The 57355-nt window shown below is 44.7% G+C and carries 54 protein-coding genes and 1 tRNA gene (2 of these 55 cut by a window edge); 38 read left to right on the forward strand and 17 right to left on the reverse strand.

Annotated features, from left to right (window positions below; translation table 11 throughout):
• From AZI87_RS07150 to AZI87_RS07165, 4 genes are all read left to right on the forward strand, one after another.
• A protein-coding gene (locus AZI87_RS07150) for a succinate dehydrogenase/fumarate reductase iron-sulfur subunit (protein WP_063205801.1) crosses the window boundary here: on the forward strand, nt 1-728 show its 3' portion. 61 nt of this gene lie to the left of the window's left edge; 728 of the gene's 789 nt are visible here — the last part of the coding sequence; its start codon lies beyond the left edge, outside the window; its stop codon occupies nt 726-728.
• 117 nt (nt 729-845) lie between these two features.
• Nucleotides 846-1595 carry an SGNH/GDSL hydrolase family protein gene (locus tag AZI87_RS07155; RefSeq protein ID WP_063205803.1) on the forward strand — a complete coding sequence of 250 codons (750 nt, stop codon included), beginning with the start codon at nt 846-848 and terminating at the stop codon, nt 1593-1595.
• 131 nt (nt 1596-1726) lie between these two features.
• Nucleotides 1727-1975 carry a hypothetical protein gene (locus AZI87_RS07160; RefSeq protein ID WP_063205805.1) on the forward strand — a complete coding sequence of 83 codons (249 nt, stop codon included), beginning with the start codon at nt 1727-1729 and terminating at the stop codon, nt 1973-1975.
• A 210-nt stretch (nt 1976-2185) separates the two neighbouring features.
• Nucleotides 2186-3829 (forward strand): S8 family serine peptidase, encoded by a 1644-nt coding sequence (locus tag AZI87_RS07165; RefSeq protein ID WP_063205807.1) that lies wholly within the window; start codon nt 2186-2188, stop codon nt 3827-3829.
• A gap of 79 nt (nt 3830-3908) precedes the next feature.
• On the opposite strand, the gene AZI87_RS07170 is transcribed toward AZI87_RS07165, so the two are convergent.
• Nucleotides 3909-4790 carry an alpha/beta fold hydrolase gene (locus AZI87_RS07170; protein ID WP_063205809.1) on the reverse strand — a complete coding sequence of 294 codons (882 nt, stop codon included), beginning with the start codon at nt 4788-4790 and terminating at the stop codon, nt 3909-3911.
• A gap of 9 nt (nt 4791-4799) precedes the next feature.
• Nucleotides 4800-5492, reverse strand: a complete 693-nt coding sequence (locus AZI87_RS07175; RefSeq protein WP_063205810.1) for an FHA domain-containing protein — start codon at nt 5490-5492, stop codon at nt 4800-4802.
• Nucleotides 5493-5641: 149 nt separating this feature from the next.
• Here AZI87_RS07175 and rpsF point away from each other — a divergent pair, with 149 nt between their 5' ends.
• The 4 genes from rpsF (at nt 5642) to AZI87_RS07195 (ending at nt 8502) form a co-directional block, all read left to right on the forward strand.
• Nucleotides 5642-6094 (forward strand): 30S ribosomal protein S6, encoded by a 453-nt coding sequence (gene rpsF / locus AZI87_RS07180; protein WP_063205811.1) that lies wholly within the window; start codon nt 5642-5644, stop codon nt 6092-6094.
• Between the two features lie 15 nt (nt 6095-6109).
• Complete coding sequence (locus AZI87_RS07185; RefSeq protein WP_063205812.1) at nt 6110-6997, forward strand: DUF2232 domain-containing protein; 888 nt, start codon at nt 6110-6112, stop codon at nt 6995-6997.
• Between the two features lie 16 nt (nt 6998-7013).
• Nucleotides 7014-7457, forward strand: coding sequence for a 50S ribosomal protein L9 (gene rplI, locus AZI87_RS07190; RefSeq protein WP_063205813.1), 444 nt, complete (start codon nt 7014-7016; stop codon nt 7455-7457).
• Between the two features lie 196 nt (nt 7458-7653).
• Nucleotides 7654-8502, forward strand: coding sequence for a S1 family peptidase (locus AZI87_RS07195; protein WP_063205814.1), 849 nt, complete (start codon nt 7654-7656; stop codon nt 8500-8502).
• Nucleotides 8503-8576: 74 nt separating this feature from the next.
• On the opposite strand, the gene AZI87_RS07200 is transcribed toward AZI87_RS07195, so the two are convergent.
• From AZI87_RS07200 to AZI87_RS07220, 5 genes are all read right to left on the reverse strand, one after another.
• Entirely contained in the window at nt 8577-8771 is a 195-nt protein-coding gene (locus AZI87_RS07200; protein WP_063205815.1) for a hypothetical protein, read from the reverse strand.
• Nucleotides 8772-8879: 108 nt separating this feature from the next.
• Nucleotides 8880-9812 (reverse strand): SDR family oxidoreductase, encoded by a 933-nt coding sequence (locus tag AZI87_RS07205; RefSeq protein ID WP_063205816.1) that lies wholly within the window; start codon nt 9810-9812, stop codon nt 8880-8882.
• 14 nt (nt 9813-9826) lie between these two features.
• On the reverse strand, nt 9827-11242 hold the full coding sequence (gene dnaB, locus AZI87_RS07210) for a replicative DNA helicase (RefSeq protein WP_063205817.1): 1416 nt from the start codon (nt 11240-11242) through the stop codon (nt 9827-9829).
• 160 nt (nt 11243-11402) lie between these two features.
• Complete coding sequence (locus AZI87_RS07215) at nt 11403-11702, reverse strand: helix-turn-helix domain-containing protein (protein WP_061834327.1); 300 nt, start codon at nt 11700-11702, stop codon at nt 11403-11405.
• A 41-nt stretch (nt 11703-11743) separates the two neighbouring features.
• A complete protein-coding gene (locus AZI87_RS07220) occupies nt 11744-12382 on the reverse strand; it encodes a radical SAM protein (protein WP_063205819.1) in 639 nt (212 codons plus the stop codon).
• Nucleotides 12383-12528: 146 nt separating this feature from the next.
• On the opposite strand from AZI87_RS07220, the gene AZI87_RS07225 reads away from it, so the two are divergent.
• From AZI87_RS07225 to AZI87_RS07275, 11 genes are all read left to right on the forward strand, one after another.
• Nucleotides 12529-14910, forward strand: a complete 2382-nt coding sequence (locus AZI87_RS07225; protein ID WP_063205821.1) for a DNA translocase FtsK — start codon at nt 12529-12531, stop codon at nt 14908-14910.
• Between the two features lie 74 nt (nt 14911-14984).
• Entirely contained in the window at nt 14985-15557 is a 573-nt protein-coding gene (locus tag AZI87_RS07230) for a hypothetical protein (protein WP_041872717.1), read from the forward strand.
• 3 nt (nt 15558-15560) lie between these two features.
• A complete protein-coding gene (locus AZI87_RS07235) occupies nt 15561-16427 on the forward strand; it encodes a tetratricopeptide repeat protein (RefSeq protein ID WP_063205823.1) in 867 nt (288 codons plus the stop codon).
• On the forward strand, nt 16411-16620 hold the full coding sequence (locus AZI87_RS07240; RefSeq protein ID WP_063205826.1) for a lipoprotein: 210 nt from the start codon (nt 16411-16413) through the stop codon (nt 16618-16620). Before AZI87_RS07235 ends, AZI87_RS07240 begins: the two co-directional genes overlap by 17 nt.
• The gene (gene dapF, locus AZI87_RS07245; RefSeq protein ID WP_063205828.1) at nt 16617-17477 is read left to right on the forward strand and encodes a diaminopimelate epimerase; all 861 of its coding nucleotides are present in this window, start codon (nt 16617-16619) and stop codon (nt 17475-17477) included. Before AZI87_RS07240 ends, dapF begins: the two co-directional genes overlap by 4 nt.
• On the forward strand, nt 17474-18355 hold the full coding sequence (dapA, locus tag AZI87_RS07250; RefSeq protein WP_063205829.1) for a 4-hydroxy-tetrahydrodipicolinate synthase: 882 nt from the start codon (nt 17474-17476) through the stop codon (nt 18353-18355). The genes dapF and dapA overlap by 4 nt, the downstream gene beginning before the upstream one ends.
• Nucleotides 18352-19038 (forward strand): 4-hydroxy-tetrahydrodipicolinate reductase, encoded by a 687-nt coding sequence (dapB, locus tag AZI87_RS07255; RefSeq protein WP_063205831.1) that lies wholly within the window; start codon nt 18352-18354, stop codon nt 19036-19038. Before dapA ends, dapB begins: the two co-directional genes overlap by 4 nt.
• Complete coding sequence (locus tag AZI87_RS07260) at nt 19035-19544, forward strand: hypothetical protein (RefSeq protein ID WP_063205833.1); 510 nt, start codon at nt 19035-19037, stop codon at nt 19542-19544. Before dapB ends, AZI87_RS07260 begins: the two co-directional genes overlap by 4 nt.
• 60 nt (nt 19545-19604) lie before the next feature.
• Complete coding sequence (fsa, locus tag AZI87_RS07265) at nt 19605-20252, forward strand: fructose-6-phosphate aldolase (protein WP_063205835.1); 648 nt, start codon at nt 19605-19607, stop codon at nt 20250-20252.
• Entirely contained in the window at nt 20252-20692 is a 441-nt protein-coding gene (locus AZI87_RS07270; RefSeq protein ID WP_063205837.1) for a hypothetical protein, read from the forward strand. Before fsa ends, AZI87_RS07270 begins: the two co-directional genes overlap by 1 nt.
• A 61-nt stretch (nt 20693-20753) precedes the next feature.
• Complete coding sequence (locus AZI87_RS07275; protein WP_253696542.1) at nt 20754-22847, forward strand: hypothetical protein; 2094 nt, start codon at nt 20754-20756, stop codon at nt 22845-22847.
• Here AZI87_RS07275 and murD read toward each other — a convergent pair.
• Nucleotides 22833-24155, reverse strand: a complete 1323-nt coding sequence (gene murD, locus AZI87_RS07280) for a UDP-N-acetylmuramoyl-L-alanine--D-glutamate ligase (protein ID WP_253696543.1) — start codon at nt 24153-24155, stop codon at nt 22833-22835. The genes AZI87_RS07275 and murD overlap by 15 nt on opposite strands.
• A 29-nt stretch (nt 24156-24184) precedes the next feature.
• Between murD and AZI87_RS07285 the strand changes: the two genes are divergently transcribed.
• The 3 genes from AZI87_RS07285 (at nt 24185) to AZI87_RS07295 (ending at nt 27456) form a co-directional block, all read left to right on the forward strand.
• Nucleotides 24185-25660: a metallophosphoesterase gene (locus AZI87_RS07285; protein ID WP_063205843.1), complete on the forward strand. Its 1476-nt coding sequence runs from the start codon at nt 24185-24187 to the stop codon at nt 25658-25660.
• A gap of 88 nt (nt 25661-25748) precedes the next feature.
• Entirely contained in the window at nt 25749-25943 is a 195-nt protein-coding gene (locus tag AZI87_RS07290) for a histone-like protein (protein ID WP_041872690.1), read from the forward strand.
• 151 nt (nt 25944-26094) lie between these two features.
• Nucleotides 26095-27456: a hypothetical protein gene (locus tag AZI87_RS07295; RefSeq protein ID WP_063205845.1), complete on the forward strand. Its 1362-nt coding sequence runs from the start codon at nt 26095-26097 to the stop codon at nt 27454-27456.
• Here AZI87_RS07295 and ligA read toward each other — a convergent pair whose 3' ends face one another.
• Nucleotides 27457-29457, reverse strand: coding sequence for an NAD-dependent DNA ligase LigA (gene ligA / locus AZI87_RS07300; RefSeq protein WP_063205847.1), 2001 nt, complete (start codon nt 29455-29457; stop codon nt 27457-27459).
• Nucleotides 29458-29580: 123 nt separating this feature from the next.
• On the opposite strand from ligA, the gene gatC reads away from it, so the two are divergent.
• From gatC to AZI87_RS07330, 6 genes are all read left to right on the forward strand, one after another.
• Complete coding sequence (gene gatC, locus AZI87_RS07305; protein ID WP_063205849.1) at nt 29581-29862, forward strand: Asp-tRNA(Asn)/Glu-tRNA(Gln) amidotransferase subunit GatC; 282 nt, start codon at nt 29581-29583, stop codon at nt 29860-29862.
• A gap of 1 nt (nt 29863) precedes the next feature.
• A complete protein-coding gene (gene gatA, locus AZI87_RS07310) occupies nt 29864-31336 on the forward strand; it encodes an Asp-tRNA(Asn)/Glu-tRNA(Gln) amidotransferase subunit GatA (RefSeq protein WP_063205850.1) in 1473 nt (490 codons plus the stop codon).
• Nucleotides 31326-32756, forward strand: a complete 1431-nt coding sequence (gatB, locus tag AZI87_RS07315; protein WP_063205852.1) for an Asp-tRNA(Asn)/Glu-tRNA(Gln) amidotransferase subunit GatB — start codon at nt 31326-31328, stop codon at nt 32754-32756. Before gatA ends, gatB begins: the two co-directional genes overlap by 11 nt.
• Nucleotides 32757-33665, forward strand: a complete 909-nt coding sequence (locus AZI87_RS07320; protein ID WP_063205854.1) for a Ppx/GppA phosphatase family protein — start codon at nt 32757-32759, stop codon at nt 33663-33665. It begins immediately after the preceding gene.
• A gap of 28 nt (nt 33666-33693) precedes the next feature.
• A complete protein-coding gene (locus AZI87_RS07325; protein ID WP_155722510.1) occupies nt 33694-34101 on the forward strand; it encodes a DUF192 domain-containing protein in 408 nt (135 codons plus the stop codon).
• Nucleotides 34102-34206: 105 nt separating this feature from the next.
• Nucleotides 34207-35601: an LPXTG cell wall anchor domain-containing protein gene (locus AZI87_RS07330; protein ID WP_155722511.1), complete on the forward strand. Its 1395-nt coding sequence runs from the start codon at nt 34207-34209 to the stop codon at nt 35599-35601.
• A gap of 151 nt (nt 35602-35752) precedes the next feature.
• On the opposite strand, the gene AZI87_RS07335 is transcribed toward AZI87_RS07330, so the two are convergent.
• Entirely contained in the window at nt 35753-36121 is a 369-nt protein-coding gene (locus AZI87_RS07335) for a PilZ domain-containing protein (protein WP_063205860.1), read from the reverse strand.
• A gap of 426 nt (nt 36122-36547) precedes the next feature.
• Here AZI87_RS07335 and rho point away from each other — a divergent pair, with 426 nt between their 5' ends.
• Nucleotides 36548-38275, forward strand: a complete 1728-nt coding sequence (rho, locus tag AZI87_RS07340; RefSeq protein WP_155722512.1) for a transcription termination factor Rho — start codon at nt 36548-36550, stop codon at nt 38273-38275.
• Between the two features lie 50 nt (nt 38276-38325).
• Here rho and AZI87_RS07345 read toward each other — a convergent pair whose 3' ends face one another.
• Nucleotides 38326-40830, reverse strand: a complete 2505-nt coding sequence (locus AZI87_RS07345; protein ID WP_081112145.1) for a hypothetical protein — start codon at nt 40828-40830, stop codon at nt 38326-38328.
• 121 nt (nt 40831-40951) lie between these two features.
• Entirely contained in the window at nt 40952-41308 is a 357-nt protein-coding gene (locus AZI87_RS07350; protein WP_063205864.1) for a hypothetical protein, read from the reverse strand.
• A 370-nt stretch (nt 41309-41678) separates the two neighbouring features.
• On the opposite strand from AZI87_RS07350, the gene AZI87_RS07355 reads away from it, so the two are divergent.
• From AZI87_RS07355 to murA, 4 genes are all read left to right on the forward strand, one after another.
• Nucleotides 41679-41924: a type B 50S ribosomal protein L31 gene (locus AZI87_RS07355; protein WP_063205867.1), complete on the forward strand. Its 246-nt coding sequence runs from the start codon at nt 41679-41681 to the stop codon at nt 41922-41924.
• 129 nt (nt 41925-42053) lie between these two features.
• Nucleotides 42054-43130, forward strand: a complete 1077-nt coding sequence (prfA, locus tag AZI87_RS07360; RefSeq protein ID WP_063205868.1) for a peptide chain release factor 1 — start codon at nt 42054-42056, stop codon at nt 43128-43130.
• 182 nt (nt 43131-43312) lie between these two features.
• Complete coding sequence (gene prmC, locus AZI87_RS07365) at nt 43313-44194, forward strand: peptide chain release factor N(5)-glutamine methyltransferase (RefSeq protein ID WP_063205869.1); 882 nt, start codon at nt 43313-43315, stop codon at nt 44192-44194.
• Nucleotides 44187-45440: a UDP-N-acetylglucosamine 1-carboxyvinyltransferase gene (gene murA, locus AZI87_RS07370; protein ID WP_063205870.1), complete on the forward strand. Its 1254-nt coding sequence runs from the start codon at nt 44187-44189 to the stop codon at nt 45438-45440. The genes prmC and murA overlap by 8 nt, the downstream gene beginning before the upstream one ends.
• Before the next feature lie 46 nt (nt 45441-45486).
• Here murA and AZI87_RS07375 read toward each other — a convergent pair whose 3' ends face one another.
• Together AZI87_RS07375 and AZI87_RS07380 are read right to left on the reverse strand one after the other, a co-directional pair.
• Complete coding sequence (locus AZI87_RS07375; protein WP_063205871.1) at nt 45487-46386, reverse strand: polysaccharide deacetylase family protein; 900 nt, start codon at nt 46384-46386, stop codon at nt 45487-45489.
• Between the two features lie 143 nt (nt 46387-46529).
• Nucleotides 46530-46925 (reverse strand): hypothetical protein, encoded by a 396-nt coding sequence (locus AZI87_RS07380; protein ID WP_063205873.1) that lies wholly within the window; start codon nt 46923-46925, stop codon nt 46530-46532.
• 272 nt (nt 46926-47197) lie between these two features.
• Between AZI87_RS07380 and AZI87_RS07385 the strand changes: the two genes are divergently transcribed.
• The 4 genes from AZI87_RS07385 (at nt 47198) to AZI87_RS07400 (ending at nt 52221) form a co-directional block, all read left to right on the forward strand.
• Nucleotides 47198-50098 (forward strand): tetratricopeptide repeat protein, encoded by a 2901-nt coding sequence (locus tag AZI87_RS07385; RefSeq protein WP_063205876.1) that lies wholly within the window; start codon nt 47198-47200, stop codon nt 50096-50098.
• Nucleotides 50099-50124: 26 nt separating this feature from the next.
• The gene (locus AZI87_RS07390) at nt 50125-50433 is read left to right on the forward strand and encodes a hypothetical protein (RefSeq protein ID WP_063205879.1); all 309 of its coding nucleotides are present in this window, start codon (nt 50125-50127) and stop codon (nt 50431-50433) included.
• Nucleotides 50434-50752: 319 nt separating this feature from the next.
• Nucleotides 50753-52045 (forward strand): serine--tRNA ligase, encoded by a 1293-nt coding sequence (gene serS / locus AZI87_RS07395; RefSeq protein ID WP_063205881.1) that lies wholly within the window; start codon nt 50753-50755, stop codon nt 52043-52045.
• 86 nt (nt 52046-52131) lie between these two features.
• A tRNA-Ser gene (locus AZI87_RS07400) sits at nt 52132-52221 on the forward strand.
• A 36-nt stretch (nt 52222-52257) separates the two neighbouring features.
• On the opposite strand, the gene AZI87_RS07405 is transcribed toward AZI87_RS07400, so the two are convergent.
• Entirely contained in the window at nt 52258-53160 is a 903-nt protein-coding gene (locus AZI87_RS07405) for an alpha/beta fold hydrolase (protein ID WP_081112146.1), read from the reverse strand.
• A gap of 159 nt (nt 53161-53319) precedes the next feature.
• Between AZI87_RS07405 and AZI87_RS07410 the strand changes: the two genes are divergently transcribed.
• Complete coding sequence (locus tag AZI87_RS07410; protein WP_063205883.1) at nt 53320-53967, forward strand: DedA family protein; 648 nt, start codon at nt 53320-53322, stop codon at nt 53965-53967.
• On the opposite strand, the gene AZI87_RS07415 is transcribed toward AZI87_RS07410, so the two are convergent.
• The gene (locus tag AZI87_RS07415; RefSeq protein ID WP_155722513.1) at nt 53964-55547 is read right to left on the reverse strand and encodes an adenylate cyclase; all 1584 of its coding nucleotides are present in this window, start codon (nt 55545-55547) and stop codon (nt 53964-53966) included. The genes AZI87_RS07410 and AZI87_RS07415 overlap by 4 nt on opposite strands.
• Before the next feature lie 364 nt (nt 55548-55911).
• On the reverse strand, nt 55912-57355 hold the 3' portion of the coding sequence (locus tag AZI87_RS07420) for a hypothetical protein (RefSeq protein ID WP_063205887.1). 551 nt of this gene lie beyond the right edge of the window; 1444 of the gene's 1995 nt are visible here — the last part of the coding sequence; the start codon falls outside the window, past its right edge — the gene reads right to left on this strand; its stop codon occupies nt 55912-55914.

Below are 57355 nucleotides of genomic sequence, written 5' to 3' on the forward strand. Positions count from 1 at the left end.
AAGGCGGCTTCGTAGATTTGCAAGCTAAGAATGTGTCTGAAGACGCTTCTTTCCTTGAGATGCTAGATGCTGTGAACGAAGAGCTTGTTTCTAAAGGTGACGAGCCTATCGCATTTGACCATGACTGCCGCGAAGGTATTTGTGGTGCGTGTGGTTTTGTGATCGACGGTGAAGCTCACGGTCCCATGAAATCAACAACCGTGTGCCAATTGCACATGAGAAATTTCACGGACGGCGCAACGTTGACGATTGAGCCTTTCCGCGCACAAGCTTTCCCGGTTATTAAAGACTTAATGGTGAATCGTTCTGCAATGGATAGAATTATCTCTGCGGGTGGTTACATCAGTCAAAATGCTGGCAATGCTGTTGATGCAAATGCGATCCTGGTTCCAAAAGCAGACGCGGATGAGGCGATGTCATCTGCAACATGCATACAATGTGGTGCGTGTGTGGCTGCTTGTAAGAACGCTTCAGCTGCTCTATTCACTTCAGCAAAAATCTCGCACATGGCTTTGCTTCCGCAAGGTCAGGTTGAAAGAAAAGAACGTGCTCTTCGCATGGTGGCTGCGATGGATGCCGAAGGGTTCGGTGCTTGTACGACAACAGGTGCTTGTGAGGCGGCTTGTCCTAAGGACATTCAACTTACAAACATCTCTCGTATGAACCGTGAATTCCTAGTGGCGAACGCAACGAAGCGTGAAAAACACAGTGATGGCGGCGCGGGCTAGTTTTTAAAATCAAATATGATGTAAAAAAGGGAGTCTAAAAGGCTCCCTTTTTTATTTTTACCCAGCCCCTTCTTGTGCTGTCTTGTGTTTCAGGAATATCGACGGCAACATAAAGGAATGAATAAGTCCGCTTTGGTTCTTTCATTATTAATTTCTACGACTTCGCTGGCGAACACTTTGATCATTGGCGATTCACACGTCGTGGGACCTTTTGGTGAAAATCTTCACAAATATTTCAGCGAAGTGGCGCAAGAGAATGTGCGCACCGTGGGTCTTGCGGGTGGAACGGCTCGCTCATTCACGGACTCATCCGAAGCAAAACGGACTTTGAGTTATGGTTTTGCGGACAGAAAAAACGACAAACAGAAGGTTGTTCCTGGCGGAACCAAAGCAACGGCCCCATTGCTATCTACCCTCTTAGATGAAGAAAAACCGCGAAGAGTTATTATCGAATTGGGCGATAACTTTGCCGATTACAAAAATCCCAATTCTCAGTCTGATAGAACCGTTGTTGCACAAGTTAAGCAGATCACCGAAGTGCTGAACAAAAACAAATTCAATGGCACTTGTTACTGGGTGACGCCAACGTGGACTGATAAAGCGCTCTCAAAACCCTATTTTAAGTCGAACATGCGCCTCGCTCGCGTAATTGAAATCATCAAGAATGAAGTGGCTCCCCGTTGTCAGGTCATCGACAGCACCACGGAAATCGGTATTAGTGAAAACGACATCAAGACAACTTCAGACGGTTTACATTTTGACGCTAAAAATGGCGCAAAATGGGCGCGCGGTGTCGCGGACCGCATTCGTGAAGTTGAAGCGAATACTGCAAAATCCCGCTCTAAAAATCCTGACGGTGTAAAATAATATTATAATTTTTAACCTTTAAACTCTGCATCTAAGGTCGTCTCATACAGAGACATCTTCGACATCACATCTTTTTTGATTTCTTCTAAAGCTAACGCAACAAACTTCCGAAACTAGACCAAGGATTGGCTATGAAGAAGATTGATGTATTGATGCAAGAGTTAGGTTTCAACAAAGATGCTCCGGACAGTGTCAAAGAAGCATTTATTAAACACCTCATGAAAGCTTCTTATGGAGTCAATGTTACAACTCCTTCAGAGAAAAAAGAGATCGCTGCAAACCCACAGAAAATCGCGACACTCAAATCTCCACAACAGTTGAGTTTTGATTTTATCGAGCAAGAAACACGACCAACGTCCGGAAAAAAGGCCGTGTCTTAGTCTCGTCTATTAGAAGAATGGCTAGAAAATTCCTTGTCCTTCGTCTGGAAAAACACGACCTAGTGCTAAGAATTGGCCCCAAGTAATTCTCCTCTACAAAATTTAATAACCAGCTCACCTTCACATTGGTACCATTTTGGAACTGGGCACGTTCAGGGAAAATTTTTCCTCGTTCGTTCGCTTGAAAATCACCCAATGAAGGAGGGGATTATGAAAAGGCTTATGGAAAGAGCCTCTAAAGCAGCCATGGTAGGCTTACTACTTATTGGTGCTAATGCGTTTGCGGCGCCAGCTGAATCAGTTCCAGGCGAATACATTGTTAAATTGAAAGACTCTGTTTCCGCGAAATCTTCGATCAATGTTCTTAGCGCGCAACTGGGGTCTTACGTAAAAGACACTATTCCCGGACAAAACATTGTGGTTATCAAACGCCCGGTGTTTGAAATCCAGTCAAACGTAGTTAAATCCCTTTCTGAAAATCCAATTGTAGACATCGTAGAACCAAACTACATCTACAGAATTAACAAAACTCCAAATGACCCGATGTTGGGTCAACTGTGGGGATTGAAAAATAGCGGACAACAAGATTCTGAGCGTCGCGCAGGTATTGCAGGTGTAGATATCGGTGCAGAACAAGCATGGGATATCACAACAGGATCTAAAGACATTATCGTCGCTGTTATCGATACAGGTGTTGATTACAATCACCCGGATCTAGTTAGCAATATGTGGACGAACGAAGTTGAAGCGAATGGTAAACCAGGAGTTGACGACGACGGAAATGGTATCGTTGACGATATCCACGGTGCGAATTTCGTTAATGCGAACGCTCCAACTGGTAATCCACTCGATGATCACGGTCACGGTTCTCACTGCTCGGGCACTATTGGTGGTACGGGTGATGACGGCAAAGGTATCGTGGGTGTAGCTTGGAACGTTCGTATCATGGGCGTGAAGTTCCTTTCTGCAAGCGGTTCAGGCTCACTTGATGGCGCTTTAAAAGGAATCGACTACGCAACAAAAATGGGTGCGAAAATCATGTCGAACTCTTGGGGTGGCGGTGGTTACTCTGAAACTTTGAAGCAAGCTATCGAAAGATCGAATGCTGCTGGCGCACTTTTCGTCGCGGCGGCGGGTAACGAGTCTAATAATAACGACGCGAGCCCAACATACCCTGCTACATACGATGTACCAAACGTACTTTCGGTAGCGGCGATTGATAACAGAGGCCAAATCGCTTCTTTCTCTAACTACGGCAAAACAAAAGTTCACGTAGGTGCTCCGGGTGTGAATATCGTGTCTTCTATCACTGGTGGAAAATACGATTCATGGTCTGGAACTTCGATGGCGACTCCACACGTTTCTGGTATGGCGGTTCTATTGGCTTCTAACGAGCCGAACCTGACAGCGCTTGAAATGAAAGAAAGAATTATCGCGACCTCTAAACCAATCGCGGGACTTCGTGGTAAATCTAAAGGTGGCATGGTGAATGCTTATGCAATGTTGACAAATACATTGCCGGCTCCAGATCCAAATGATCCGATCAACTGGCAAACTGTTCCTGTCAGCATTTCTTCGGCTCATCCATATAAAGAAAAAACGAAGGAAGAGTTTGAAGTTCGTGTTCCAGGAGCAAAACAGATCGCTTTGTACTTCTCTAAATTCGACACAGAAAGAGATTATGACAAAGTGGAGTTCTTCGATGCTAACGGCAAGAAGGTCTCTGACATGAGCGGTAAAAACGACGACTCGTTCTCAACAACAATTGACGGTGAGTACGTAAAAATCGTTTTCACATCTGATGATTCTGTTCAACGCTACGGGTTTGATATCACGAAAGCGGCTTACAGATAATCTTTAAGCTGAAAAGAAAAACTAAAAAGCCACCTTTTGAGGTGGCTTTTTTATTTTCAGATAAAATAAAAATTAAGAACTATTTTTTGGAAGACACTTCTTTTAAAAACTTTTCCATTTTTAAATTTGTATAATCAGGAAAATCCAACTGCGTGCAGTGTGAGCCATACGGCACAAGTACAAACTCAGAATGTTTGATCGTCTCTTTGAAATGATATTGGAAACGTAAAGGCGTCACCATGTCTTTTTCGCCCGAGATGATGAGTGCGGGCACCTTGATATTTTCTAAAACTGATTCCCCGTTATATTCCATCAGCTCTTCAAATAAAGTGATGAAGACTTCAAGATTTAAGCGCGCCACGCCTCTTAAGTACACTTCGATATCTTTTATATGACTGACGCGAAGATTGAATCCACCAGCCAGAGCCGCGATATACACAGACATAGGATTATCAACAGCCAATTTCCACAGAGTATTCCACATGTAGGGTTGCTTTTCGTATTGTTCTTTCACGAAATAAAAGAAGGGTTCGATCACATCCAGGCCAAACATTCCCTTAATAGGATTGCGAGCAAAGCCATTAATGAAAATCATCGATGCAAAAGCCTCCGGCTTTTCATCATAAGCTTTGAGCATGATAGGAGCGCCGAAGCTATGTCCTGCAAAATGAGCCTGTTTGATCTCTAAATGCTTCATCAAAGCAAAAACGTCTTTTGCCAAAGCTTCCATCGTTAACTGACTCATGTCGGTCACTGGGTTGCTTTTTTGGTGTCCGCGAAGGTCGAAAGTGATGACTTTGTATTTGTGGGAAAAATATTCGATCTGGTGGTGCCAGTGGTTCATGATACAGGCAATACCGTAGATCAGAATTAAAGGCTCACCCTCCCCGCGCACTTCATAATAAATCGGAGTGCCGTCGAAGCTTTCAAAGCTGCCGGTGGTTTTGGGTGTTGTTAACATGAAGCCTCTCTACAAGTACGTCACTTTAATGAGCGTGTTTCCAAAAGAAATCAAGTCGCCATCTTTAAGCATTTCGGCATCAACGGACTTATTGTTAAGAGTCACACGACCAGGAGCTTTGATTTTTAATTCAACCATACCTGGACCGGGATGAAGTTCGAAAGCCTCTTTGGGGGCATCTTCATCGTGAAGTTCGATATCTAAGGACTCGGAACCCGCTTTACGGGGCCCATAGCCTAAAATAATTTCCTCATCCGTCTGAATACCTTGGGTGAACGTGAGCTTTAACGCGGGGCTAAATCTTTGCAATACGAGGCTTTGTTCGGAGGGCTCGGGAGGTGTGACCTCTGACAGCTTGTCCTTTAAAATATTGCGCCACGTCACAAGTCGACTGAAATCGATCGCGATCTCTTCTTCGACCGAAATAACTTTAAACTGGGTGCGACCTACCTCAAAGATAACCCCTGGTAATAACGCCACTTTTTTTACACGGCGACCACTAATATGGATGCCGTTGGAGGAGTCTAAATCCATCAAAACAAACTGCCCCTTCCCGTCGATAGAGATCTGGGCGTGGGTCCCCGAAACTTTGGGGTCTTTGATAATGATGTCGGCCTTGGAGCGACCCAGGGTGATTCCGTCTTCAACCTTGAAGCGGGAACCCTCATTGGGGCCATCAAGAATCTCAATAAAAGTGACCATTTAAGTATTCTAGGACCGGTTTATTCACTATTCAAATGCCTAATCCTTGTGCTTGGTCCTAAGCCGTGCTAAACCCTCTAAACATTTTAAAAAAGTCATCCTTGCTCCCGCTCACTATGGTGGGGGCTTAAACCGAAAGGATATAGTTCATGGAAACTACTAAATCTGCGAAAAAGCCATACGAAGTTGTGGTTCTTATGCACCCAGATGCAACTCTTGAAGAGCAAAAAGATTTGTTCAAAAAGAACAAAGCTACGATCGAATCTTTCAAAGGTTCAATCAACTCTTTGGAAACTTGGGGTAAAAGAACTCTAGCAACTCCCATCGGCAAAATGAAAAAAGCTATCTACTTCCACTCTACGTTCGAAGCAGATACTCAAGCTATCGCTGAGCTTGAAAGAACTATGCGTATCAACGACAAAGTTCTTCGCTTTATGCACACTCGTTTGGACGAGCGTGTTTCTTTGGCTAAGTTCATGGAAGGCTTCAAAAAAGGTCTTTCTGAATCTGCTGCTCGCGAAAAAGAGCGTGAAGCAAAAGCCGCTGCTCGTAAAGCTGCCTTCGCAGCTGCAAAAGCAGAACGTTTCGAAAAAGGCGAATAATTAAGAGCGTAATCCATGAAGAAGACCGCGACGCCACAGAAATTCATCACAATTTCATCTCTCTCGATTTTGTTGTCGATGTTGACTGTGGTTATGGGAGCGCCTCTTCTTCGTGTACTACGTAAAGCCTACGGTCCCCTCGCCTTTTGGATTTTGGGACTTGTGGCAACGGGAGCGGCGTGGCTCCTGAACGCACAACCTCTGGCGCTTTTCCTTGGCTCTGTTTGGATGACTTTAGGGGCCTACATGGAGTTAGAGCAAAAGGGTGTTGGGTGGTGGATCTCTGGACTTGCGAGTGTCGCAATTGGTTCTGCAGCCGCTGGCTTGGGACTTTTTGGAGCACTTCAAAAGAACGGAATCAACACGTATGCTGAAGTCCAAAAATTAATGGAGCAGTTTTCCGCTCAGGTTCAAAAAATGAATCCGGCGGTGAAATTGGATCCGGCAATTCTGGTGCAGCAGATTCCTTCAGCCATCGTTATTCTTTTAATCATAACGTTGGGTGTGGGATTAATTTTTGAGAGAAGGGTTTTTTCATGGCTCAATTTGCCCCGTGAGAAAATTGCCTCTCAGCTCAAGTTGTTAGAATATCGCGTTCCGGATTTTGTGATTTGGGTTGCGATGACTGCCTTCCTTCTAACAATGGTGAGTTTTGGCGGTAAGGCCACTTCCATCCTCGCAGTGAATATTGTGAACGTTGTTATCGTTCTTTATTTCTTTCAGGGGCTGGCAGTGTTGGAGGTATTTCTGAATTCTATGAAAGCCGGTGTTTTCATGAGAGTTCTGACGTACATAATTTTGGTCGGTCAGTTATTGCTTGTTTTGAGCGTGGTTGGCTTGATCGATTACTGGGTTGATTTCAGAGCTCGCCTGAACAAGGTGAAGCCTGCTGAAAGCAACTAACAAAAATGGAGATCACATGAAAGTTATTCTTCAAAAAGACGTTAAAGATGTAGGTCGTGTTGGTGAGTTGGTGAACGTTTCTGAAGGTTTCGCAAGAAACTTCTTGTTCCCACGTAAATTGGCAGCGGAAGCTACTGAAAAACGCGTAAAAGAGTACGAACACTTGAAACGCGTAGCTGAAGCTAAAAAGAAAAAAGCATTGGCAGAACGCCAAGAGCTTTTGAACAAAATCAACGGCACAACTGTAACATTCAAATTGGCTGCTGGTGAGACTGACAAACTTTTCGGTACTGTTACTACAACAGATATCTCTAAAGAATTGCAAAAAATGGGTCACTCAGTAGACCGTCGTGACATTCACCTTGAAGAGCCAATCAAAGTATTGGGTCAACACAAGGCAGTTGTTCGCTACGCAGAAGGTATGGAAGCAAAAATCCAGATCTCTGTTGAAAGAGCGTAATAACGAGAAAGTTTCGGTAAATCGAAAGTTCTTAAAAGGGATCTCCGTCAAAAGAGATCCCTTTTTTTATAGTCATTTCACCTGCTTAAAAATGACGCACTTCCACTATAAGACTTTGTTATCTTAAATATTTGAAAATTTGTATTGCACTGGTTCCATTTTGGGTGTTTAACGGCCCTCACTTTGGGGGGTCACTATGAAATCCACAGTTTTTAAAGCAGCTCTAGTTACAGGTCTTTTGGGATCTTTGATTGCCTGCTCTCCTGCGAAACAGAACTCTGTTCAACTAGGCGCTGATAGCACATCTATAATTGGTGGCGTTCCTGTTGATTCTAAAGACGTTATTGCGAAGTCTACGGTGGCTCTAGTGGCTTCTGTGGTCACTCAAGATGGCCAAGAAGGTCAATTCATCTGCACAGGTTCTTTGCTAACTTCAAATATCGTTTTGACTGCAGGTCACTGCGTTCCTGAAGTGGGTTCCGAATATAAAGAGGTCGCTCTTTATGTGATCTTCAATACAGATCTAAATAACATGCAAAGAGGCGATATCCGTCTTGTTGTAGATTACGTTATTCATACAGAATACGGAAAAACGGGTGAGCAAGGTGAAGACGCTCATGACCTAGCTCTTGTTAAATTCTCTGGCGCGATGGCTCCTGGTTACCAACTTGCGAAGTTCTTGGATGACGAGACACTTTTGACAGCGGGTAAAAAAGTGACTTTGGCTGGTTACGGTTTGATCGAAACTGATGGCGTGAATACAAAAAGCGATAACAAACTTCGCAAAGTCGACGTTGAGATCGTTGAAGATTTCGGTAAACACGAAATCCTTCTTGATCAAACTCAAGGTAAAGGTGCTTGCCACGGTGACTCTGGTGGTCCGGCTTTCCTTGAAGTGAACGGCACTCAATATGTTTGGGGTGTTACTAGCCGCGGTGCTGGTAAAGACGGAAAAGATGACTGCTCTCTAGTAAGCGTTTACACAAAAGTGAAATCTGAATCTACTTTCGTAAAAGACGCTTTGAAAAAGCTTTCTGGAAAATAGTTTTTAGATAAAAGCTAAAAAGAAAAGGCTCCCGATGAGGAGCCTTTTTTATTTTGTATTATCGAAGATATTTTTTAAGCGCTCTGCTCGTCCTGCATTTCAAGGAAAACCAACTGAAGGTATTCAGCCATGACTTCACGCAACTCTTCAATGGTGAGCGTTTCTGGGCTTTTCCCGTACTTTTCTAACAGGGCATTGAATTCACGTTCGACAGGATCCTGAGGCAGTCCGGTTGCCGCAATCACTGTCTTTGCTAAAGTTTCTCCCATGATCAGCCTCCATGCTTAACAAGGGTCTCGCTTTGTAAGACGCTTTGACTAAATCAAGAGGTTAAAGAGAACTCAATTCCAAAAAACGGCTTTGGGCTTTGGTCTAGCTTACTTCTGTCGACGGTGGGAATGTTCCTTAGACCAAGTACGTGCCTTAGGCAGATTCCAATAGAGGAATGGCAAAAGGATACGTCGAGGCAGCAAACGACGAATGTAATAAAAGAGTGTCGCATCCAGGGTCGCTGGAATCCAGAGCGGCGGATTTTCTTGCTTCATCACTTTCAAAACCTGCTTCGCAATTTTTTCTGGAGTGGTTAGCGACATGTTCATCATCTTTTCCACAAACGGAGTCATGTTCTGATAGAAGTCGCAATAAGGGCCGCTCCAATTGCGAGTCGGATCCGACAATTCGGTGTGATACACGTTCTTGAAAGAATTGCTGTGAATAAAGCCTGGCTGCACGAGGGTGATAGTCACACCGAAGGGCCGCATTTCATACCACAAGGCTTCGCTGGCGCCCTCTAACGCGAATTTAGAGGCTGAATAAGATGCCATCGTCGGCATGGCTAACATCCCACTGACCGAAGAAATATTTATGATCTTACCACGGCCGGTGGCGCGCATGTGTGGCAGAGAAAGGCGAATCAGTCCCATCGGGCCAAAATAATTGGTGGCCATTTGCAGCTCTTCATCTTTTTCAGTCATGTGCTCAATGACCGAACGATACGAAATACCGGCGTTATTTATCAGGATATCAACTCCACCCCAGGTTTTTTGAATCTCGTTATAAAGGCGCACGCGGTCTTCTTCGATGGTCACGTCCAAAGGACGAATTATGAAGCGATCGTTTTCTAAAAAGTGCGAGCGCACTTTTTCAAGACTGTGCTCACGGGCGGTGGCTACGACACGATATTCTTGGCAGTGATAAAGAAGTTCGGCTAAGGCTAAGCCAATGCCAGCGGAACAACCCGTGACTAAGACCACGGGCTTAAACGCTTGAGGTTTTGATTTACGCTGAAAGAAGTAAAGTAAGGGCCTCATAGAAGCCCATTATCTTAAACTGGTGCGCCTGGTGCAAAGTTTTTAGGTCTGCCGCCTGGCATCGGAGGTGGAGCTTGCGGTGGCGGCATCGGGTTGATGTTACGCTCTTCCGGCTCGGCATCACGGAATCTATTGTATTGGGCATCGAAACGCATTTTAACGGGGCCAGTGGCACCGTTACGCTGCTTACCCACGATCACTTCGGCGTGACCTTGTTTATCTGGATTTTCTTTATCATAGTAGTCATCACGATAAAGCATCATGATAACGTCGGCATCTTGTTCGATCGATCCGGACTCACGCAGGTCAGAAAGCATTGGTTTTTTCTCTGTACGGCCTTCCACCCCACGATTCAGCTGGGCAAGAGCAATAACAGGAATTTTCAATTCTTTGGCGATGGCCTTCAAAGATTTAGAGATTTCTGCAACCTCTTGCTCACGTGAAGACATTTTTTGCTTCATGCTCATCAACTGCAAGTAGTCGATCATGATCAAATCTAATCCGTGTTCAGCTTTCAAGCGACGCGCCTTAGAGCGAATTTCAAAAGGTGAAACACCTGGCGTATCATCGATAAAGATGCTGGCTTCAGAAAGAAGACTAGCCGCATGAATCAAGCGAGGCCATTCAGAATCGCTGACTTTACCGTTACGAAGGGAACCCAAGCCCACTTTCGCTTCGGCCGCCAACATACGCATCATCATGGACTCTTTACCCATCTCTAGAGAGAAATAGGCCACAGTCTTTTTAAGCTTTAAAGCCACGTGTTGTGCGATATTAAGAGAGAACGCTGTCTTACCCATGGAAGGACGAGCGGCAATGATTGTCATCTCGCCAGGGTGAAGTCCGGCAGTCATTTCATCTAGGCGTTTAAAGCCGGTAGCAAGGCCCGTGACTTCGACCTGATTTTTATAAAGCTCTTCTAATTTCTTGATGGAAGCACGCACGATTTCCATAGAGCCAACAAGGCCCGTAGCAGCTTTGGCTTCACCGACTTTAAAGATTTCACTTTCAGCTTGATCGACAAACGATTCAACGTCCGCGAAATCCTGTTCGTACGCTTTTTCAATAAGAGAACTATTAACTTGAATCAACTTACGCAACGTCGCTTTATCTTTTACGATCTTTGCGTGAGTAACGATATTTGCAGAGGAAATTGTTTTATCTAAAAGGCTGACCAAATACTCGGGTCCGCCGGCCATCTCCATAGAGCCTTCACCTTGAAGAATATTCGTCACGGTGATGATGTCCACAGGTTGATTTTTGCTGTGAAGCTCTTTGATGGCGTTAAAAATCTTCTGGTGAGACGGCTTGTAGAAGTCTTCAGCCACAAGGATATCACCCACTTGGTCCAAAGCTTCTCGGTCTAGCATGAGACCGCCCAAAATAGACTGTTCGGCCTCAATATTCTGAGGTGGAATCCGTGTACTCATTGAACCCCTCTAAGAGTAACGAAGATTTAAAACAAAAGACTAAAAAAATTGCGGGGCTTCTACAAAGATGGTGGTTCTAAACGGGCCCGCCGGTGCACAAGTTTTCTGATAAATGCTTCGGTTCACTAGAATCCAAAGCATTCTTCCGAAAACTAATCTCTTAGTTCAGTTTTTTTACACGAATCTTATAGTTGTCAATTTTCTTCTTAAGTGTGTTGCGATTGATGCCAAGCATTTGCGCAGTTTTAACTTGATTTCCGTTATAAGCGCGCAAAGCCAGCTCTAAAAGAGGCTTTTCTACTTGTTCGATAACGACGTTGTACAAACCATTCAACTCAACTTGAGCTTCTTTTTGTTGAGCAAATAAAACTTCTAGTTTGCTCTTCACAAGCTTTTCCAAGCTTACGGACTGAAGATTAGCGACAAAAAGATTATCGGAACTGTTTAGGTTCGGCGTCATGGAACTCCCAAGAATGTTCAGCTTATTATTTTTGGAGTGGACTACACTCCGCGTGTTTCGGGAGACCAAATATACTTATGCAGCTGCAATTGCAACCTCGCAGATGAATTTTGATGCAAAATTTTTTCTGCCAACCAGCGTTCAGACACTTGGCCGTATGATGGGCTGTATAAAACCACAAATTTTTCAAATAAATTGTGTTGACGACAGAATTCTTCGGACCATTCAAAATCTTTTTCAGAACAAATAACAAACTTGTATTCCGTGCTGGGCGTGGAAAAGCTGATGTTGTTCATCAAGAAAGAATCTGCGGCTCCACTATCAGGAGTTTTCACATCCAAAATTATTTTTACGCGCGGATCGACGTGCTCGATGCTTTTTGATCCGCTGGTTTCCAAAGAAACTTTGTAACTGCGATCACATAATGTCTTCATCAATGTGTGAACTTCTTTTTGTAAAAGAGGTTCTCCACCGGTGATGCAGACATACGGTGTTTTGTGTGTTTCGATTTCTTTTAGAATTGTTTCCAGGCTTTGCAACTCACCTTCATAATAAGAATATTTGGTGTCGCAGTAAGTGCAGCGCAGATTGCATGCCGTCAGGCGCACGAACACGGTGGGAAGTCCCACATACGTCGTTTCACCTTGAACACTATAGAAAATCTCGTTTATTTTTAGCATGCTAAACAGGCTCCTGGCGTTGACCCTGCGGGTCAGGCTCGTTGCAAGGATACGTGTATACGGCATTTTTCGAAACCGCACCAGTCTTAAGTCAAGGATGCGCCTGTTAGAATGACTAACTACGGGAAATTTCGTAAATTTTTTAAATGAATCATTTTCTTAAGAAGTTTCGTCAGGACGTCATTGCAATCAGCTTTTTAGGTTTAGGGCTTTTCCTCGCCCTGGCTTTGTTCAGCTACAATCCATTTGATCCCTCCATGAATTCTATTGGGCAAGGGCTTAAGGCCACGAACTATTGCGGTATCGTGGGAAGTTTCCTTGCAGACATGCTTTATCAGGCTTTCGGGCTGGCGGCGTGGGTTGTCGTTGTGAGCTTTTTACGTATTGCGTACGCAAGCTTTCAGGGGGAGCCGCTCAATCTTAAGAATATTCGCTTTGTCTGGGCTCTTCTTTTGATTGTGAATATTGCGGCTCTTTTGTCGCTTTATTTACCTACGACAAAAGTTTTCAAAGAGCAGATTTATCTGGGTGGTCTTTTAGGCTTGGGAGTCTCTCAGGCTTTGATGCGCGCCTTTAATTCAATCGGTGTGCAAGTTATTCTGCTTTCGTTAATGGCTGTGCTCATCGTGTTCTATTTCGAAAAATCTTTGCAAGAGCTTTCAGAAACTCCGCGCGGTTTTATGGCTTTCTTAAAGAAGAAGAAAATCATGGATAAGCTTGCGGGCTTTTTTGCCGGCATGTTTGTGAAAGAGAAAAAAGCCAAAGCTAAAAAGTTAGAGGCTAAAGACGAGAAACCTAAAACTGTCTTCCCGCTATCAGACAAAAAATTTGTTGGAAAAGATGAAGAGGAAGAAGACGAGGATCTAAACGCGCTTCTTGAGGCAGATGCTGAAGCTGCAGAAGACGAAGAAGAAGAAGAAATCGAAGAGGAAGAGGAAGAAACGCCGGCCCTGAAGCTTGCGCAAAAGCGCAAAGTTGTTATGAAGGCGAAACCACCTCGTCGTATTGAAAATTGGGATATGCCGAAGCTGGCTCTTTTAGAAGACCCTCCAGCGTCCCGTATTAAAATTGATAAAGCTGAGATTCAAAGAAAAGCGGATTCATTGGTGGAAAAGCTTAAGAACTTCTCGATCGAAGGATCGATCCAGGATGCAAAGCCCGGCCCGCTTGTTACGATGTATGAGTTTAAACCAAATGCGGATGTTAAGATCAGTAAGATTTCAGAGCTTGAAGATGATTTGTCTTTGGCTCTTTCTTCTGAATCTGTCCGTGTCGTGGGTCATATCCCGGGAACAGATGTTGTTGGTATTGAAACAGCGAACTTAAAGCGTGAGACGGTTTATTATAAAGACTTGATCGCCGAAGATCAGTTCTGGAGTGAAGATCTTGCGTTACCGATGGCTGTCGGTCGCGCCGTGGATGGCGAACCTAAAGTGGTGGATCTTCGTAAGATGCCGCATCTTTTGATCGCGGGTACAACGGGTTCGGGTAAGTCGGTGTTCGTCGGCTCTATTATCACGGGTCTTTTGTTCCGCCATTCTCCAAAGACACTGCGTTTGGTTTTGATTGACCCTAAAATGGTCGACTTAGCTCCGTTTTCTACAGTGCCTCACTTAGTTCTTCCTCACGTGACGGAACCAAAGAAAGCCGCAACGGCTTTGAAGTGGGCGGTGCGCGAAATGGAAAAGCGTTATAAATCTTTATCGAAATTCGGCGTCGGTAAAATTGAAGCCTTCAATGAAAAAACCGGCGGGCTTTCAAAAGCGGAAATTGAAGAACACGAAAAAATCAATTTGGAGCTCGAAGAAGGAAAAGCCAAACTTGAGCAGTATTACTATCAACCGCTTCCATTTATCGTGATTGTCGTGGATGAGCTTGCGGATTTAATGATCGTGGAAAAACAAAACATCGAAGAGCCGATTCAGCGCCTGACGCAAAAAGCGCGCGCCTGCGGCATCCACTTGATTGTTGCCACTCAATCACCGCGTAAAGACGTTGTAACCGGTTTGATTAAAACAAATATTCCAGGACGCGTGGCTTTGAAAGTGGCGTCTAAAATGGATTCCCGTATCATCATTGATGATTCAGGCGCAGAACGTTTGCTTCCGAATGGGGATATGTTGTTCCAAGCTCCAGGCGTTGGAAAACCGACTCGCCATCATGGGCCTTATCTTTCCGATAAAGAAATTGGCAACGTCGTGAAACACTGGGCGGCGCAAGCGGAACCAGAATATGATCCATTGGCGATGAAAGCTCTTGATGGATTTGCTGGTGGCGATGGTGCGGAAGCTGGCGATTCCGGCGGTGGCGGCTTTGGTGAAGAAGAATACGATGAACGTTACGATGAAATTTTATCGTGGGCTTCTGAACAGAAAGAAATTTCTGCGTCTTTGATTCAAAGAAAGTTTAGACTCGGTTATCCACGTGCTGCACGACTGATTGAAATCTTTGAAAAAGAAGGTGTCGTGGGCCCTGCGAACGGCAGCAAGCCGCGTCAAGTTCTCGTCAGTAGTTTTAGAGAACAATAATTTGAGCCTTGACTCTACCTCCTTAGGTCGGTGTGATTAAGACACCACAATAAAAACCATTCAAGGAGGAATTTATGGTTAAGGCTCTTATCGCCGCTCTAGGTCTTGCGTTCTCAGTTAACGCTGTTGCTGCTCCAACTGCAGTTGAAGTTTTGGCTAACATCCAAAACGCAGCGATCATGGATCAAGCTCAAACAATGGGTTTGGACTGGAAAGTTGGCGACAACGCTAACTACAACATCGACATGGGCTTCATTAAAGGTTCAATGTCTATGTCAGTTCGTTCTATCGGTGCTGATGGCATCTGGATGGATCAAAACATGGATCTTGGTTTCGCTGGAAAACAAAAAGTTGAAACTCTTCTTGATCCAAACACTGGCGAAATCAAAAAAATGCTAGTGAACGGTAAAGAACAACAAGTACCTAAACAAGACGTAGAAGTTATCGAAGTTAAAGAAGACAGAATCACTGTTCCTGCTGGTACTTTCGATTGCATCCACGCTCGTCTTAAAGACAAAGAGCAAAATGCTGAAATCAACGCATGGATCAACCCACAACAAGTTCCACTTTCTGGTATGTTGAAACAAGTTGCTCCAAGCCAATTCGGTAACGTGACTGTTGTTTTGAAAAACTTCAAAAAGAATTAATCAATGCAATTGATCATGAAAAGAGCCGCAGTGATTGCGGCTCTTTCCTTTTTAGCACTGCCCGCTTTTGCTCAGACGAAGAATGGAAAGTCTGAGACCTACAAAGATATTATTGAAAAAGCGTATAACTTAAGTTTGCAGCGCGATCGCCAGCAAGCTTTGAATATTCTTGCTACGGCCATTCAGCGCGAAACCCGTCCTCAAGCCATCTCGGAACTTAAAAAAACGACCTCAGAAGTCGCCAATGTGTTTTTTAGTGATAAAGCCCAACAGTTGTTTGAAAACGGTGTCTCTTTAAGAAAGACCGATTTGAACCAAGCGTTGGATAAGGTTACCGAAGCCGCTCGTATCGAGCCCGACAACTTTTCAATCATCAACGAGCAAGCGCGTCTGCTTATCGCTAAAGGCGACTGCAAAAACGCCCAAGAAAACGTGCAAAAGCAGTTGAAGGTTGTGAGCTTTGATGAAGAACTAAAGCTCAGCCTGGCTCAAGCATTGATCTGTCAGAATCGTTGGTTGGATTATCAGAAAGTGGCCGACACTGTCGTGATAAAACGGTCCCCGCAGCAAAAATTCTGGCAGGCCCTAGAGGTTGAAAAGTCCCTAGGTCAGAAAAGTCTTACAAAAGCGCAAGATGCCTTAGCAAATCTTAAGAAGTCTGACGAAAAGTATCCCGAATTATACTACTGGAATTGGAAATACGGCCAAACCCTTAAGAAAAACAACCCGGAAGAGGCTCAGAAATACGTGATGAGCTGCAAAAACATTTCAGCGAATCAGTATAGACAGTATATGATAGACCCCATGCTTTGCCGCCGCCTTGTTGAGGTGGAAGGAGAGCTAAAGGGGATGAATGGAACACCTGAATAAAATCCTTCTCATTAGTGGACTGCTTTTGACGTTCGCAGGTTGCGGCGTGAAAGGCCGTCCGTTGCCACCACTCAATCCCGCACCATTAGGTCGTGGAGAACCCACGTACAAAGAATCGCAGAAAAAACCTTTGCCCAAAGTTTTGCAACAAGATCAAGAAGACACATCGGTGAACGAGCCGGAGGAGCGATGAAAAAGCTTCTTCCGATCTCCATCATGAAAATGTCCGGAGCGGGAAATACCTTTGCCCTCATTGATGCACGTGAAAAATCCGACTGGAGAGATGTGGAAAACTCTTTGGGAAAGTCGCGAGCAGAGTTTGCAAAACTTGTTTGCGATCGTGTTTTGGGTTTAAGCACAGACGGATTTCTGCTTATTGAAAATGGCAGCGAAGGTTTTGATTACGACTGGGATTTTTATAACTCTGATGGTTCTACAGCAGAAATGTGTGGAAACGCGGCTCGCTGTGCTGCCCGCTTCTGTTACGAGTATCTGGGAAGTTCTGAAAATAAAGCCTGTTTGAAATTTAAGACCGGTGCGGGTTTGGTAACGGCGCAAATTCTGGGTGACGATGAAGTGCGTGTGCAAATGCCGGAAGCTCGTTTTGTAAAAGAAAGTATCGAGCTAAAAACAAAATCTAAAGGTGTTCAAAAGTTTGCTCTGGTGAATACCGGCGTTCCACATTTAGTACAAAAAATTTCGAATCTTGCAGAAGCTACGACGCTAAAAGAAATGGCCCGCGAAGCCAGATCGCATGCGGATCTAAAACCTGCAGGCGCGAATGTAACTTTCTATGCGGAAGATTCAAAGGGCCACATCAATGCGGTGACCTTTGAAAGAGGCGTCGAAGATTATACGCTTGCTTGCGGTACCGGGGCCGTTGCGGCTGCTCTTGTTTATTCGCAGCTTAGTTCAGAGAAACAAATCAAAGTGCAAATGCCCGGAGGGCTTTTAAGTGTGGTTTTTGATGGTAAAGACACTCACCCACTTATGACCGGCGGAGCCGTTTTCGTCGGAGAATTTAAATACAATCTAGAGGTGGTAGGATGAAAAATTTTAAAGGGACCTTCACAGCATTAATTACCCCGTTTAAAAACGAAAAAGTCGATTACACTTCTTTAGATCGTCTTTTAAAGCAACAGCTTGACGGCGGTGTTGATGGATTTGTCGTGAATGGCACGACAGCGGAAAGCCCCACTCTTTCAACTCAAGAAGTGGGTGAGCTTTTTAAACATATTCGTAAATTTGTGGGCGACAAAGTTCCTTTGATCATGGGAACGGGTTCCAATGACACCGCAAAGTCTATTGAAACATCTCGTAAAGCAGAAGAGATGGGTGCCGATGCTATCTTGGTTGTTGTTCCTTACTATAACAAACCACCGCAACGCGGTCTTTTTGAGCACTTTAAAGCCGTGGCGAGTTCGGTAAAAATTCCGACTCTTCTTTACAATGTTCCGGGCCGTACAATCACCTCACTTGCAACGGAGACCATTCGTGACCTAGCAAAAGTTCCGGGTGTGATTGGAATTAAAGAAGCGACAGGAAAAATTGATTTAGCCCAAGACATTATCAAGGCATGTGGCAAAGAGTTTGTGATGCTGTCTGGTGACGACGGCACCTATGTTGATTTCTTAGGGGCCGGTGGGCACGGTGTGATCTCGGTAGCGACTCACGTAATTCCGGCGCAAATGGTGCAGTGGAAAAAATGGGTTTCTGAAGGTCAGATCGAAAAGGCGCGCGCTGATATTAATAAGTATATGAATCTTATCAATCTTCTTTTTGTCGAAGCAAATCCGATTCCAGTAAAGAAGGCCTTACAGTTAATGGGCGTGATTGATTCTGCGTCTTTGCGTTTGCCACTGGTGGAATTGTCTGCGGAACATACGGAAAGTCTGAAAGCAGAAATGAAAAAAGTGGGTCTTCTGTGAAAAAAATCAAAGTCGGCGTCATCGGCCCTGCGGGCCGTATGGGAAAAGAAATTGTTGGAGTTATTGATTCTAATCCCCGCTGTGAAGTGTTTTATCCACTGAATCGCGACGATAAGTTCGATGCTAAAAAAGCGAAACAAGTCGATGTGTGGATTGATTTTTCTTCGCCAGACGCCTTGAAGGATGTTTTAAAAAGAGCTGCCGAACATAAGACGCCTGTCGTTTGCGGCACGACGGGATTTTCTAAGAAAGAAAAAGATCTTCTGGCTCAATACTCTAAAAAGATTCCCGTTCTTTGGTCTTCAAATATGAGTTTAGGTGTTGCGGTCCTTAACGAAACTTTGAAAAATCTTTCTGCGATTTCACATTTTGATTTTCAGATTGAAGAAATTCATCACAATCGCAAAAAAGACAAACCATCCGGAACGGCAATCACATTGCAAGAGAATCTAGAAAAAGCCGTTGGTAAAAAACTTCCAGAAGCCGTGGCCATTCGCGGTGGCGGCGTTTTTGGCGTTCATAAAGTTTATTCAATGAGCGATGAAGAGGTTTTGGTTTTTGAGCATTCCGCACTAAACCGGACGGTCTTCGCTAAAGGGGCCGTGATGGCGGCAGAGTGGCTGGTCAAACAAAAGCCGGGCCTTTACCAAATTCGTGATGTTTTATTTGGGAAACAAGCATGACGCCAATTCGGCATTCTGCTTTGATTCATGCCGCCCTCGACCTCGTCGGGGGCGCCGAAAAAGCCAAGAACCTTCTAAGAAAATTAAGTGAATGTGGCGAGGTCACCGCGATTTCGTCAGTCTATAAGCGGTATTTAACAGCGGAGCGCTTAGATTTAAGTGCGTATCTTGAGTTTGTAATACGCTTTGAAACGCCGTTGAACGTGGATGCATTGCTGCACCTGGTTTTATCTTTATGTGAGGAAGGCAATCCTGGCCTAAGCCAGAAAAGTCATAAAGAGCTAACACTTCTTACCTATGATGACTTGATATTGATGTCTCCTCGATTAACGCTTCCCTATCCTCAGCTTCATCAAGACCCGCTCATCATCCGCTGTTCAGCGGAAGCATGGGGCCAATATGAGCATCCTATCTATCAGAAGAATCTGAGTGAAATTGCGCGTGCAGCCGCTCCTGCAAGACAGGCCGAGTTTTATATTCAGGGTAAAAGCCTGGTTGATTTTTAGCCTGCGCCAACGTACAAATTTGGGTGTTACATTTAATCCATTTTTCTTGCGGGAGATCCCATGAAGTTTTTCATCGATACAGCTGAAATTGAAGAAATCAAACAGGCCAACTTACGTGGTTGGGTTGACGGCGTTACAACGAATCCTTCGTTGATTGCTAAATCTGGAAAACCATTTCATGACGTGATCAAAGAAATCTGCAAGGAGGTTTCTGGTCCTGTTTCCGCAGAAGTTATCAGCCTGCAAGCAGAAGAAATGTTCCGAGAAGGTAAAGAACTAGCGAAACTTGCTTCTAACATCGTTGTTAAAATTCCAATGACTGAAGACGGTATGATCGCAGTTAAAAAATTAACTGCTGAAGGTATCAAGACGAATGTCACGTTAGTTTTCTCTCCGATGCAGGCGTTGCTAGCGGCAAAAGCGGGCGCGACAATGGTCTCTCCATTCGTTGGCCGTTTGGATGATATCGGACAAGAGGGCCTGACAATGGTTAACCAGGTTATCCAAATTTATCAAAACTATGACTTTGCAACGGAAGTCTTAGTAGCGAGCGTGCGCAGTCCAATGCATATTCAACTTGCTGCTGAAATGGGTGCGGATATCGCAACAATTCCGTTTAAGGTTATGCAGCAAATGACTCATCATCCGTTAACTGACAAAGGCATTAAGCTTTTCATGGATGACTGGAATAAGGCTCAAAAGAAATAATGATGAAATACATTTCTTATCTTGTTTTGACTGGAACTCTTCTTTTGTCTGGGTGTCGTACCGGCGGGGTTATTCTTCGTGAAACTCCGCTCAATGTCAGCGAAACCCGTCGCGCCGTTATGAGCGTGATCGGTGAGCCTCGCTCGGTAAGTCAGAATGGACGAGAACTAGTTTCTCAGTTTTACGATAAGAAGAACAAACCTATCGAAAAAATGGATATGGCCCGTGAACGTTATTACACACACGTGACGGTCCTAGGTGATCAACGCCCTTATGATGTCCAGGTCGAGGTCCTAGTCGAAGGTCGTGATGAAAATGGCGGCTTTGAGCTGTTAGATCGAGATGATGACAGAGCCGGTGTGATCGCCGAAAAGATCCGCCGGGCGCTTAACCAAAGTCGCGACAATCGTAACGTGATTGACGACTTCCGCTCCTTCTAAATACGATATAGACTAGTCAATATGACTAGTCTTTTCATTTGAAGAGGTTACGTTGCAAGGAATGCAGCTTAAACGGATTCTTCCGTTCGCAGTACTAGCGGGATGCTTATGCTGGTCAAGCCAATTAAGTGGTTTGAAGTTCATTCCTATTTATGAAGCGCTGACGATCAAGGCGCAAAAAAATTCTCCGCCACATATTGCATTTGAAGAAGTCGTCGAATCAGAGCGCATCTCTGAAGAGTGGGCGCGACTTGCGAAAATCAAACCTGCAACATTGGCCGTTGAAAAAACCTCTTCCACGCCTCTTTTTGCTAAAAAAATTGAAGTGCCGGAAATGGTCTTAACAAAGAGGCCAGAGACCCTGATTACGTCGTCACAACTTGAAGAGGTTAACGAGGGTGCTTGGGTTGAGCATTTACCAGTGGCTCAAGCCAAACGCCTGCAAGAAGCGCAAAGACGCAGCGAAGTTTTAAACCAAGATTGGACTGTCCCTACCTGGAGTGACATGGCCCGCGAAGTTTTAGAAAAATCGGGAGCTTTGGCCACGAGTCCTTCTTCCTCGAATGTTTATGTGGCGGGAACTTCTTCTTCTGGTCAAATAAGCACCCGTCCTTCACAGGCATCAGTTTCTATTCCAGATAGAGCCCCTCAAGGTGACCTCGATGAGCATGCGGACGGATCCCAGTCCTTTGTTGAAGAAAAGAATCTTCGTCACTACATCCAAGGCCCACTTGAAATCACCGGCGGTCTTGCCGTTACAAATGAACACCATATCGAAATTCGCCGCAATGACGAGGGGGTCTTAAAAGAACTCGGTCGCGTGGATTTACGCCAAGGTCTTTATAATATAGAAGTCGAAGATAAAAACGGGACGGTCGTTGCCCGCTTGGTAGATAAAGAAGGAAAAACTTTAGGTGAAGGTTCTTTCCGTTTAAATAGAGTTGCTGCAGCAAATGCTGGAACTCTTCAAGGACCAAAACTTAAGATCGAACCGCATCCGGATTTTGCGGGTATCGTGACGAGTGCCTACAACCCAAAGCCTAACGATGTAGCTCCCGCGCAAACTCGCGCCACATTCGTAAAAGGGGCTAGTGAAGTTGCCGTAAAAAAAGATGACGGCTTGGTTGCGATGGATAATGTCACGAAAGGTTCGATGACGGTTATGCGAGCGGCAGCTCCGAAACATCTGCAAACCGCCGCAATCGTGATCTCTGGAAAAGAATTTAAATCTCAGCTTTATCCCGAATCTATGATCAGGGCGCTTCAAGATATCGTGGCTCAACAGCGCGCACAGTCTATTGATGGTTCTCCAACTGTTATTTGGGGTAAAGTGTCTCTGGATGGCAAAGCGCTGGCTGGAGCCGAAGTTGTGGTCGAATCCGATGAAGCTTTAATTCCGGTTTACTTCAATTCATTCATGATTCCCGATCCGCAGCTGAAATCCACAAGCGAAAATGGCCTATTTGCGTTCGTGAACGTGGACCCCGGTTTTCATTCCATCTTAGCGACGCGATCTTCAGCCATCTTAGGTTACCAAAACGTGGTTGTCGAAGAAGGTTCAGTTGCCCAGGGGGACGTTGAGTCTACCATTAAAACTGAAGCGGTGCCTTTAAGAATTTATGATGCGTTTACCGGCGAAGCGCGCCCTGGTTTAGTCACGATGCAAAGCTTACAGGAAGATTTAGAGGTTTCGACAGGTTTAACAACCGTGACCTTACCGCATGTCAGTCGATTAGGACTGATGCGTGTTCAACCTGAGGGTGCCGACTACGTGTCTGCTCGTTACATTTACAATGACACCGATGAATTCATTCATGCTCCGCTAGTTCATTGGTCATGGCTGACTTCGATTAAGTCCTTCTTAAGACTTGATGATATGCCAAGCACAGGCTTTGTTGTCGGATTCGTTCCAGATGAAGACTTTGAAGTTTACCTGGCAGCGTATGATAACTTTGACCCAAGACAGATCGTCTACTTTGATATGCAGGGACGTATCCTGCAAAATCGCAAAGGCATCGCTGGCGGCGGATTCATTCTGTTTAATGTTCCTGAAGACACCCATGAAGTGGTAGTATTAGGAGCAAGAACACGCAAAATGTATTCGCGCGTTCTTCCTGTAGATGCAAACTCGCTTTCAGTTTTAACTTTCCGCTAATTGCCCGGCTTTAGCAAAATCTGCAACTCTTGATTTAAAGAAATTTCCACGATCTTCAAAAGACTTAAATTCGTCTAAACTTGTTCCACCCGGGCTCAATAAAACCGTGTCAGAACTTTTTGCTTTCTTAAAACAATATTCTAAAGCCTCCGCCAAGTGCGGATAAGAAGCTCCAGGTAAAAGAGATTTCTTTTGAGCGATCTCGCGGCATTCGCCGAAGAATACGAATTCGACGGACTGGAAATGTTTTAACGGCATCAAATCTTGCCAAGGAAGATTTTTATCTCGGCCACCTAAAAGCAAAAACAACTTTCCACCATTGCTTAAAGTATCGTGGGCTGCCGTGCTAGCAATTAAAACGCTGTCCATCGCGGTGGCTTTGCTGTCGTTAATAAAGCGGACACCCTTGAACGTTCCCACATTCTCAAGACGGTGAACAAGACCTTTAAAATTTTTCATTCCTTCAATTGCTTCGCGTGGCCAGCCGGCCTCAAGAGCCAATGCGGAAGCTAAAGCCAAATTGTCTTGGTTGTGTTGTCCAATAAGCTGAGCTTTTTCTAAATGAAGATCTTTGAAGGTGACATCATTTTTTGAAATGACTTTCACACTTTCATCGCGACCTTTTTTCTTTGAATATTCAACTAGGTCTCCACCTTCGCTATTTAAAAGCATTGCTTTCTTGGTGATGGAATGAATATTCCACTTTGTTTGATAGTAATGCTCAAGATTGTCGTACCGCTCAAGATGATTCGAGGTGAAATAGGTAATCGCCGATAGATCTAAAGAAAGATTTTCGCAGTTTTCTAATTGATAGCTGGATAGCTCTAATACAATCCAATCTGCGCGAGTTCTGTGTCCTTCGAGAACTTCGGCAGCATACTGGGAAAATGGAGTGCCCAGATTTCCGCCGACAAATCCCGTTTTAGAAAAAGCCTCAAGACCGGCCCCTAATAAAGATACGGTCGTACTTTTTCCTACAGATCCTGTGACGCCCATCAATTTTTCGTTTTCTAGACAGGCGCAGGCCAAAGAAATTTCACTGGTAATTTTAATGCCCTCACTTTTGGCTTTCTGAATCCAGGCAGAGGTGAGTGGAACCCCCGGAGACACCACCAAAGTTTTCGGTGATGCTTGAGACATCAAAGCTTCGGGATCATTAAAATCCGCTGTCGGTAATTTTCCATCAAATGTGAGTACGGACTGAGCAGAAAATCCGAGATCTAAAAGCAGTCGGCGAGCCGCCTCACCACTTTTACCCATCCCGACAATAGCAATTGGAGTCTTGAGGTTCTTGATAAATTCGTTCATCTGCACGATCATATTCTTGGGAGGAAGATTTGCCCACTTCTTTTTCGCAACCAGTTCCTGATTTCAGATCCGCTTCATTCACTGCTATCATCAGTGACCTGCATCTTTGCGAGGCAGAGCCGGTTAACATTAAGTTTCCGTTATGGAAGAAGTTTAAAACTCGGCAATTCTTTTTCGATGATGTTTTTGAAAACTTTCTGAAGCACATTGAAGAAAAGGCCAATGGCCAGCCCATCGAGTTGATACTTAATGGCGACATCTTTGATTTTGACAGTGTTTTGCGATTGCCTGATGAGCCAACCTACAAAGTAGATTGGTTAGAACGTCATCGCGGCCTCTATCCTCGCGAAGAGCGTTCTCGTTATAAAATCGAAGTTATTTTAAAGGATCATGCTGAATTTGTCCGAGCACTGCGTGAGTTTATTCTGCGTGGACATCGTGCTATTTTCGTTATTGGCAATCATGATCTTGAACTTCATTTTCCGGAAGTGCAGGAAGAAATTTACCGGCATTTAGCTTTGCCAGATCACAAACGCGATCAAGTGCGCTTTGTGGAATGGTTTTACATCAGCAATCAAGACACTTTGATTGAACATGGTAATCAGTACGATCCGTATTGCATGTGCGAGGACCCGATCAATCCCTTTGTTCGCGGTTATAATTATATTTCGTTGAAGCTGCCGTTCGGGAATTTGGCTTGTCGGTACATTTCTAACGGGATGGGTTTTTTTAATCCGCACGTCGACACGAATTACATCATGACTTTGCCAGAGTACATTCGCTTCTTTTTTAAATACATGCTGCGTGCTCAGCCGGGTTTGATCATCACTTGGTTCTGGGGTTCGGTTGTGACCTTGCTTTACGCATTTTTCGACCGCCTGTCTGCACCGATCCGTAATCCATTAAAGATTGAAGATCGTGTGTCTCGAATTGCTGAAAAAGCGAACGCAGAGCCCCGCATGGTTCGGGAGCTGAAAGAACTTTTCGTTGCTCCCGCGGCGAGCCACCCGACTTTACTTGCGCGTGAACTGTGGTTGGACCGGGCTTTTATCGTTTTCGTCGCGTTCTTTTTAATATTCCAGCTAATGGTATTCGTTCGTTCGGTGTATGAAATTTCATTCTTCTGGGCTTTTATTCCGCTTTTCTTGTTGCTGCCATTCTTCCTTTTTTACAGCAAGTCGATCACGTCCCTCGTCTCGGGATACAAAGAGCCCGATGACCGAGTTCTTTCCATGGCCAGTGCAATTACTAAAGCGCAGCGCATCGTCTTTGGACATACTCATCATACACGCCATGAAATCATTGGGTCTGTTGAGCATTTGAACTCAGGCTGTTGGTCGCCCGCATTTTTGGACGTGGAGTGTACGAAACCTTTGGACCAAAAAACTTTCGTTTGGATTTCTCCGACCGAAGGGGGAAGTCGCCAAGCCGAGCTTCTGAAATTTGTGGATGGCAAATCAGAACTCATCGCGAACCCAGGTCGGACGGTTTCGGCAAATAATTAGTGCGCCGCAAGAAGATTTCATATTGTCAATTTCTGGACCCTATGCAAACCTTTTACAGGTAAACACACGGATGGAGAGAGGTTTAATCATGGCAGAAGTACTTGTTGTAACAAGCAAAGTAAAAAAACTTATCAAAGAAAAAGGTCAAATGAACACCTCTGCTGAGACTATTGATGTTCTTAGCAAAGCTATTGAGCAACTTTGCTTAAAAGGTATCGAAAGTGCTAAAGCTGATGGTCGTAAGACTGTTATGGCACGCGATATCGTGATCGATCACCTTTAATTTGGTGCTGATTTAGTTATTGCAAAGAACCCGTGGTGAAAGCCACGGGTTTTTCCGTTTAAAGAGTTGTCTTATTCTGAGACATCTCAAGACAAGTCGTTAATTCGCCGATAAACAAATATTGAAACTTTGATGGACAAAGGATGCGGCGATGAAAATGACAGCGATGCTTTTTTCATTACTTATTGCGCTGACTTCAAGCGCGTTTGCGCAAGGCAAATTCTATAAGTCTACGGACAAGATCACCCTGTCGTATGAAGAGTTCCGCGCACTTACTGATGAAAATCAAAAAGCTTGGCTTAAAGAGATTCAAGCCTTCTATGCTAAAGTGGACGCTGTCGAAGCCGGCGAAAGAATTAATCCAAAACGTAAGTACAGCCTCTTGCCCGAGTTCTTGTTTCAGGCACTTTCTAACTCCACTTCATTTTGTGCCACATCTTCTATTCTAATTGGGAATCCCGCCGAGGCAGCCAATGAACGCTGTCAGGTGCAAAGAAGTGTGAAAGCAGGGGCTTCGTTAGTTTGTATGCGTTGCCCGGGCGATCGCCTTAGCGGTGTCTACGTATGTACAAGCGCAAATGACGATGCTTCCACGATCTCAAAAAATCTGCTTAAGGAACTTGATAAAAAAGATTACGAGGGATCAAAGGTTCAAATTAGCGCCGACTCTTTATCAAAACATGTTGAAGTGACTCTCGATGAAGGCTCATCCCCCTTTGAGGCTCCTATTCTTCGCAAGAATACAGTCGTAAAAAGAATTGTCACACCGTCTTCGTCTGAAGAAGTGGTGATTGATTTAGGCCCGGAAGCACAAATCAAAAAGGCCTCTAAAGCCGGCCCAATGACAGTGGTAGAAAGACGCGACGAAAGCGGCGCCGTCTTGGATCGCGTGGGCAATAATCCTCACGTGGCGGACTATCATCTTAGAGCGCTAGAAGATGTCGGAAACTCGAAAGGGAACGACAATCTTGATGTCGAAGAGGTCAGCAAAACCGAACGTCTGGCTTGCGTTTATGCGGGTTGGGCCGTAGAAGGCCCGCAATGCTCTCCTATCAGTGAAAAAGAAATCCGTGACGCTTCTGGAAAGTCAGTCACTTACTCTTGTAAAGCAGATCAAGACGGTTCAGCGGTTTATGGAGACAATGAAGACGGAAAGTCCGTTGTCCTATGTAATCCCGTGCTTTTTGGATTGAAAGATGAAAAGCCTATTTGTATTCGTCGCTCTAAAAATGCGACGGAAGAGTGTGTAAAGGCGTCTAATAAAGCAAGCGAAACGCTGGCATTTGCCAAATCCAATCCTACAGAATATCGCGCGCTGGTTCGTCGCGTAGACGTTCTTTGCCAGCAAGATGAAAATGTTTTGCGCAAACACTTTGAAAAGCGCGGTCGCAGTAAATCACAAGTCGACCATGCGATTAAAGACTTAAGTTCTACCTGCGTGCATCTGCGTGGTCGTATGGCAGAACTCGTTGACGCTAATAAAGCAACGGCACCGCGCGCAGGCCAGCGCTAACTAAAGCATCTTTTGAAGCTCGTCCCAGGAAATGATTTTAACTCCCAGGCTTTGCGCTTTTTCAACCTTTGAGCCTGGATCATCACCGACGACAAGATAGTTCAATTTTGATGAGACAGATCCTAGAATCTTCCCGCCATTTTTTTCAATAATGTCTTTTGCGTCGTCGCGCTTAATAGGTAGAGTTCCCGTAATTAAAAAACTCATCCCGGAAAGCGCGCCCTCTTGCGAGCGAACCGGATTTGCAATCGTCACGCCGAGTTTTAGCATGTCGTGAACTTCGTTCACGAGTTTTTTGTTGGCGGTCCAATCACCGATAGCTTTTGCCACCTTCGGTCCGATTTCAGGAACTTGCAGAAGTTCTTCTTCAGTCGCTTTCAAAAAGTTTTCAATATTCACAAAGTGGTCGGCAAGATGCTTTGCGGTTTGTTCGCCTACGAAGCGAATACCCAGTGCAAAAATAAATCGCGCCAAAGTGGGGTTCTTACTGTTTTCAATGCTTTTAATAATATTCTCAGCGGATTTATCACCTTGTCGTTCCAAAGAAAGAACATCTTCTTTTGTCAGCCGGTAAAAGTCGGAAAACTTCGCTAAAAGCTTATGATCCACCATGGTTTCAATCAGCCGATCACCGACTTTATCAATGTTCATTGCGCGACGAGCGACGAAATGTTTCAAAGATTCTTTAACCACGGCGATGCAAAGTGGATTCACGCAACGAGTGACCACTTCACCTTCTGTTTTGACAGTCTCGGATCCACAGGCCGGGCATTCAGAAGGAATCAGGAAGGGTTTGCTCGTCTTAGGACGTTTTTCTGCTACAACAGAGACGACTTCGGGAATCACATCACCTGCGCGCTGAATGATCACCGTATCGCCGATGCGCACATCCTTCCGATTGATTTCATCTTGATTGTGCAAGGTTGAATTTGTAACCGTTACTCCACCCACTTTGACGGGTTTCATGATCGCAACCGGGGTTAAGGCCCCCGTTCTTCCAACTTGGACTATAATATCTTCAATAACCGTTTGTGCCTGCTCGGGTTTGAACTTGGCCGCTGTGGCCCAACGCGGACTTCGAGCTACTAAACCCAAGTCGTCTTGCAGACGAAGAGAGTTCACTTTAATAACAACACCATCAATATCGAACGGCAACTGCGGACGAATCTTTTCAACATGGTGATAGTACTCAACAACCTCTTCGGGTCCTTTGCATACTCGCACCAGATCTAATCCTTCTTTATTTTGTAATGAAGGAACTCCGACTTCGTGAAAATATTCTTCGATCTCTAATTGGGTTTTAAATTCTACGCCGTCGACGGCGCCTAGTGCATAAGCATAAAAACGCAAAGGCCGAGACGCCGTGATTTTTGAATCTAATTGCCGTACCGAACCCGCCGCCGCATTACGGGGATTTGCAAAAGTTTGCTGCCCATTTTCTTGCTGAGTCTCGTTCAGTTTTGCGAAGTCCTGTTTAAACATTAAAACTTCGCCACGGACCTCCAAAAGCGCTGGCGGATTTTTCGTACTCAGCTTAAGAGGAACGCTGCGAATGGTACGGACACCTTGAGTGACATCCTCGCCGACCGTCCCATCGCCACGAGTGAGGGCGCGAATGAACTGCCCATTCTCATAGATAAGCTCCATCGAAAGACCGTCAAACTTCGGTTCGACGAGATATTCGACATGCTTATCGGTGTTAAGAAATTTCTTAACGCGCTCATCGAAGTCGAAGATGTCTTCGGGGGAATAACTATTAGCCAATGAAAGCATAGGAAGCCGATGCGGAGCTTTTTCAAAAGCGCTCAAAGGAGTTCCACCGACACGTTGAGATGGCGAATCCGAAAGGTCTAAGTTCTTTTCGCTTTTTTCTAAGGCCAAAAGCTCGCTATACAACTGGTCGTACTCGTAGTCCGAGATTTTGGGGCTATCCATCACGTGATAAAGATAGTCGTGGTGCGAGATGATTTTCTTGAGCTCTTCGTGGCGCTTTTTAGACATGGAAATGAATTTATCACTCTGGGGGAAAAGGTCTAGTCTAAAAAAGGAAGAACGCGCATTTGATGACTGAACTTTGTTTTTTGAATACCCTTAAATCTTACATCCCCGCGAAGGAGACTCTCGGTGATCGACAAAAAAACTATTGAACACATCGCAAAGCTTGCTCGCTTACAAGTCAGTGAAGAAGAAGCCCAAGAGTACAGCACCCAACTAGCGAAAGCTCTGGGTCATTTCGAGCAGATTTCAAAAATAAACACGGCTGGAATCGAGCCTTTGGTAACGCCAACGGAAATTGAATCTTTTTGGCGTGAGGATGTGGTTAAGCAGGAATTTACCGCTGAAGAAATGACGGCCAATGCTCCCGCAAAAGCAGGGAACCTCTTTAAAGTTCCGCCGGTGGTGTAAGATGGATTTAACTTTTGCTTCAATCACAGACATCGCCGAAGCCGTTCAATCTAAGAAAGTCAGCGCTAAAGAGGTGACTGAACATTTCGCGAAACGAATTGATTCCTTAGATGAAAAATTAAATTCTTTCACCACTAGGAATGATCAAGCTCTGAAAGACGCTGAAGCTTTGGATGCCCGAATTGCCAAGGGGGAACATGTCGGCCCCCTAGCCGGTGTTCCCTTTGGAATCAAAGAAATGTTCTGCACAAAAGGCCTTAAGACGACGGCGGGATCTAAAATTTTAGAAAATTTTATTCCACCCTATGATGCCACTGTCGTGGCTCGCCTTAAAGCCGCTGGCATTGTCGTGATGGGAAAATTAAATCAAGATGAATTCGCCATGGGCTCATCGAATGAAACCTCTTTTCACGGTCCGACAAAAAATCCTTGGAAGCTTGACTGTGTGCCGGGAGGTTCATCCGGGGGATCTGCGGCGGCGCAGGCGGCGCGTTTGGTTGCAGGCACATTAGGAACTGATACCGGTGGATCTATTCGTCAACCCGCAAGCTTCTGTGGCATCGTGGGAGTCAAACCCACCTACGGACGCGTCAGTCGTTACGGTATTATTGCTTACGCTTCTTCGCTCGATCAAGCGGGCCCGATGGTGAGCTCAGTAAAAGATGCGGCATTAACGATGGAAGTTATTTCCGGTTTTGATAGTTTTGATTCTACCACGACACAAAGATCTGTTCCCGCTTGGAGTAAAAATTTAAAGGCCGATATGAAAGGCATGAAGATTGGCCTGATGAAAGAATATATGACCGGCGGCCTGCACGCGGATGTGCAAAAAACCGTGGAAAACGCGGTGGACTCATTAAAGAAAATGGGAGCAGAAATAGTTGAAGTCTCTGTGCCTATGTCTGAATTCGCAGTTCCCGTTTATTACTTGATTGCGGCCAGTGAAGCTTCGTCAAATCTTGCTCGCTATGATGGCGTGAAATATGGTCACCGTGCCGAATTTAAAAACCTTTCCGCTGTTGAATTAGAAACTTTTTATGGAAAAACTCGCGGCGAAGGTTTTGGTAAAGAAGTCAAACGTCGTATTATGCTTGGTACCTACTGTCTTTCAAGTGGTTACTATGATGCTTATTACAACAAAGCAGGTCAGGTTCGTCGTTTAATAATGAACGAATACTTAGAAGCTTTCAAAAAGTGCGATGTCATTCTAAGTCCGGTTACCACCGCGCCCGCTTTCAAAATTGGTGAACGCATTTCTGATCCTTTAACCATGTATTTGAATGATATCTTTACCACATCGACAAACCTTGCGGGACTGCCAGGGATGAGTGTTCCCTTCGGACTATCGCAAGAAAATCTTCCGATCGGTATTCAGCTAACCGCTAGTCATTTTGAAGAACAGAAAATGTTGGACGTTGCTTTTGCACTGGAAGGCGCTTCTCCGGTGAAAGGAAAAAATCCCCATGTCATATAGAGGATATGAAGCCGTCATCGGTATCGAAATTCACGTTCAGTTAAGCACGCAGTCTAAAATTTTTAGTGCAGATTCAACAAGCTTCGAGGCGGGAGACAATGAAAACACTTCGCCGATCAGCGTGGGTATGCCGGGGTCTTTACCCGTCGTAAATAAAAAAGCCGTGGAATATTCAATCAAAACGGGTTTGGCTTTGGGTTGTGATATCCGTCGTAAATCCGTTTTTGCGCGTAAGAATTATTTTTACCCTGATCTGCCGAAGGGCTATCAGATTTCCCAATATGATCAACCACTGTGTGAAAATGGGTCTGTGACGTTCAAAGTGGATGGCGTGGAAAAAACAGTGTCTATCACCAGAGCTCATATGGAAGAGGATGCTGGAAAGTCCAACCATCACGGTGACTACACGCTCATCAACTACAATCGCGCTGGTATCCCTTTGCTTGAAGTTGTTTCTGGTCCCGACATCCGCAGTCCTGCGGAAGCCGCGGAATACGCGCGCACAATCCGTCAGATTGTTCGATATCTCGATGTCTGTGATGGAAATTTAGAAGAGGGATCTTTGCGTTGTGACTGTAACGTTTCCGTCCGCAAGAAGGGTGATCCCAATTTTGGAACGAAAGTGGAAATTAAAAATATCAATTCCTTCCGTTTCGTAGAAAAGGCGATCGAGTTCGAAATCGAAAGACAGATTGATGCTGTAGAGCGTGGAGACAAGATCATTCAGGAAACACGCCTGTGGGATCCAGATAAAAATCGGACGTTTTCTATGCGCACGAAGGAAGATGCGCAAGACTATCGTTACTTCCCGGACCCAGATCTGCTTCCGTTGACGGTCAGCGATGCAATGATTGAGCAGTATCGCAGAGAACTCCCCGAGCTTCCTATTGCGCGCGCCAAACGCTTCCAAGAAGAGCATGCGTTGCCAGAGTACGACGCGACCGTTCTGACTACCGAAAAAGATTTGGCTGATTTTTACGAAGAGACTGCGAAGGAGGCCAATAACTTTAAAGCCTCTTCGAACTGGGTGATGACTGAAATTTTGCGCGAGCTGAAAGAAGCCAATAAAAGCATCAAGGATTCCCCGATTCGGCCCAAACAATTAGGTCAGATGATTGCCATGATTGATAAAGGGGCCATTTCAGGAAAAATCGCTAAGACTGTTTTTCAAGAAATGTGGCAAACCGGAAAAGAGCCGGCAGTGATAGTTAAAGAAAAGGGTCTGGTGCAGATTTCGGATCCAAGCGCTATCGAAAAAATCGTCGAAGAAGTATTAGCCGCCAACGGTAAGAACGTGGAAGAATATAGGTCAGGTAAAAAAGCTGTCTTTGGATTCTTTGTTGGCGCCGTTATGAAAGCTTCTAAGGGTCAGGCTAATCCAGAGCTTGTGAATAAGATTCTGCAGGAGAAATTAAAGTAAATGAAAGTCGCAGCCCTTGATCTTGGAACGAATACCTTTCTTTGTTTAATTGCTGAAGGCACAAAAGATGGAATCGTCAAAGTGCATAAAGACCTGGCAACAACAGTTCGCCTAGGTCAAGGTGTCGATAAGACTGGCGAGTTTCATCCCGATGCTCTTCAGCGGGCGAAAGCATGTCTTACAGAATTTAAAAAAGAAATTGATTTGCATAACGTGGACCGCATTCTGGCCATGGCGACTTCGGCAGCACGGGATGCAAAAAATGGAAAAGAGCTTTTTAAAATCGGCGAAGACCTGGGAATCCCTATTGAGATTATTCCCGGTGAAGATGAAGCCCGTATCACTTACCAAGGTGCTACGGCAGGAATGAATGACACTCAAAAGACATCTTTGATTGTCGATGTGGGCGGCGGCTCTACAGAGCTTATCTCGGGACGAGGGAGCAAAATTCTTTTTGGAGAAAGCCTTAACATTGGCGGCGTACGTTTGACTGAAAAATTCATCACGAGCCAACCTGTTTCGGCTACAGAGCAAAAAGCTCTTGAAGAATACATTCAGACGCAAATTAAAACAGTATTACCGGAACTGCAAAAAGAAAAAATTGATCAGATTATAGCGGTAGCAGGAACACCCACTTCTCTTGTCGCAATCGAGGTCGGTGGATATGACGAAAAGAAAGTCGACGGCTTTTTTTTGGGGAAAGACCGCTTAGCCTATTGGGTGCGTGAGTTTGGCGCAACGACTGTGGAAGAAAAGAAAGAAAAATATCAATTAGGTGGCCGCGCCGACATTATTTTTGCAGGTGCCTCGATTTTACTTGCCGTGATAGAGGCATTGAAGCTTCCCGGAATGATTGTTTCCACTAAAGGAGTTCGATATGGCGTCGCTCTTGAAATGCTTAAAAATTAGAACGCTCTTTATTCTTTTAACTATATATATGCCGGTATCGCTATTTGCAGCGACACCGTTCAAGACAAGATCTATTAAAGTCGGAACTAAAACCTTGGTCGTGGAGGTAGCAGAGACTGCTGACCAACATGAACGTGGATTGATGTTTCGAGAAAAATTGGGTGAAAACGAGGGCATGCTTTTTATTTTTAAAAACGTAGAGACTCGTTTTTTCTGGATGAAAAATACGTTGATTGATCTTTCCATTGGATACTTTGATGGAAGCGGGACCTTGGTCGATGTTCAGGAAATGAAGTCTGGTAAAGGAATTCCGGATGCACAACTTCCTTCTTACCCAAGCGCAAAACCGGCGAAGTATGCTTTGGAGATGCAAAAAGGTTGGTTTGAAAAGAACAAAGTCAAAATTGGCGCTAAATTACAGCTGCTTAAACCATAGTCTAGTGACCGTATTAGTGTTTGCCTCACTCCGGTCTTGGGCATAAATTGTTAATAAGGCTTTATTGAAACAGTATGTTTCATAGCATCACTCAAGGATGAACACATGATGAAGAAACTCGTTATCTTATTAGCGTGCTTAGGTCTGGCTTCTCAGGTCACAAGCTGTACGTCTAAAGACAACCAAGCTGATACAGAAGTCACTGCCGATTATGATTCTGCGGATCTAGAGAAACTAGAAGGCGACGAAGCCCTTGAAATCGCAGGTGACGATTCTTTAGCTAGCGATCAACTTCCTGAAGACGCGTTGGGTGAAACAGCAGCTGCTGAAACAACAACCACTACTGAAACTACAACGACGACGACTGAAACTACGCTGGGCGAAGATCAAGCAACGACAGAACAAACAGATGTCGCGACTTCTTCAGAAACTTTGCCTGCAGATCCATTTGCTGAAACAACAACAATGGATGCTCCTCCTGCAGCTTCAACGACGATTGTCGATACAGCGCCTCCAGCAACAACAGAAGACAACACAACGATGGTTGAAAGCTCTACTAAAACAGAGACTTCGACGACAGTCGTTGAATCTTCCTCTGAAGAAGCTCCGAAAAAAGCGAATGTTCCTTTGCAAAAAGTGGCGACGGCTCCTTGGCAAGTGGGAAAAACTTGGTACAACACAGTTTACTTCGCAAGACCTGGTGATTCACTGGCAAGTATTAGCCAAATGATTTATGGCGCTGATAAAACAAAAGAATTGAAAAAGGGAAATCCTACTTTCAACTCTCGCGACGTTCGTGCGGGCGACAAAGTTTATTACAACTCTCCAAACCGTCCTGACGATTCATCTAAAATCGTAACTTATTATGAAGACAACGGCATGGCTCCAGAAGTTTATGTGGCTAAAGCTGGGGATAACATCCGTTCGGTTTCAAAAGACCTTCTTGGTTATGACAATGCTTGGAAAGAAGTATGGTCAAGTAACTCGGTAGATTCTAAAGGTGCGATTGCTGAAGGCACGGAACTTCGTTACTGGAGAGGCGGCCAAATGGCGCAAGCTCCATCTGTTCCTCAGCAACAACAAGCTCCAGCGCAACATCAAGAAGTTGCGGGATCTATGCAGCAACCTCCGCAAGATTTCCCACCACCTCCACCACAAGGTGATATGGCTCCGCCTCCACAAGATTTTGCTCAAGGAGAAATTCCTCCTCCACCAATGCCAGAGCAACAGGAAATGGCTCCGCCACCTCCACCGCCACAGGATTTTGCAGAGCAAGCTCCACCACCGCCGCCTCCTCCAATGGAAGCTGTCAATCCTCCGGCTCCACAACAAGCAGCAGCTGACGAAGCTCCAACTGGAATGGATAATGACACGACAGTGGCTTTAGGTGTTGTCGGTCTAGCAGCAGCGGGTCTTGCAATCTTGATCGTGCTTAGAAAGAAACGAAAACAAAAAGAGCTTGAACAACAAGCAATGGACAACACTCACGTTGGTACGTAGGCCGGTAGGCCGCAGAGCGGAGGGCCTGAGGGCCCGAAGCTGAAGCAGCACCAACCTAAAATAAAAAAGAGCGAGTTCAAACTCGCTCTTCTTATTTTTTAAAGCCAGATTTTAAATACCTAGCTGCCCCAACACAGCCGGTATTCTACGATTAGCCCACCTTTTTAAAAATCGTGTCCATCACTGAACGGCGATCTTCGCGACTGTTCTCGACGAAATAAATCAAATCGTCGACAATCTGCACGTCGCGGTTATTTACAGGCATGAATTTCACTCCACAACCTGCAGAGTTTGTCCAGATCACGTGAGCCGCAACTTTGCGCTCGCGACCTGCGACGACAAACACTAGATGTAACTTCTCGTTGGCGCGGACCTCGCCACCCATAAACTCCAAAAAGGCTCCTGTGATGCTGATATTCTTAAGCGTGCCTTTGGTTTCTTCGCGCGCATAATTGCGTTTGAAAGAGACCTCAAGATTTAGAGGGGTTCTTGGTGCCGGAACATTAACTGTGTCCTCCACGTTAGACTCCTTGTGCTTAACTAATTGGATACTATCCTTTCGGTATTACTTACGAAAAATTAATAGGGGGTCTGGCTGATTTTTATTAAAAGCGCGCAAATGTTCGTGAAACTGGACCCTGGTGAATCAAACTTAAACACTTGAAAATACTTCCTTTTTTTACAACATATTCTGTGCTTAAATGAGCTAACTATTATTCGCGCAAGGCCCCCCTAAACCGCTCAGTCTGGTTGAAACCCTGACACAATCTCACTTTAAAACGCATTAAATTTGATTTGAAAGGCCTTCCTTCAGCTTGGTTTTGAGTTGACAAGAACTGGACCCTTGGCGAAAGTTAGCTCAAGCACAACAGTTTAGTTCCAATCGGATCAAACTTCTTATCTTAAGATCCTCGTTTTCTTTTTTAATCCTACAAGGAGAATTTGTTTGTCTGACCCTAAAGATTCACAAGGCGTTGAAGTCGTTAAGAAGCGCACTCGCACCAAACCTGTGGAAGAAACTCCGGCTGAGTCTGCTCCGGAAGCTGTAGCGGCCCCTGCGCCGGCACCTTCTGAACCACCCGCAGCAACTCCAGCCCCTGAAGCCGCCGCTTCATCAGCGCCTGCTGAAACTCCTTCTCAAGCTCCAAGACAAGATCGTCACCAAAACCAACAACGTCGCGAATTCAGACCTAACAGAGATAACCGTGACAACCGCGATCGTGACAACCGTGGAGACCGTAATGACCGCGGGGGCCACCGCCATGACAGAAACAATGGGCCTCGCCGTGATTTCCGTGGCGATAGAAACCGTGATGAAGGCCAACCGGTAGGCGATGATTCTCACGCATCAACTCCGCCAGCACAAACTCAAGAAGTTGATTTGGCGGATATCCAGCTTACTGACGAAGAAAAATCGTGGCTTTCTTCCAAAGACTTAAAATCAAAAAACATCACTCAGCTCACTGAGCTTGCGACAAAATTGAAAATTGAAAATGCTGCCGGTCTTCGCCGTCAGGATATGATCTTCGAAATTTTGAAGCGCGCAGCGAAGTTGGGTCAGGACATTTATGGTTCTGGCGTTCTTGAAATCTTGCCTGACGGTTACGGTTTCTTGCGTTCTCCGGATTACAACTATCTTCCAGGTCCGGATGATATCTACGTCAGCCCATCACAAATTCGCCGCTTCGGTTTAAGAACGGGTGATACGGTGACGGGTACTGTTCGTCCTCCTAAAGAGGGTGAGCGTTACTTCGCTCTTCTTAAAGTTGATTCTTTGAACTTTGAGACGACGGAAAAGGGTAAAGATAAAATCCTTTTCGACAACTTAACTCCGCTTTATCCAAATGAAAGACTGAAACTTGAGCACAGCCCTGGCGAGTACACAACACGTGTTGTGGATTTGATGGCTCCGCTTGGTAAAGGTCAGCGCGCCTTGATCGTGGCGCCTCCAAGAACTGGTAAAACAGTTTTGATGCAACAAATTGCTAACGCTATCACGCACAATCACCCTGAAGTGAAGTTGATCGTTCTATTGATCGATGAACGTCCGGAAGAGGTGACTGACATGCAACGTACCGTTAAAGGCGAAGTTGTATCGTCGACATTTGATGAGCCACCAACTCGTCACGTTCAAGTTGCAGAGATGGTTATTGAAAAAGCAAAACGTTTGGTTGAGCACAAGCACGACGTTGTTATCTTGCTTGATTCCATCACTCGTCTAGCGCGCGCTTACAACACGGTTGTTCCTCCTTCTGGAAAAATCTTGTCGGGCGGTGTGGATTCCAATGCCCTTCACAAACCAAAACGTTTCTTCGGTGCGGCTCGTAACATCGAAGAGGGTGGCTCTTTGACAATCATCGCAACAGCGTTGATCGATACGGGTTCTCGTATGGATGAAGTTATCTTCGAGGAATTTAAAGGTACTGGTAATGCTGAGATCCACTTGGATCGTAAGCTTATGGAAAAACGTATCTTCCCATGCATGGACATCAATAAATCAGGAACTCGTAAAGAGGACTTGTTAGTTGATAGAGGTGACTTGAACCGTCTGTGGGTTCTTCGCAAAGTTCTTGCTCCGATGAACGTAGTCGACGCGATGGAATTCTTGATCGACAAAGTTCAAGGTACAAAAACGAACACCGATTTCCTTAAAGCAATGTCGGGCCCAGGCTAGTTGACATTGGAAATTTGAATATTAAAAAGGGAGTCGAAAGACTCCCTTTTTTATTTGTTAAAGCTACCGTCGGCTTTGAATGACATGATCAATCCGTCTTCTCCCAGGGCTGTGGTGTAAAGAAAAGTTCCATCGCTCTTCATTAATAAAGTTCCGTAATTACTTAATTCAAAATAGGGGTGAGATACGACGTTGTTTGAGTTTCCGAAACTAGTGTCTCTTGTTCCATCCGCATTCAATCGCAAGAATACCAACTCAGAAAGCCAGGTTTCTTTTTTCAGTCTTCCTACGATAAGAATTTTTCCATCGGAGGTCAGGTTGATTTTGTTAGCCAGAAAAGCATCGTAACCTGCGGGCAAATTGTCGATTAAAGTAACGCCCGCTGTCCCAAAAGACGAATCAAGGTTTCCCGCCTCATCGAAACGGAACGCAGCATACTGTGTTGGTCCAAAAGCATCTGTTTCAGCTAAGACCACCAGGCGGTTGTTTTCATCGACGAGGTTCGCCTTGGCATTATAGCTTTTACCGACAACGGGATTGAACTTCAAAATACCACTATTCCCGAAACTTGAGTTGGGTACTCCCGCAAGGTCCAATTTGATGGCGGCGATTGCCAAGTCGCCAGAGACGTCGGCATTCAACGAAACATAGATAGAATCTTCTGTTACATGCAGTCCCTTAACATAACTTAGATTGTCGGCCATATTGCTGAGCCAATATCCATCTCCTCCACCGAAAGAAAGATCTAAATTTCCTGAGGGAAGAAACTTTGCGATAACAACATGCACATCCGAAGCTATTGTCAGTTCGCCGGCAATATAAAAGCTGCCATCGGTGAGTAGCTTCAGCTGATCAAAATAGAGTTCAGAAAGAGCATCGAGTTTCAATTCGCCATTAACACCAAAACTCGTATCAACGCTTCCCGATGTTAGATATCTTTGAAGAACAGGATAACTTGTGAAACCGTCATTGCTGTGAAAGTGCACCAGCAACTTTCCATCGGGGCCCTGATATAGATTGAGGATGTCCGTGATTTCATTGTCTGTTGTAAGTTCTGCCACACCACTAACACCAAAGGATGAATCTAGAGAGCCATCGGGATTGTGTCGGACTATTTTGTAAGTGGTATCGTCGTCGTTTCGAACCGAAAGAAGAGAAATGATTTTTCCGTCAGAAGAAAGCTGAGTAGAAAAAATGTATTCTTGAATATTGGAAAAATATGTTCTTAATGTACCTGAACTGCCGTAACTCCCATCAAATCCCGCTGTCACAGTCGACTTCACATTGAAAGAAACCCAGATGCTATGGATGTCCGTTCCCCCACCAATAATAATGACACTGTCATCTGGTAGAAGATATGAGCTGACAATGCCGTCAGAAACGGTGAGGTCGACCGATTGAAGCTTGTAACCAGAAGCATGAAATCCAGAGTCAATCGAGCCGTCAGAATTAAGGCGTGCGCGAAAAACATCACCAGACATCGTACCTATGAGGTCAATCTTCCCATTAGAGAGAATGTGTATGCGGTGACCTTTGACCACCGCCCCTGTAGTTAAAGGCGCATAACCATCCCCTGAAAATGAAGTGTCCGGCGTTCCGTCGCTATTGAAGCGATAGAGAAAAGGAACATCACTGACGTATTCATCAAAAATTCCAGCCATGATAATTTTGCCGTTGTTATCTATTTCAACGTCATAAGCGGTGGATAAAATTCCTGGTGTTTGGAAAGTGATGGCTCCGTCACCTCCCCCAAAGCTTGTGTCTAAAACGCCGTCGGAAGAAATTTTTGCAACGCAGGCTGAGAACTCTCCGCCGGTCCATTGATAGCCGGCTAAGTAGAGTGAGCCGTTGCGCTGTTTTAATCGTAGGGGCGAATTGCCGGCAGTGGCGTAGCTCAGGATCAACTTTCCAGTGCCATTATTAAAACTCGAATCATAAGTGCCGTCGAGATTGATACGTTGGAAAACGTACTCAGAATTAATTGTTCCCGCGATAACAATACGGCCATCGGATTGAATCACGGTGCTTTTAATTTGTTTATCATCAGAGTTATCAATAAAGACTGTTCCGTTATTGCCAAATTCAAGATCGGGCAAACCCGATTCCGTGAACTGGTGCAAGGTATTCTGGGAATTGCTTTCTTTCGCCGTGATCACGACGATTTTTCCGTCAGGTTTTATATTCACAAAAATCTGGGTGCTTTCAGGAATGTCGAAGGTGGTAACTCCGTTATTCTCACCAAAACTAGAGTCGATTGTGCCGTCAGCCTGATAACGGACTATAAAAGCCACAGAGGGAGAAAAGCCTACTGCCACGATTTTTCCATCTGTGGTTCTTGCGCTGTCGGTGATTTGTCCGTCGGCGTGATCGGTGTTTATAAAGTCTTCGCGATATTTAACCCAACCGAATTTATGAAAGCTTGCAGGATCTAAAATTTCTGTCGATGGAGATGTCGTCGTCTTCAATGAGAGCTGGCGAAGATTCGCCTCGATGGTGCACCCCAAATTAAGGAGCAACCCTAATGTAATTCCGAAATGTACAAAAAAGCTTCGCATGACAAACTTATCGGTACGTCAGAACTCGCTCCCGACATACCTTACAGAGCTGTCATGAAAAAATCCCAATTTGAGTTAATAACAGCAATACTTCTGTTCCCTTTTAAATTGGAGGGAGCGTTTAAGGCATCCTCTTTTTCAAAGAGTCTGTTTCACAACCACCGTACAGTTGTTCACTGATCACGCCCTCGAAAGGATAAATGAAATCACTCATTCCATCCGAGCCTTCTTTATTCAGATACAAATCGAGATATTGAGTCAGTCCTTCGACTTCGAAACGGATGACTCCGCCCTGTTTGTATTTCACGATCGCATTAAGCTCCGCACCGCCATTATCAGGAGAAGTGATCTTAACTTTATTCGTGTCGCTGTTATAGCTGACCGATAGAAAAGGTTCCGTGAATGTGCAGTAAATGCTTTCGGCTTGAGCTGATGTGACTGAAAGCATAAGGGCTGCGCTTAAAATAACCGACTTCATAAGTCCTCCGTTATGCGCCTATGTTTAAAAGCGTCGCGCTGACTAAGCAACTTTCACCTTGTTAATGTAGAGAATATTGAGTCTGTGTAGAGGGAGTAGAGCCGGCCTCGGAATGGACCCTTGGCCTCCTTTTGTTTATTGAAAGGTCCGGAAATTTGCGGAAGATTCAGGCTAAAACGGAAGAATCTAAGAAAAACGGCATATCATAAAGCATTGATATGATTGGTTAATTTTGGTTAATTCTGCGGGTGTTGATCCATGAATCCCTGCCGAAAAAAGCAGCGATTAGTACTCGACACTAGGGACCCACTGTGTTAAACCAATCAATCTTACAGACCCATAGGTTAAATTATTTAGAAGGAATCAGGTCATGAAACAAAACCTACATCCAAAAGTAAATACAGTTGTATTTAAAGATATCTCTTGCGACTTCTCGTTCTTGGGAACATCTACTCTTCACTCTAACGAAACAGTTAAATGGGAAGACGGCAAAGAATATCCATTGATCAAAGTTGAGATCTCTTCTGCATCTCACCCATTCTTCACTGGAAAACAACGTGTGATGGATACTGAAGGTCGTATCGATCGTTTCAAAAAACGTTACGGCAAGAAATAAATTACGGCCCTCCGTTCGGAGGACGTTCTTGTATGAAATGCGGTTCACTCTTCGAACCGCATTTTATTTTTCGGTTCTGGCAATTTAAAAAATCATCCTGATGTACCAATAGATCTAGAGGCGGTTCGCATGTTCTCGAAGTTGAATGAGGTGGAATCTCGTTATGAAGAAGTCAATATGGCTCTTCAAAGACCCGATATTGCTTCCAATCAAACTCAATATCGCGCACTGATGAAAGAACTTGGCAATCTAGAGAAGATTGTACTGGTTTACCGAGACTTCAAAAAGAAAACAGAAAACTTAAAGGCCAGCAAAGAGCTTTTGACTGCGGAGCAAGACGCTGAAATGCGCGAGATGATCCGTGAAGAAGTCAAAGAGCTTGAAGCCGCTTTGCCGGAGCTAGAACACCAGCTTAAAATCCTTCTGATCCCGAAAGATCCTAACGATGATAAGAATATCATTCTAGAGATCCGCGCGGGTGCCGGTGGTGACGAGGCCGCTCTTTTTGCTGACGAACTTTTCCGTGGTTATGCTCACTATGCTTCTACTCAAGGCTGGAAAGTCGAAATGCTTTCTTATTCTGAAGGAAACGCCGGGGGAGCTAAAGAGATCATCGCTTCCATCACAGGCGAGTCTGTTTTCAGTAAGTTGAAATACGAATCAGGCGTTCACCGCGTTCAGCGTGTTCCTAAGACAGAAGCAGCCGGTCGTATTCATACGTCGACAGTCACGGTGGCGGTCATTCCTGAAGTGGAAGTGAACGAAATCAAGATCCCTATGACAGACGTGCGTATTGAGACCATGCGTTCTCAAGGTGCCGGCGGTCAGTCAGTCAATAGAACTGAATCTGCGGTTCGTATCGTGCATCTTCCAACGGGCATCGATGTAAAGTGCCAAGAGGGTAAATCACAGTCTTCTAACCGTGAGCGCGCCTTCCAGATCCTTTACGCGAAACTTCAACAAATTGAAGACGAAAAAGCTCGTAAAGAGGCTTCTGACACCCGCTTGGAGCAAATTGGGACAGGCGACCGTTCCGAGCGTATTCGCACTTACAATTTCCCACAAACGCGTATCACCGACCACCGTATCGGCCTTACCATCCATCAATTGGACCAGGTTATGAATGGTTCTTTCGAGTATCTGATTGATCCATTGGTAGCGAACTTCCAAGCAGAGGCCCTCAAGAAACAAACCTCCGCTCAATAGGCGATTGAAAAAGGGCCCATCGACTTTGTTGCCGGGCCTTTTGTTCCGCTCACTCGGTCTTGCGCTGCAACCTCTTTTGAATCGCCCTCTTCCTTAGTTATTGAAATCCTTATAGATATTTTCGATGGCCTTCATTTTCCCCAACACTTCTTCTAAAAAGAGAGTAAGATGTGGGGGCATATATGAAGCTCAAAGAGATTCTTGATAAAACCACCGCCTTTTTTAAGGACAAGAAAATCGAGACTGCCCGTCTTGATGCCGAGCTTTTACTTGCGCACGGTTTGAAACTTGAGCGCATTCAGCTTTACCTTAAATTCGACCAACCCATGAAAGATGATGAGCTTGTGATCTTGCGAGAGCTTGTTCGTCGTCGCGCTTCGGGCGAACCGGTGGCGTACATTCTTGGTTATCGCGATTTCTTTAAATATCGTTTTGAAGTTTCACCAGCCGTTTTAATTCCTCGTCCTGAAACTGAACACATCATTGAAGAAGTTCTTTCTTGGAATTCTGATAAAGAGGCTTCCTTGGGTTTCATGGATTTAGGCTGTGGTTCCGGTTGCATCGGTTTGACTCTGCTAAAAGAATATCCTCAGGCTAAGCTTCTTGCAGTGGATCTTTCTGAAAAAGCGCTGGAAGTCGCTTCAAAAAATGCAGAGGCATTGGGTGTCGCAGATCGTGTGAAGTTCCTGCATGCAGATGCCGCGCAAGAAGATGTGCTTATGTCGACCTACATGGGCTTTGTTGGAAAAAACAAAGTCGACGCGTTGGTCTCAAATCCTCCATACATTGCGCATCAAGATAATCAGGTGGAAGAAAACGTCAAAAAGTTTGAACCTAATTCCGCTCTTTATGCGGATGACAATGGTTTAGCTCTTTTGAAAAGTTGGTCGCGAATCTATGGAAATCACTTAAGTCCTTCCGGACTGATGTTGATGGAAATGGGAATGTCACAAGGTGCGGCGATGAAAGAGCACTTTAATAGCTTAAAAATATTTAACGAAATCAATGTCGTCAAAGACCTCGCAAGTCATGATAGAGTCATTCGTGGAGTAACACATGGATAAAATGGTCGTCGTGGGCAATGGCCCTCTTCAAGGTACAGTATCTGCGAGTGGCGCAAAAAATGCGGCACTTCCAATTCTTTTCTCAACTCTTCTAGCTGAAGGTGAACACGTATTTTCGAACATGCCAAAGCTTAAAGATATCGAGTCGACAGCGGCTTTGCTTGAAAGCTTGGGCTGCGAAACTCGTTGGGATGGCGATAAGTTCATTGTTAAAGTGAGCCGCATCCAGTCTTATGAAGCGAGTTATGATCTGGTTCGTAAAATGCGCGCAAGCTTCCTATGTATGGGTCCACTTCTTGCGAAGTACGGTGAAGCTGTAGTGTCTCAGCCTGGTGGTTGCGCTATTGGAAGTCGTCCTATTGATCTTCACTTAGAAGGTTTCAAAGCCTTGGGTGCAGAGATCACGCAAAAAGAAGGTTACGTTCATGCGGCTTCAAAGCGCTTGCAAGGGGCAAACTTCTTATTTGAAACTGTGACGGTCGGTGGAACTGAAAACGTCATGATGGCAGCTGCTTTAGCTCAAGGTCGTACAGTTCTTGAGAATGCGGCGAAAGAGCCAGAGATCGTGGATCTTGCTGAATATCTTATTAAGATGGGCGCAAAGATCACGGGCCACGGAACAAGTGTGATCGTTATTGATGGTGTAGATAAATTGCATCCTGCCGAGCACTCAATCATGCCAGACCGTATTGAGGCTGGAACACTTTTGATCGCGGGCGCGATCACTCACGGTCAAGTGACTGTTGAAAAATGCGTTCCTGCGCATTTGGATACTTTGATTATGAAAATGCGTGAGGCGGGTTTTAAAATCGACACAACAAAAGATTCAATGACTGTCTTTAAAACAGATTCTTGGAATGCTGTCGATATCACAACAGCTCCGCATCCACTTTTTGCCACAGATCTTCAAGCGCAATTCATGGCTTTGATGACTGTGGCTCGCGGAACAAGTGTTATCACTGAAACAGTTTTCGAAAATCGTTTCATGCACGTTCAAGAGTTGATTCGTTTGGGTGCAGATATCACACCAAAGACGCGTGTTGCTGTCGTTCGCGGTAAGCCAGGTCAATTGACAGGCGCGCCGGTGATGGCGACAGATCTTCGTGCAAGTGCTTCTTTGGTTCTTGCGGGCCTTGTGGCCAGCGGAGAAACAGTTGTAAACCGTATCTATCATTTGGATCGCGGTTACGAAAAACTGGAAGACAAACTGTCTTCACTCGGCGCAAAGATCCGCCGTATCGATTAAAAAAACAAAAGCCCTGAGTAAAATCAGGGCTTTTTAGTTTCGGGAGCTATAATCCTAAAGCATCCATCTTGTCTTTTTCGTATGTATCGTTTTCACCAGGATAGCGAAGGATGTTTTCAAACTTGCCGCTTTCCTTAGCTAATCCCCACAAGACACTTTGGCCTGAAGGCATGCTGTTGGGAAGCATCCCAAAAACAGGATCTTGAAAGGCCTTCTTAGCATCGACAATTTTCCATCCATGACGCTTAAACATCGTTATCAAGTCATCCAAAAAAAGCGCGTTCAAAAGATTGTAGTGAACAAGAAGAGTATGCGTAACTTCTCGACCCATAACCTTTTTTGAAAGGTCATTATAGTACTGTGCGCGCTCCCACATGTGTTGAAGGTAAAAGTCTTTAAATTTACTAAGATCAAATTTCGGGTCCGCTTGAAGCTTTTGGCGCAAGCGTTGGTCGATATACCAGTCGGAAGCATCAATAGTGACGTGGCCGAAGCGATAATCATTTTTCTTTAACCAATCACGAACGGCATCGCGCTTCTCGACGGTGTCGCCTTCGGCTAGCATAGGAAAGCGAAATATTTTAATATAACCAGGTTCGCTTTTTAGTCGCTCATGACAATCCTGAATGTCTTTGATTTCGTTTTCGACCGACACGTTAACGCCAAATTTTTTATGATTTACAGTGTGGCTACCAACCATGTGGCCTGCCGAAGCCCACGCTCTCAGAAGATTTTGATCACGATTTGTTTTTAAGTGTTTGCAAGCTACGAACAACGCGGCCTTCGCACGGTGCCTTTTTAAGATCGACAGCAATTTCTTGTTTCTTTCAGGAGCCGTGAGCAAAGTTTCTTCATGAACATTGAAGTCGTCCATGGTGATACTGATTTTTGCGGCAAAAGAGGAAGACGTGAAAATTAGAATGAGGACAAATAACAAATGTTGCATGTCTTAAAGACTAAAGCAGGAATGATGTCAGGGCAAAAAAGAAAAAGGCCTACAAGGAGGGGGATCCGTAGGCCTTTTTTAGAGAAAAAAACTAGTCTCAGCCCGCGGAGGGGATGGGGCTGAGACCCTATGATCAGAGGTTATTATCTAACCTCGCTGATACCGAACACAAAGAAGACGACTGCTTTGTTCCCAGAACCGAAACTAGGGAGGGGGTCCACAGTTTCAAGCTCGAAGTTGGGAGCAAGTTGATGTTCAAGTTCAATACCGCTAACCATAACTTTAGAACCAACAAAAGGTGTAAGTTCGATTTGTGACTTCAATACGAAGAATGTTTGCTGATCTTCCATCGCCAACACAAGCGATCCATCAGCCAAAGCCACGATCTCACCAACGTGTGTTTTGAAGTTGTAGTTTTGAAGTTCCGTAGAAGTGATGTCTTCACCAAGAGCATTATTTGGAAGAACCCCTGCGCGAGCTACTGCTGAAATCGCAAGAACAACCAAGATGTAGACAGCAATCAATGCGTTACGAATCACTTACGTACTCCCCAAAAGTAACAACTAACGAAAGTCTATGAAGCAAGTCGTGTGCCAAACTGAGACAGTCCTAAAAGTGCCTTAATTTCGATTTGAAATCCGGTGGCTGCATGTACCCAACTCAAATCGGAACCAAAGGTAATTCCATTCTGGAACGGGGGTTCTATTCTGGAACCATTTTAAGGGTATTTCCGCGACTAAAGCACAGACCTGAGGACCTAGTCCGCAGGGCCATAGTCCTTTGTCAAAAACCTCAGTATAATCAGGTGTCTATGTCGCGCATACAAGTCACTTGGGTCGTAAAAACACGGAATGGTCAGGTTAAGGGACCGTATTCTACTGAAGCCATTCTTCGCATGATTGGTGAGGGTGTTTTTTCGGGTCAAGAGATGATCTCCAAACTTCCCGACGGGCAATGGACTTTGATTTCAAAAGAGCCTGCCTTTTACGACAAGCTTCTGGAAGCTCTTGAAGGCATTGTTGATGTCGATCCGAAAAAAGCGCAGAAGATGGAAGCTGAAACTGTTATTGTGCAGCCTCCCCGTCCATCGGCAAAAACGAATACACAAATTCCAACTCCGACGCCGGATAGTTTTGCGAACATCAAAATTGATAAACCAAAACAGCAAGTTGATATCTATGAAACTCCGGCCTATGTGCCGCCGGCTGCGAAAATTTCATCAGTTTCTAACTCTGCCGGCGGTAAGCCTGATTCTGTTATTGAATTATCAAACGTTGAGAACATGGAAGGTGGCGAACTTCGTAAAAATTTGAAGCTGCCTTTTATCATTCTTATCGCCGTGATCGTGATTGGTGGGGCCTTATTATTCTGGGATTCCGGCACGAACGATGGATCTAAAATTCATTTGTTAGCTCCGGGAAAATCAGCGAACACCTTGTCGGATCAAGCGGTTAAAGAAAAATTGAACGAAGCGCTTTTCGCGATGGAGCAAGACACCTTTGACTCTTACGTGTCGGCGCAAAATAAATTGGTCAGCCTTGTTGAAGGGGCGCCAATGAATATCGAAGTTCGAGCCCTTCTTTGTGTGGTGTATAAAGAGCTTTGGCCGTTTGCTGTTCAAGATGCCCAAGATATTAAAACCGTTGCAACTGCAACTCAGTCGACGCGGGCGCTGAATGTGGTAAGTCCCTTCGGTCAAGTTTGTGAAGCGGTAAAGCTTATGACTTCGGGTAGATATAAAGAAGCCAAAGGGGTTGTTGAGGCAACTTTAGAAAGCAGTGAGCCTTTCTCGCTACTTCCCGTGCTTTATGCATTTAAAGCAGAACTGCTAGATGGCGAAAGAGATTTCAACAATGCTATGCCTTATTACGAAAAGGCGGCTCAGCTTTGGGATAAGTGGTTGGGTCCGCAGGTGGCATTGGGTAAAGTCTTCTTTGAGCAAGGCGATTTCACTTCATCATCAGCGATTCTAAATAATGTCATAAAGAAAAATCCCAAACATCGTGAAGCTAAAATTCTATTGGGTATTGTAGAGTATCGCGGCTTTAAAAAATCAGATACGGCCTACAGCTATTTAAGTACGGCTTTGGATGCTAAAGGGAAAGTTTCTCAGCTCATGGAAGCTGACGGATACTCTGTTCTTTCAGAAATCTTCGTTCTTCGCGGAGAGAAAAAGAAAGCATTGGAAGCGGCTCAAAAAGGTTTTGCTCTAAATCCTAATAACTCTGAACTTCGCCAACTTGTGATTCGTTTAGGCGGATCTGACAAAGTAAAGGGTGATAAAGGTCGTAACAACGAACTTCTTTATCTGGGTGACCAATACGTGCGCCAAGGAGACTTCTTAGCGGCGCAAGCGGAGTTCAAAGCGGCGTTCGAAGTGGATCCAAAGAATGGAACTGCGGCCATGAAAGCGGCGAAGTGCTTGTGGCAGCTAAATCAAAGTTTTGAAGCTATTGAATGGTTGAATAAAGCCATTAAGGCAGAGCCGAAGCTAGTATCCGCGTATGTTCTACAAGCTGATTACATGTCGCAAAGATTTGACTTCGTTGGGGCGACACAGATTCTAACAAATGCCATTCGCATTGCTCCTAATAACTATGAAGTTTTGCGTGGTTTAGCTCTTCTTGAATTTAGAAAAAACAATATGGTTGGCACTGTGAACTATGCTCTTCGTGCGGTGAAAGCATACGACGGTGATATCGAAACGCACATCTTGCTATCTAAGGCGAATGCTTTGCTAGCGCGTTCGATTATTCCTCTCAATAAAAAAGAAATTGAACGAAAAGAAAATGCCGCTAAAGATGCCATTCGCTATGCCACAAAGGCTGTTGAAATCGATGCGACGAACCCTGAGGCGCAGATCACTTATGCTAAAATGCTGGCGCAAACAAATGGTGTTGATTCAGGGATCAACTATCTGAACGAATTGATCAAACGCTTCTCTTACACTTTGGATTACCGGGTGGCGCTTGCAGAAGTTTACAAATCTGAAGACCGCTATAGTCAGTCCAAAGAAATTTATGAGCGTGTTGTTGAAGCCGATCCTAAGAATAAAAAAGCCTGGTTGGGTCTTGGCGAAAGTGAAAAGGCCTTGGGCCTTAATGACAAAGCTTTGAAAGCGTTCTTAAGCGCGGCCGTTCTTGATCCCACCGATGGCGAAGCCTTGTTCCAAGCCGGGAAACTTTATTTGGAAACAAGTCGTTTCGAAGAAGCCATTCAGCAGTTTAAGCGGGTTCAACGTTTAAATCCGAATTACCCAAGAACGCATTATTATATTGGTAAAGCGGCCTTTTCTTCAGGTGACTTTACGACAGCCCTTGAAGCTTCTAAGTCTGAAAAGAAGCTGAATCCTAATGTCGCTGACTCTTATATCCTGGCGGCAGAGGTTTATACCGCTCGCAAACAGTTTGCGGAATGTGCAGCAGAATACTCTCAAGCCATGAAACTGCGCCCGCAAGGTGCGGATATTTATGTGAAGTCCGCAACCTGCTATCGTCAGTCCGGTTCTTTGGAAGTGGCTGAAGACATGCTGGCTTTGGCTTCTAGCCGCGAAAGCGGTTTTGCGGAAATTTATCGTGAGCAAGGGGCGATCTACGAACTTAAAGGGGATGCTCGCTCTGCGGCGCAGGCTTATAATAAATATTTAGGCCTCTCGCCAAACGCCCCAGATCGTGTTGAAATAGAAAACAAACTTTCACGGCTCGGCAACTAAGGACGGACGTCAGGAGAAATTCAGCCATGGGAATCGGCGACAAAATGAGAGGGCTGGCAAGCAGCGCTCAAGAGGGAGTCAAATCTAGCACTCTTTCTTTCTTCCACTTCACTTTGCGTTTTATCACAGGGATTCTTTTAGGCCTTGTTTTAGGTTTAATCGGCCAAGAATTAATGGGCTACGGAACATTTGCCCTTATTTTCGTAATGGTGGTGGTGACGGCGATTATTCTTAAACTCCAATCGAGTTGGAGCTTTGGGCAGATTTTGATCTTTGACTTGATATGCGTTCTTGTAGGGATGCTACTAAGAATGTATATATTAGTGGCCCCGTAGCGGCTGTTGAAAAAGGCCCAATCGACTGCGTTGTCGGGCCTTTTGTTCCGCTCCGACGTACTTGGAGTACGCCTCCGCTGCTCAAAAGACCCTCCGCCTTGCGCTTGGACCTTTTTGAACAGCCTTGGATCTGGGTATAGGGAAACTGGGGAAGTTATTTTCGGTTTTCCGTGAGAGCACAAGACGTCAGAGAAAATGTTTTATTTGAAACTTTAATCTGACGAGCTCTGATCGTGATTCGTTCAATCTAAAATTCGAATCACCGTATTTTTAATAGATTAATTTTGATTTTGCGTTTGTTAAGTGAAGGACGTTGACGATGATTGATATTAAACTTCTTGAAAAAAAAGCTGAAAATGGAACTTCTTACTTTGATGAGTATAAGCAGGGGTTGATCAATCGTGGGGCTTCGACGGATGTGCTTGAGCAGATCATGGAGCTTAATAAAAAACGCAAAGAGATGATCACTCAGGCTGAAACTGCAAAAGCGAATCAGAATAAACTGAGTGGTGAGATTGGCAAGCTAAAGCGTGAAGGTAAAGATGCTTCTGCGGTACTTGCGGAAGTTGATACTTTGAAAACTCAAGTGAAAGAGCTTGAGGCAAAAGCGGCTGAAGCGGACCAACAAGTTTATAATTTGGCTTTGATTATTCCTAATAAACCGAATGCTGCTGTGCCGGTGGGTTCTTCTGAAAAAGAAAACAAAGTTTTAAAAACTTGGGGCGAGCCTCCGAAGTTTTCTTTTAAGGCGAAAGAACACTGGGAGTTGGGCGAATCTTTAAACATCATCGATTTTGAGCGTGCAGGTAAAACTACCGGAACTCGCTTTGCTTTCCTTAAAGGGGCGGCAGCACAAATGGAGCGTGCATTAATTCAGTTCATGATGGACATGCACTCGACTCGTCATGGTTATACAGAGATGATTCCTCCGTTCATGGTGAACAGTAACAGTTTGTTGGGAACAGGGAACTTCCCGAAATTTAAAGAAGATGTTTTCCACTTGGAAGGTTCTGATCTTTATCTGATTCCGACTGCAGAAGTTCCGGTGACGAATTACTTCAATAACGAAATTTTGGATGAAAAAGATCTTCCTGCTAGCTTCTGTGCTTACTCTCCTTGCTTCCGTTCTGAGGCAGGCAGTGCTGGCCGTGATACGAAGGGTTTAATTCGTCAGCATCAGTTCGACAAAGTGGAATTAATGACGTTCTGTCATCCGGATAAATCTTATGAAGTGCACGAGGCTTTGACGTCTCATGCGGAACAAGTATTGATGGATCTTGAGCTCCCCTTCCGTCGTATGCTTCTTTGTACGGGCGATATGGGTTTTGGATCAGCAAAGACTCATGACCTTGAAGTTTGGTTGCCAGGTCAGAACACGTACCGCGAGATCAGCTCATGTTCTAACTTCGAAGACTTCCAAGCTCGTCGCGCCAACATCCGTTTCCGTTCTGCAGGTGGAAAACCTCAATTCGTTCATACTTTGAACGGATCTGCCTTAGCTGTAGGCAGAACACTGGTTGCGATCCTTGAAAACAACCAACGTGAAGATGGCTCCGTCGCGATTCCGAAAGCACTTCAGCCCTACATGGGCGGTCGCAAAGAAATCCGCTAAAAGGTGCCTGCTTCTTTTTTGTACTGTGATGCGTTAAGACCAACAACTGCTTGAAGTCTCACGTCAAAACCCATAAAACGGTCGACGGAGAGTTGGTAGAGTGGTTGAATACACCAGTCTTGAAAACTGGCAGCCCTTCGCGGGGCTCGAGGGTTCGAATCCCTCACTCTCCGCCATTTAGGGCTTCCAGTCCGATTTAAAATCCCAAAAAATTAATGACCTCTACTGATCGCAGAACCGGTTTTATCAATCGTTTCGTCAGTTCGTATGCGTTTTGAAATTACGGATCCTTTGTTCTGATCAAGAAACTTCGAAATTTCTGAATTCAGTTGTTGTTTGTGAGTGATGAATAGTCCGTGGGGAGCTCCATCATACTTTTTGAAAATCGCTTGGGGTACTAGCTTAGCGGCCGCCTCACCTGAGGTTTTCAAAGGAACGATCTTATCGTCAGTACCGTGAATAATAAGTGTTGGAATATCAAACGCCTTCATGTCTTTGCGAAAGTCAGTGTGGCCGAATGCCGTGACGCAATCTAAAGTCGCTTTCAGCGAAGCCATCATCGCCATGTTAAAACACCATTGTTGAGTTTCATCCGAGACAGGATGTTTTACCACGTTCACGCCGAAGAACATTTTCGTAAACTGGGCAAAGAATGCGGGGCGATCCTCTTCAATTTGCGAAATCATTTGTGCGAAGACTTTCGGCTCCACTCCGTCGGGATTGCTATCGTCTTGCAAAAGATAAGGAGTCACCGCTCCTAAAAGAACGGCACTAGAGATTTTGGAAGAGCCGTAACGACCTAAATATCTCGCGATTTCTCCTCCGCCCATTGAAAAACCGACAAGGGATACTTTTTCGAGTTTTAAGTGGTTGATTAAAGAATCCAGATCATCCGCATAAGTGTTGTAGTCATTTCCGCTTGCGGTTTGTTCGGATCGACCGAACCCGCGGCGGTCATAGGTAATAACTCTAAATCCTTTCTTTAAGAGATCTAAAGTTTGATATTCGAACATGTCGGCGTTCAGCGGCCATCCGTGAATCAAAATCACGGGCGCACCTTCGCCCATGTCGCGGAAAAAAATGCGGGCTTGATCTTTTGCCTTAAAGAATTCCATGTGAGCTCCTCTGTTTTTCGATGAAAATAATTGTTATGCGAGTTACGCCGACATGCCATTAAGGCGCCTAATTTGTGAGTAATTACATTCTTGCTGTGCGAAAACATTGAGTTTCGCCACTAAGTTCGACAAACTGGCGGCTCAACGGAAGGGCGATAAATGGGAACACTCATCGATATTATTTTGCACTTAGATCAGCATCTTGTGGAATGGATGGCTTTGTTTGGTCCTTGGATCTATGTGATCATGTTCCTGATTATATTCTGTGAAACAGGATTGGTCGTAACACCGTTCTTGCCGGGGGACTCTTTGTTGTTCGCATTGGGTGCACTGACTACGGTTGAAGGTGGATTGAATCTTTGGATTTTGCTGGTGAGTTTAACTATTGCGGGAATTCTTGGCGATACCGTGAATTATCATATCGGCAAATATTTAGGACCGAAGGTTTTTGAATCAGACAGCCGCTTCTTTAAAAAACAATATCTACTGCAAACTCAAGAGTTTTACGCGAAGTGGGGAGCATTCACTATCGTTGCCGCTCGTTTTGCACCGATTGTAAGAACATTTGCGCCCTTTGTAGCTGGAATTGGTTCAATGAATTACCGTAAGTTTGTTTCTTACAACATTATTGGTGCTATTGCGTGGGTCTTTATCTTTATTCTTGCGGGGCACTTCTTCGGTAACTTGCCAGTTGTTAAGCGCAACTTCCACATCGTGATCTTTGGAGTCATCGGCGTTTCATTAATTCCGGTAGTATGGCCCATGGTTAATGGCTACTTGAAAAAACTAAAAGGCGCCAATCACTAGGCGGCCTTTGGTTTTCTTAATCCCTGCATTTTAATAAGGAATGGATTCGTTTTTAAATATACCGGATCCAGTTCCCCGTAATATTTCAGAATACTTTCTAAAGCGAAATCCCCTGAACTTCGATGACTGGCCTGAGTACTTGATAACAATCTGTGTAGCGCATCCCAAACATCGGCGTTGAGCTGTTGTTTTGCGACTTCAACGATAGTATCAGCCGCGACACGGTTGTTCTTAGAGAACATATTTTCCCAGATCTTTCTTGCTGGGTATCCGTACTTACCAAGAACCACGATGGTGTTAGCTTGAACGCGGTAATCATCGTGATCAAGAAGCTTGGCTAATTGATCTTCTAAAGTTTTAGTCCAATGTTCTTTAGGAATGATTCTTCCGATAAGACTGACATAAGCAGACAGCACCTTTGTGCTAAGAAGCTTTTCTTGTTCGCCCGTAAAGAAAGAATGAAATGTTGTTTCTGCTTCCTTCGAAATTTCTTCCATGGTGGTTTCAAATTTATGAAAGCGAAGTGCGTGAAGAATCTTCACCAGATCATCGTCTCTGCGAGTGATCGCCATCAGTCTTAACTTCTTTAAGGTAAATAGCATGTGGGCATCTGCGCGGAAGTACGAAAGACGATCCCACATTGACGACTCAAAAATCCACTCAATCGAGTTGAAATCGCGAGCGCGACAGATCATGGATTCTTCTTTGAATCCTTTAAGTTGATTCACCTTGCGGTCAAAAACAAACAGTAGTCCTTCAGTGTCTTGAGAAGCGTCCTGGAAGAAAGTTAAAACCTGATGGCTTTTGTCGTCGACCAATGAAAGCAGCCTTACTGATTCAATAAGGGGAAGTCCGCTAAGAGCATGTCCTTCATCCAATTTAATGAAACGCATAAGTCCGTGAGCGAAAGAACCTTTCAATTTGAAGTAGTGATTCGCTTCTTCAGGAAGGCCGTTCTCAATCACAGTGGCTTCATAAAACAAATCGCGAATACAAGCCGCAGCTAATGACTCAGTAGAAAGCCCTGGCGCCATATCGTCTTTAAAGTGAAATACAATTTCGTCCCCGACAAATTGATAAATCAACCCATCATAACGTTGAATGACTTCCCTGGCGCGAGCGAAGTACTGGTTCAAGATAGTAATTAGATAAGTGTTATCCTTTTCAAGGAACATCTGAGTGTATCCGTTCAGGTCCACTCGACACATGGTCGCTTCGAAGTTGTAAGGCGCTTCTTTACCACTTTTCAGTTCGTGAAGAATCGCCGGTCCTACAGTTTCGCTATAGACTTCACTTAGTTTTTCTAAACGTACGCGCTCGCCTTCAAGCCCCATAGAGGCTTGAACAATGGTTTCGGCTTCTTTGGATGTGGTTTTGATTTCGGCAATTTCACCGCGAGAACGACCAGCTAAAGTTTTGCTTAATTGAATGATGTCTTTGAGTAAAAGAAATCCAATTAAACCCAACATGATCGTGACTATAGCGATATCTTTCCCAAAAAGAGGGAGCATGATCATAAGGGTTTCCCAGATGATCTCTGCTTTCCCCGAGAATGTGCCCGCTGTAAGTTTGAAATCCATGACTTTGATGGTTTTAAATGTCAGGTCATCTGAAGTTATAAATTCATTAAATCGTTTGTAATTATGATTTAGATCATCAACGTTGCCAGTATTGTTTTCAAAGAAAACAACTTCGTCGGCATTCTGTAAAATATAGAAATCTATGAGGTGGAGTTTTCGGGCTCGAGATAACCTGTCCTGTAGGCTCTCTGGTCGCTCTTGAACTAAAGCCCCTATGGATGATTGGAGTATATAATCAAGATTTTCCCTGCGGTTTTCGATTTCGCGATCAGCAAGTTTGGATGCTTGGGTAAAAAACTGGTAGCCAGTGAGTCCTACGTAAAAGACCCAAAAGCTGAAGACCAGCAAAAATAAAATAGATTTCTTATTTTTGCCGAACAAATCTGTCTCCTTGGTCTACAAAAATGATTTGTCCTTTTGAAGCTCCGTAACCATTTCCCGCCAGGTCTATGACGGTGATACTATTTTGCTTCAGAGTATTGATGAAGTTTTGATCTTTTAGCTTTGAGCGCGCTTGATTATAGGAGCCGCTCGTAAAGAATGAAACAACCTCATCTTGGCTTGGTATATACACGGAAGCTGTTCCCCTTTGAGTATTAGACTTGTTTGCTTGTCGTGCTGGAATGGTGGAGCTGCCTAGAGATCCACCCGTATTGCCCGAACTGCCTGAGCCTGATGACGGAAGTGATGCAGAAGCCCCGCTGGACGAGCCAGAGTTACCGACTTCAGATGCAGAAACTACTGGTGAAATTTTCGAACCGGAAGTAGATGCTATACTTCTTTGATTCATTGAAGCTGATGGACGCGTTTCTTGATTCGGGGCTGATGCCACGTAAGATGTTCCGCGGGTCAGGTCAATCTCTTCTTTAATGTACTCTCCGGCACCTAAGCCATCAGAACCCATCTTTTTAAGATTTCTTGCAGCAGCTACTTCTGATCCAGTGACAACTTTGGTGTTCAATTTGTATTCGCTGGCCGGAGAACGCGAAGATGTACTGCGACTACTCTTTTCGGAAGAGGAATCGGACCCTTCGTACGAAGAAGCATAGGAAGAGACGGAGCTATTTGAAGCTCTATAGCTTTCATTAGAGATGTTATCCGAAGTTGAACTCGAACTGCCGCCGCCACCACCTGATGAGGCTAATCCATTCACAGGCACCTCAGCAGCCACGGCTGGGGAGCCGGCCAGTACTTTTTCAGCCATTCTAATAACCGGGCTTGTCTGTTGTTGACTGGCCTCTTTAACGGGTTTTGCTCCGACCGCATCCGCCATTCGATTCATGTCAGTCGGCGAACCCGCTTTAGGGAGTTCCGCAGGTGCTTCTGCAATATTTTTATCAATTTTTTGTGGTGCTTTTTCAGTGGCATTCTTGCTACCGATGTTAACAAAGTTTTTATTTGCAAGGATGCTTCGAAATTGAGAATTAGATTTTGAGAGGGCGACGCGATGAGAATCTGGACTACAAATTTTTGTCAGTTCAATTGGTAATTTCTCGTTCTCTATTGCCGATTTATGTAATACCTCGTGGAATATCTTATCGCGGAAATCCGTCTGAGATAACTTTTTACCTTCGGGCAAATTAATTTGTATTTGACCTTTTTCAGAGGTTTGCATGACAGGCGCCTTAGACTCCTTGTCGACTGCTTTACAAACAAACGATGGTTCTTTACTTTTGCCCTCAGCTATAGAAATGATAGCGTTTTTGAAGCCGACGATTGCCTTTTGGTGATTAGTTAAACCCTCTTTTTTCCCAAGAACTGCCACGAATATCGCTTTGGCCTCTTCGCCTTCGAGGCAGCTCAAGTAT

Source organism: Bdellovibrio bacteriovorus (assembly GCF_001592745.1).
Lineage (GTDB): Bacteria > Bdellovibrionota > Bdellovibrionia > Bdellovibrionales > Bdellovibrionaceae > Bdellovibrio > Bdellovibrio bacteriovorus_B.

Bases quoted from the DNA above. Each gene is read 5' to 3' on its own strand.
- AZI87_RS07155 (WP_063205803.1), top strand. From the start codon at position 846: ATGAATAAGTCCGCTTTGGTTCTTTCATTATTAATTTCTACGACTTCG.
- AZI87_RS07160 (WP_063205805.1), top strand. From the start codon at position 1,727: ATGAAGAAGATTGATGTATTGATGCAAGAGTTAGGTTTCAACAAAGAT.
- AZI87_RS07165 (WP_063205807.1), top strand. From the start codon at position 2,186: ATGAAAAGGCTTATGGAAAGAGCCTCTAAAGCAGCCATGGTAGGCTTA.
- AZI87_RS07170 (WP_063205809.1), bottom strand. From the start codon at position 4,790: ATGTTAACAACACCCAAAACCACCGGCAGCTTTGAAAGCTTCGACGGC.
- AZI87_RS07175 (WP_063205810.1), bottom strand. From the start codon at position 5,492: ATGGTCACTTTTATTGAGATTCTTGATGGCCCCAATGAGGGTTCCCGC.
- rpsF (WP_063205811.1), top strand. From the start codon at position 5,642: ATGGAAACTACTAAATCTGCGAAAAAGCCATACGAAGTTGTGGTTCTT.
- AZI87_RS07185 (WP_063205812.1), top strand. From the start codon at position 6,110: ATGAAGAAGACCGCGACGCCACAGAAATTCATCACAATTTCATCTCTC.
- rplI (WP_063205813.1), top strand. From the start codon at position 7,014: ATGAAAGTTATTCTTCAAAAAGACGTTAAAGATGTAGGTCGTGTTGGT.
- AZI87_RS07195 (WP_063205814.1), top strand. From the start codon at position 7,654: ATGAAATCCACAGTTTTTAAAGCAGCTCTAGTTACAGGTCTTTTGGGA.
- AZI87_RS07200 (WP_063205815.1), bottom strand. From the start codon at position 8,771: ATGGGAGAAACTTTAGCAAAGACAGTGATTGCGGCAACCGGACTGCCT.
- AZI87_RS07205 (WP_063205816.1), bottom strand. From the start codon at position 9,812: ATGAGGCCCTTACTTTACTTCTTTCAGCGTAAATCAAAACCTCAAGCG.
- dnaB (WP_063205817.1), bottom strand. From the start codon at position 11,242: ATGAGTACACGGATTCCACCTCAGAATATTGAGGCCGAACAGTCTATT.
- AZI87_RS07215 (WP_061834327.1), bottom strand. From the start codon at position 11,702: ATGACGCCGAACCTAAACAGTTCCGATAATCTTTTTGTCGCTAATCTT.
- AZI87_RS07220 (WP_063205819.1), bottom strand. From the start codon at position 12,382: ATGCTAAAAATAAACGAGATTTTCTATAGTGTTCAAGGTGAAACGACG.
- AZI87_RS07225 (WP_063205821.1), top strand. From the start codon at position 12,529: ATGAATCATTTTCTTAAGAAGTTTCGTCAGGACGTCATTGCAATCAGC.
- AZI87_RS07230 (WP_041872717.1), top strand. From the start codon at position 14,985: ATGGTTAAGGCTCTTATCGCCGCTCTAGGTCTTGCGTTCTCAGTTAAC.
- AZI87_RS07235 (WP_063205823.1), top strand. From the start codon at position 15,561: ATGCAATTGATCATGAAAAGAGCCGCAGTGATTGCGGCTCTTTCCTTT.
- AZI87_RS07240 (WP_063205826.1), top strand. From the start codon at position 16,411: ATGGAACACCTGAATAAAATCCTTCTCATTAGTGGACTGCTTTTGACG.
- dapF (WP_063205828.1), top strand. From the start codon at position 16,617: ATGAAAAAGCTTCTTCCGATCTCCATCATGAAAATGTCCGGAGCGGGA.
- dapA (WP_063205829.1), top strand. From the start codon at position 17,474: ATGAAAAATTTTAAAGGGACCTTCACAGCATTAATTACCCCGTTTAAA.
- AZI87_RS07260 (WP_063205833.1), top strand. From the start codon at position 19,035: ATGACGCCAATTCGGCATTCTGCTTTGATTCATGCCGCCCTCGACCTC.
- fsa (WP_063205835.1), top strand. From the start codon at position 19,605: ATGAAGTTTTTCATCGATACAGCTGAAATTGAAGAAATCAAACAGGCC.
- AZI87_RS07270 (WP_063205837.1), top strand. From the start codon at position 20,252: ATGATGAAATACATTTCTTATCTTGTTTTGACTGGAACTCTTCTTTTG.
- AZI87_RS07275 (WP_253696542.1), top strand. From the start codon at position 20,754: ATGCAGCTTAAACGGATTCTTCCGTTCGCAGTACTAGCGGGATGCTTA.
- murD (WP_253696543.1), bottom strand. From the start codon at position 24,155: ATGAACGAATTTATCAAGAACCTCAAGACTCCAATTGCTATTGTCGGG.
- AZI87_RS07290 (WP_041872690.1), top strand. From the start codon at position 25,749: ATGGCAGAAGTACTTGTTGTAACAAGCAAAGTAAAAAAACTTATCAAA.
- AZI87_RS07295 (WP_063205845.1), top strand. From the start codon at position 26,095: ATGAAAATGACAGCGATGCTTTTTTCATTACTTATTGCGCTGACTTCA.
- ligA (WP_063205847.1), bottom strand. From the start codon at position 29,457: ATGTCTAAAAAGCGCCACGAAGAGCTCAAGAAAATCATCTCGCACCAC.
- gatA (WP_063205850.1), top strand. From the start codon at position 29,864: ATGGATTTAACTTTTGCTTCAATCACAGACATCGCCGAAGCCGTTCAA.
- gatB (WP_063205852.1), top strand. From the start codon at position 31,326: ATGTCATATAGAGGATATGAAGCCGTCATCGGTATCGAAATTCACGTT.
- AZI87_RS07320 (WP_063205854.1), top strand. From the start codon at position 32,757: ATGAAAGTCGCAGCCCTTGATCTTGGAACGAATACCTTTCTTTGTTTA.
- AZI87_RS07325 (WP_155722510.1), top strand. From the start codon at position 33,694: ATGCCGGTATCGCTATTTGCAGCGACACCGTTCAAGACAAGATCTATT.
- AZI87_RS07330 (WP_155722511.1), top strand. From the start codon at position 34,207: ATGATGAAGAAACTCGTTATCTTATTAGCGTGCTTAGGTCTGGCTTCT.
- AZI87_RS07345 (WP_081112145.1), bottom strand. From the start codon at position 40,830: ATGCGAAGCTTTTTTGTACATTTCGGAATTACATTAGGGTTGCTCCTT.
- AZI87_RS07350 (WP_063205864.1), bottom strand. From the start codon at position 41,308: ATGAAGTCGGTTATTTTAAGCGCAGCCCTTATGCTTTCAGTCACATCA.
- AZI87_RS07355 (WP_063205867.1), top strand. From the start codon at position 41,679: ATGAAACAAAACCTACATCCAAAAGTAAATACAGTTGTATTTAAAGAT.
- prfA (WP_063205868.1), top strand. From the start codon at position 42,054: ATGTTCTCGAAGTTGAATGAGGTGGAATCTCGTTATGAAGAAGTCAAT.
- prmC (WP_063205869.1), top strand. From the start codon at position 43,313: ATGAAGCTCAAAGAGATTCTTGATAAAACCACCGCCTTTTTTAAGGAC.
- murA (WP_063205870.1), top strand. From the start codon at position 44,187: ATGGATAAAATGGTCGTCGTGGGCAATGGCCCTCTTCAAGGTACAGTA.
- AZI87_RS07375 (WP_063205871.1), bottom strand. From the start codon at position 46,386: ATGCAACATTTGTTATTTGTCCTCATTCTAATTTTCACGTCTTCCTCT.
- AZI87_RS07385 (WP_063205876.1), top strand. From the start codon at position 47,198: ATGTCGCGCATACAAGTCACTTGGGTCGTAAAAACACGGAATGGTCAG.
- AZI87_RS07390 (WP_063205879.1), top strand. From the start codon at position 50,125: ATGGGAATCGGCGACAAAATGAGAGGGCTGGCAAGCAGCGCTCAAGAG.
- serS (WP_063205881.1), top strand. From the start codon at position 50,753: ATGATTGATATTAAACTTCTTGAAAAAAAAGCTGAAAATGGAACTTCT.
- AZI87_RS07405 (WP_081112146.1), bottom strand. From the start codon at position 53,160: ATGGAATTCTTTAAGGCAAAAGATCAAGCCCGCATTTTTTTCCGCGAC.
- AZI87_RS07410 (WP_063205883.1), top strand. From the start codon at position 53,320: ATGGGAACACTCATCGATATTATTTTGCACTTAGATCAGCATCTTGTG.
- AZI87_RS07415 (WP_155722513.1), bottom strand. From the start codon at position 55,547: ATGGATTTCAAACTTACAGCGGGCACATTCTCGGGGAAAGCAGAGATC.